This window comes from Salinihabitans flavidus (assembly GCF_900110425.1).
GTDB lineage: Bacteria > Pseudomonadota > Alphaproteobacteria > Rhodobacterales > Rhodobacteraceae > Salinihabitans > Salinihabitans flavidus.
On the sequence record NZ_FODS01000020.1, the window covers coordinates 1 to 54,465 of the forward strand.

The 54,465-nt window shown below is 63.2% G+C and carries 62 protein-coding genes and 1 pseudogene (1 of these 63 only partly in view); 46 read left to right on the forward strand and 17 right to left on the reverse strand.

Annotation, left to right across the window (positions count from 1 at the left end; genetic code table 11):
* Positions 1-482: transposase (locus tag BMW66_RS14660; protein ID WP_175483262.1), on the forward strand; the 482-nt coding region annotated here is incomplete at its 5' end.
* A gap of 315 nt (positions 483-797) precedes the next feature.
* Here BMW66_RS14660 and BMW66_RS14665 read toward each other — a convergent pair.
* The 3 genes from BMW66_RS14665 to BMW66_RS14675 all read right to left on the reverse strand — a co-directional run bounded on the left by BMW66_RS14665 (position 798) and on the right by BMW66_RS14675 (position 4,117).
* Positions 798-1,811 (reverse strand): IS110 family RNA-guided transposase, encoded by a 1,014-nt coding sequence (locus BMW66_RS14665; protein ID WP_093119611.1) that lies wholly within the window; start codon positions 1,809-1,811, stop codon positions 798-800.
* A gap of 180 nt (positions 1,812-1,991) precedes the next feature.
* Positions 1,992-3,113 (reverse strand): pyridoxal phosphate-dependent aminotransferase, encoded by a 1,122-nt coding sequence (locus BMW66_RS14670; RefSeq protein ID WP_093119612.1) that lies wholly within the window; start codon positions 3,111-3,113, stop codon positions 1,992-1,994.
* Positions 3,114-3,382: 269 nt separating this feature from the next.
* Complete coding sequence (locus tag BMW66_RS14675) at positions 3,383-4,117, reverse strand: SDR family NAD(P)-dependent oxidoreductase (protein ID WP_093119613.1); 735 nt, start codon at positions 4,115-4,117, stop codon at positions 3,383-3,385.
* A gap of 443 nt (positions 4,118-4,560) precedes the next feature.
* Between BMW66_RS14675 and BMW66_RS14680 the strand changes: the two genes are divergently transcribed.
* The 5 genes from BMW66_RS14680 (at position 4,561) to BMW66_RS14700 (ending at position 8,628) form a co-directional block, all read left to right on the forward strand.
* Entirely contained in the window at positions 4,561-5,319 is a 759-nt protein-coding gene (locus tag BMW66_RS14680; RefSeq protein WP_093119614.1) for an N-acyl homoserine lactonase family protein, read from the forward strand.
* A 200-nt stretch (positions 5,320-5,519) separates the two neighbouring features.
* Positions 5,520-6,272: a GntR family transcriptional regulator gene (locus tag BMW66_RS14685; RefSeq protein WP_093119615.1), complete on the forward strand. Its 753-nt coding sequence runs from the start codon at positions 5,520-5,522 to the stop codon at positions 6,270-6,272.
* A complete protein-coding gene (locus tag BMW66_RS14690; RefSeq protein ID WP_093119617.1) occupies positions 6,269-7,051 on the forward strand; it encodes an ABC transporter substrate-binding protein in 783 nt (260 codons plus the stop codon). The genes BMW66_RS14685 and BMW66_RS14690 overlap by 4 nt, the downstream gene beginning before the upstream one ends.
* A 129-nt stretch (positions 7,052-7,180) precedes the next feature.
* Entirely contained in the window at positions 7,181-7,798 is a 618-nt protein-coding gene (locus BMW66_RS14695) for an amino acid ABC transporter permease (RefSeq protein WP_245729499.1), read from the forward strand.
* Between the two features lie 62 nt (positions 7,799-7,860).
* Positions 7,861-8,628, forward strand: a complete 768-nt coding sequence (locus BMW66_RS14700; protein WP_093119620.1) for an amino acid ABC transporter ATP-binding protein — start codon at positions 7,861-7,863, stop codon at positions 8,626-8,628.
* A 118-nt stretch (positions 8,629-8,746) separates the two neighbouring features.
* Here BMW66_RS14700 and BMW66_RS14705 read toward each other — a convergent pair.
* Positions 8,747-9,016 (reverse strand): annotated as a pseudogene (locus BMW66_RS14705) (transposase); the annotation flags it as partial.
* 29 nt (positions 9,017-9,045) lie between these two features.
* Between BMW66_RS14705 and BMW66_RS14710 the strand changes: the two are divergent.
* From BMW66_RS14710 to BMW66_RS20805, 6 genes are all read left to right on the forward strand, one after another.
* On the forward strand, positions 9,046-9,330 hold the full coding sequence (locus tag BMW66_RS14710) for an EamA family transporter (protein ID WP_281242637.1): 285 nt from the start codon (positions 9,046-9,048) through the stop codon (positions 9,328-9,330).
* Between the two features lie 26 nt (positions 9,331-9,356).
* A complete protein-coding gene (locus BMW66_RS14715; RefSeq protein WP_093119621.1) occupies positions 9,357-10,070 on the forward strand; it encodes a DUF4386 domain-containing protein in 714 nt (237 codons plus the stop codon).
* A gap of 82 nt (positions 10,071-10,152) precedes the next feature.
* Positions 10,153-10,593 carry a hemerythrin domain-containing protein gene (locus BMW66_RS14720; RefSeq protein WP_139196187.1) on the forward strand — a complete coding sequence of 147 codons (441 nt, stop codon included), beginning with the start codon at positions 10,153-10,155 and terminating at the stop codon, positions 10,591-10,593.
* A 977-nt stretch (positions 10,594-11,570) separates the two neighbouring features.
* Positions 11,571-11,774: a 30S ribosomal protein S21 gene (gene rpsU / locus BMW66_RS14725; RefSeq protein WP_093119624.1), complete on the forward strand. Its 204-nt coding sequence runs from the start codon at positions 11,571-11,573 to the stop codon at positions 11,772-11,774.
* 710 nt (positions 11,775-12,484) lie between these two features.
* Positions 12,485-13,747 (forward strand): site-specific DNA-methyltransferase, encoded by a 1,263-nt coding sequence (locus tag BMW66_RS14730; RefSeq protein WP_093119625.1) that lies wholly within the window; start codon positions 12,485-12,487, stop codon positions 13,745-13,747.
* A gap of 88 nt (positions 13,748-13,835) precedes the next feature.
* Complete coding sequence (locus BMW66_RS20805; RefSeq protein WP_342741873.1) at positions 13,836-14,492, forward strand: DUF7220 family protein; 657 nt, start codon at positions 13,836-13,838, stop codon at positions 14,490-14,492.
* A 6-nt stretch (positions 14,493-14,498) separates the two neighbouring features.
* Here the strand turns inward: BMW66_RS20805 and BMW66_RS14745 are convergent, their stop codons facing one another.
* Both BMW66_RS14745 and BMW66_RS14750 read right to left on the reverse strand, forming a co-directional pair.
* Positions 14,499-15,032 carry a DUF3489 domain-containing protein gene (locus BMW66_RS14745; protein WP_093119627.1) on the reverse strand — a complete coding sequence of 178 codons (534 nt, stop codon included), beginning with the start codon at positions 15,030-15,032 and terminating at the stop codon, positions 14,499-14,501.
* A gap of 112 nt (positions 15,033-15,144) precedes the next feature.
* A complete protein-coding gene (locus BMW66_RS14750; RefSeq protein ID WP_093119628.1) occupies positions 15,145-15,327 on the reverse strand; it encodes a hypothetical protein in 183 nt (60 codons plus the stop codon).
* 143 nt (positions 15,328-15,470) lie between these two features.
* On the opposite strand from BMW66_RS14750, the gene BMW66_RS14755 reads away from it, so the two are divergent.
* The 9 genes from BMW66_RS14755 (at position 15,471) to BMW66_RS14795 (ending at position 23,688) form a co-directional block, all read left to right on the forward strand.
* Positions 15,471-16,010, forward strand: a complete 540-nt coding sequence (locus tag BMW66_RS14755) for a hypothetical protein (protein ID WP_093119630.1) — start codon at positions 15,471-15,473, stop codon at positions 16,008-16,010.
* The gene (locus BMW66_RS14760; protein ID WP_093119631.1) at positions 15,958-17,997 is read left to right on the forward strand and encodes a phage terminase large subunit family protein; all 2,040 of its coding nucleotides are present in this window, start codon (positions 15,958-15,960) and stop codon (positions 17,995-17,997) included. Before BMW66_RS14755 ends, BMW66_RS14760 begins: the two co-directional genes overlap by 53 nt.
* A gap of 2 nt (positions 17,998-17,999) precedes the next feature.
* Positions 18,000-18,209 (forward strand): phage head-tail joining protein, encoded by a 210-nt coding sequence (locus BMW66_RS14765; RefSeq protein ID WP_093119633.1) that lies wholly within the window; start codon positions 18,000-18,002, stop codon positions 18,207-18,209.
* Complete coding sequence (locus tag BMW66_RS14770; protein ID WP_175483263.1) at positions 18,209-19,723, forward strand: phage portal protein; 1,515 nt, start codon at positions 18,209-18,211, stop codon at positions 19,721-19,723. The genes BMW66_RS14765 and BMW66_RS14770 overlap by 1 nt, the downstream gene beginning before the upstream one ends.
* The gene (locus BMW66_RS14775) at positions 19,723-21,171 is read left to right on the forward strand and encodes a S49 family peptidase (protein ID WP_093119634.1); all 1,449 of its coding nucleotides are present in this window, start codon (positions 19,723-19,725) and stop codon (positions 21,169-21,171) included. The genes BMW66_RS14770 and BMW66_RS14775 overlap by 1 nt, the downstream gene beginning before the upstream one ends.
* A gap of 109 nt (positions 21,172-21,280) precedes the next feature.
* A complete protein-coding gene (locus tag BMW66_RS14780; protein ID WP_093119636.1) occupies positions 21,281-21,661 on the forward strand; it encodes a head decoration protein in 381 nt (126 codons plus the stop codon).
* A gap of 52 nt (positions 21,662-21,713) precedes the next feature.
* On the forward strand, positions 21,714-22,736 hold the full coding sequence (locus BMW66_RS14785; RefSeq protein WP_093119637.1) for a major capsid protein: 1,023 nt from the start codon (positions 21,714-21,716) through the stop codon (positions 22,734-22,736).
* An 11-nt stretch (positions 22,737-22,747) separates the two neighbouring features.
* Complete coding sequence (locus BMW66_RS14790) at positions 22,748-23,059, forward strand: head-tail joining protein (RefSeq protein ID WP_093119639.1); 312 nt, start codon at positions 22,748-22,750, stop codon at positions 23,057-23,059.
* Complete coding sequence (locus BMW66_RS14795; protein WP_093119640.1) at positions 23,056-23,688, forward strand: DUF6441 family protein; 633 nt, start codon at positions 23,056-23,058, stop codon at positions 23,686-23,688. The genes BMW66_RS14790 and BMW66_RS14795 overlap by 4 nt, the downstream gene beginning before the upstream one ends.
* Positions 23,689-23,730: 42 nt before the next feature.
* Here the strand turns inward: BMW66_RS14795 and BMW66_RS14800 are convergent, their stop codons facing one another.
* On the reverse strand, positions 23,731-24,303 hold the full coding sequence (locus BMW66_RS14800) for an antibiotic biosynthesis monooxygenase family protein (RefSeq protein WP_093119642.1): 573 nt from the start codon (positions 24,301-24,303) through the stop codon (positions 23,731-23,733).
* Positions 24,304-24,710: 407 nt separating this feature from the next.
* Here BMW66_RS14800 and soxC point away from each other — a divergent pair, with 407 nt between their 5' ends.
* From soxC to BMW66_RS14815, 3 genes are all read left to right on the forward strand, one after another.
* Positions 24,711-25,949, forward strand: a complete 1,239-nt coding sequence (gene soxC / locus BMW66_RS14805; RefSeq protein ID WP_245729497.1) for a sulfite dehydrogenase — start codon at positions 24,711-24,713, stop codon at positions 25,947-25,949.
* Complete coding sequence (locus BMW66_RS14810) at positions 25,936-26,613, forward strand: c-type cytochrome (RefSeq protein WP_217639319.1); 678 nt, start codon at positions 25,936-25,938, stop codon at positions 26,611-26,613. Before soxC ends, BMW66_RS14810 begins: the two co-directional genes overlap by 14 nt.
* 176 nt (positions 26,614-26,789) lie before the next feature.
* Positions 26,790-27,209, forward strand: a complete 420-nt coding sequence (locus BMW66_RS14815; RefSeq protein WP_093119643.1) for an acyl-CoA transferase — start codon at positions 26,790-26,792, stop codon at positions 27,207-27,209.
* On the opposite strand, the gene BMW66_RS14820 is transcribed toward BMW66_RS14815, so the two are convergent.
* Positions 27,182-27,574, reverse strand: a complete 393-nt coding sequence (locus BMW66_RS14820; RefSeq protein WP_175483264.1) for a bactofilin family protein — start codon at positions 27,572-27,574, stop codon at positions 27,182-27,184. The two genes, BMW66_RS14815 and BMW66_RS14820, sit on opposite strands and share 28 nt — an antisense overlap.
* A 72-nt stretch (positions 27,575-27,646) precedes the next feature.
* On the opposite strand from BMW66_RS14820, the gene BMW66_RS14825 reads away from it, so the two are divergent.
* From BMW66_RS14825 to BMW66_RS14835, 3 genes are all read left to right on the forward strand, one after another.
* Positions 27,647-28,588, forward strand: a complete 942-nt coding sequence (locus BMW66_RS14825) for a phage tail tube protein (RefSeq protein WP_093119645.1) — start codon at positions 27,647-27,649, stop codon at positions 28,586-28,588.
* Positions 28,588-28,971 carry a hypothetical protein gene (locus BMW66_RS14830; protein WP_093119647.1) on the forward strand — a complete coding sequence of 128 codons (384 nt, stop codon included), beginning with the start codon at positions 28,588-28,590 and terminating at the stop codon, positions 28,969-28,971. Before BMW66_RS14825 ends, BMW66_RS14830 begins: the two co-directional genes overlap by 1 nt.
* Before the next feature lie 83 nt (positions 28,972-29,054).
* Positions 29,055-29,312: a DUF7697 family protein gene (locus BMW66_RS14835; RefSeq protein ID WP_245729498.1), complete on the forward strand. Its 258-nt coding sequence runs from the start codon at positions 29,055-29,057 to the stop codon at positions 29,310-29,312.
* Here BMW66_RS14835 and BMW66_RS14840 read toward each other — a convergent pair.
* Complete coding sequence (locus tag BMW66_RS14840) at positions 29,283-29,573, reverse strand: HigA family addiction module antitoxin (RefSeq protein WP_093119648.1); 291 nt, start codon at positions 29,571-29,573, stop codon at positions 29,283-29,285. The two genes, BMW66_RS14835 and BMW66_RS14840, sit on opposite strands and share 30 nt — an antisense overlap.
* A gap of 12 nt (positions 29,574-29,585) precedes the next feature.
* Complete coding sequence (locus BMW66_RS14845; RefSeq protein ID WP_093119062.1) at positions 29,586-29,867, reverse strand: type II toxin-antitoxin system RelE/ParE family toxin; 282 nt, start codon at positions 29,865-29,867, stop codon at positions 29,586-29,588.
* 47 nt (positions 29,868-29,914) lie between these two features.
* Between BMW66_RS14845 and BMW66_RS14850 the strand changes: the two genes are divergently transcribed.
* The 7 genes from BMW66_RS14850 (at position 29,915) to BMW66_RS14880 (ending at position 37,339) form a co-directional block, all read left to right on the forward strand.
* Entirely contained in the window at positions 29,915-32,326 is a 2,412-nt protein-coding gene (locus BMW66_RS14850) for a phage tail tape measure C-terminal domain-containing protein (RefSeq protein WP_093119649.1), read from the forward strand.
* Positions 32,323-32,913, forward strand: a complete 591-nt coding sequence (locus BMW66_RS14855) for a hypothetical protein (RefSeq protein ID WP_093119651.1) — start codon at positions 32,323-32,325, stop codon at positions 32,911-32,913. The genes BMW66_RS14850 and BMW66_RS14855 overlap by 4 nt, the downstream gene beginning before the upstream one ends.
* Complete coding sequence (locus BMW66_RS14860; protein ID WP_093119652.1) at positions 32,913-33,473, forward strand: hypothetical protein; 561 nt, start codon at positions 32,913-32,915, stop codon at positions 33,471-33,473. The genes BMW66_RS14855 and BMW66_RS14860 overlap by 1 nt, the downstream gene beginning before the upstream one ends.
* 308 nt (positions 33,474-33,781) lie before the next feature.
* Positions 33,782-34,180, forward strand: coding sequence for a DUF6950 family protein (locus tag BMW66_RS14865; RefSeq protein WP_093119653.1), 399 nt, complete (start codon positions 33,782-33,784; stop codon positions 34,178-34,180).
* A 3-nt stretch (positions 34,181-34,183) separates the two neighbouring features.
* Positions 34,184-36,748, forward strand: coding sequence for a phage tail protein (locus BMW66_RS14870; RefSeq protein ID WP_093119655.1), 2,565 nt, complete (start codon positions 34,184-34,186; stop codon positions 36,746-36,748).
* A complete protein-coding gene (locus BMW66_RS14875; RefSeq protein ID WP_093119656.1) occupies positions 36,748-36,978 on the forward strand; it encodes a hypothetical protein in 231 nt (76 codons plus the stop codon). Before BMW66_RS14870 ends, BMW66_RS14875 begins: the two co-directional genes overlap by 1 nt.
* 49 nt (positions 36,979-37,027) lie before the next feature.
* Positions 37,028-37,339 (forward strand): phage holin family protein, encoded by a 312-nt coding sequence (locus BMW66_RS14880; protein ID WP_093119658.1) that lies wholly within the window; start codon positions 37,028-37,030, stop codon positions 37,337-37,339.
* A gap of 16 nt (positions 37,340-37,355) precedes the next feature.
* On the opposite strand, the gene BMW66_RS14885 is transcribed toward BMW66_RS14880, so the two are convergent.
* Entirely contained in the window at positions 37,356-38,024 is a 669-nt protein-coding gene (locus BMW66_RS14885; RefSeq protein ID WP_093119659.1) for a UPF0149 family protein, read from the reverse strand.
* Between the two features lie 84 nt (positions 38,025-38,108).
* On the opposite strand from BMW66_RS14885, the gene BMW66_RS14890 reads away from it, so the two are divergent.
* The 7 genes from BMW66_RS14890 to BMW66_RS14925 all read left to right on the forward strand — a co-directional run bounded on the left by BMW66_RS14890 (position 38,109) and on the right by BMW66_RS14925 (position 42,614).
* A complete protein-coding gene (locus BMW66_RS14890) occupies positions 38,109-38,459 on the forward strand; it encodes a hypothetical protein (RefSeq protein ID WP_093119661.1) in 351 nt (116 codons plus the stop codon).
* Between the two features lie 304 nt (positions 38,460-38,763).
* Positions 38,764-39,804 (forward strand): phage tail fiber repeat family protein, encoded by a 1,041-nt coding sequence (locus BMW66_RS14900; RefSeq protein WP_139196188.1) that lies wholly within the window; start codon positions 38,764-38,766, stop codon positions 39,802-39,804.
* Positions 39,805-39,847: 43 nt separating this feature from the next.
* A complete protein-coding gene (locus tag BMW66_RS14905; RefSeq protein WP_093119664.1) occupies positions 39,848-40,606 on the forward strand; it encodes a hypothetical protein in 759 nt (252 codons plus the stop codon).
* Positions 40,599-41,024, forward strand: coding sequence for a hypothetical protein (locus BMW66_RS14910; protein ID WP_093119665.1), 426 nt, complete (start codon positions 40,599-40,601; stop codon positions 41,022-41,024). Before BMW66_RS14905 ends, BMW66_RS14910 begins: the two co-directional genes overlap by 8 nt.
* Positions 41,025-41,028: 4 nt before the next feature.
* A complete protein-coding gene (locus BMW66_RS14915; RefSeq protein ID WP_093119667.1) occupies positions 41,029-41,559 on the forward strand; it encodes a hypothetical protein in 531 nt (176 codons plus the stop codon).
* A 117-nt stretch (positions 41,560-41,676) separates the two neighbouring features.
* Entirely contained in the window at positions 41,677-42,357 is a 681-nt protein-coding gene (locus tag BMW66_RS14920; protein ID WP_093119668.1) for a YcbK family protein, read from the forward strand.
* Entirely contained in the window at positions 42,357-42,614 is a 258-nt protein-coding gene (locus BMW66_RS14925; RefSeq protein ID WP_093119669.1) for a hypothetical protein, read from the forward strand. Before BMW66_RS14920 ends, BMW66_RS14925 begins: the two co-directional genes overlap by 1 nt.
* A 474-nt stretch (positions 42,615-43,088) precedes the next feature.
* Here BMW66_RS14925 and BMW66_RS14930 read toward each other — a convergent pair whose 3' ends face one another.
* From BMW66_RS14930 to BMW66_RS14945, 4 genes are all read right to left on the reverse strand, one after another.
* The gene (locus BMW66_RS14930; RefSeq protein WP_093119695.1) at positions 43,089-43,313 is read right to left on the reverse strand and encodes a phage integrase N-terminal SAM-like domain-containing protein; all 225 of its coding nucleotides are present in this window, start codon (positions 43,311-43,313) and stop codon (positions 43,089-43,091) included.
* Positions 43,314-43,769: 456 nt separating this feature from the next.
* The gene (locus tag BMW66_RS14935) at positions 43,770-45,074 is read right to left on the reverse strand and encodes a TRAP transporter large permease (protein ID WP_093119671.1); all 1,305 of its coding nucleotides are present in this window, start codon (positions 45,072-45,074) and stop codon (positions 43,770-43,772) included.
* A gap of 10 nt (positions 45,075-45,084) precedes the next feature.
* Positions 45,085-45,762 carry a TRAP transporter small permease gene (locus BMW66_RS14940; RefSeq protein WP_093119672.1) on the reverse strand — a complete coding sequence of 226 codons (678 nt, stop codon included), beginning with the start codon at positions 45,760-45,762 and terminating at the stop codon, positions 45,085-45,087.
* The gene (locus BMW66_RS14945) at positions 45,716-46,741 is read right to left on the reverse strand and encodes a TRAP transporter substrate-binding protein (protein WP_093119673.1); all 1,026 of its coding nucleotides are present in this window, start codon (positions 46,739-46,741) and stop codon (positions 45,716-45,718) included. The genes BMW66_RS14940 and BMW66_RS14945 overlap by 47 nt, the downstream gene beginning before the upstream one ends.
* A gap of 177 nt (positions 46,742-46,918) precedes the next feature.
* Here BMW66_RS14945 and hutC point away from each other — a divergent pair, with 177 nt between their 5' ends.
* Positions 46,919-47,695, forward strand: a complete 777-nt coding sequence (gene hutC / locus BMW66_RS14950; protein WP_093119675.1) for a histidine utilization transcriptional repressor HutC — start codon at positions 46,919-46,921, stop codon at positions 47,693-47,695.
* Positions 47,689-48,495, forward strand: coding sequence for a phosphate/phosphite/phosphonate ABC transporter substrate-binding protein (locus tag BMW66_RS14955; RefSeq protein ID WP_093119676.1), 807 nt, complete (start codon positions 47,689-47,691; stop codon positions 48,493-48,495). The genes hutC and BMW66_RS14955 overlap by 7 nt, the downstream gene beginning before the upstream one ends.
* 6 nt (positions 48,496-48,501) lie before the next feature.
* Here BMW66_RS14955 and BMW66_RS14960 read toward each other — a convergent pair whose 3' ends face one another.
* Both BMW66_RS14960 and BMW66_RS14965 read right to left on the reverse strand, forming a co-directional pair.
* The gene (locus BMW66_RS14960; RefSeq protein ID WP_093119678.1) at positions 48,502-50,169 is read right to left on the reverse strand and encodes a hypothetical protein; all 1,668 of its coding nucleotides are present in this window, start codon (positions 50,167-50,169) and stop codon (positions 48,502-48,504) included.
* Positions 50,170-50,184: 15 nt separating this feature from the next.
* On the reverse strand, positions 50,185-51,189 hold the full coding sequence (locus tag BMW66_RS14965; protein WP_093119679.1) for an ornithine cyclodeaminase family protein: 1,005 nt from the start codon (positions 51,187-51,189) through the stop codon (positions 50,185-50,187).
* A 135-nt stretch (positions 51,190-51,324) separates the two neighbouring features.
* Between BMW66_RS14965 and BMW66_RS14970 the strand changes: the two genes are divergently transcribed.
* The 3 genes in view from BMW66_RS14970 to BMW66_RS14980 are tightly spaced (at most 12 nt apart) and all read left to right on the forward strand, a layout consistent with a single transcriptional unit that may run on beyond the window.
* Positions 51,325-52,548, forward strand: coding sequence for a CaiB/BaiF CoA transferase family protein (locus BMW66_RS14970; protein WP_093119680.1), 1,224 nt, complete (start codon positions 51,325-51,327; stop codon positions 52,546-52,548).
* Positions 52,545-53,717: an acyl-CoA dehydrogenase family protein gene (locus tag BMW66_RS14975; protein ID WP_093119682.1), complete on the forward strand. Its 1,173-nt coding sequence runs from the start codon at positions 52,545-52,547 to the stop codon at positions 53,715-53,717. The genes BMW66_RS14970 and BMW66_RS14975 overlap by 4 nt, the downstream gene beginning before the upstream one ends.
* Before the next feature lie 12 nt (positions 53,718-53,729).
* On the forward strand, positions 53,730-54,465 hold the 5' portion of the coding sequence (locus BMW66_RS14980; RefSeq protein ID WP_093119683.1) for an acyl-CoA dehydrogenase family protein. The gene runs 323 nt beyond the window's last position; 736 of the gene's 1,059 nt are visible here — the first part of the coding sequence; its start codon is at positions 53,730-53,732; its stop codon lies off the right edge, out of view.

The window sequence follows — 54,465 nt, forward strand, 5'->3', positions numbered from 1 at the left end:
GCAAGGATGGCACATTCGAGCGGGCCGACTTCACCTATGATCCAGAAAAGGACATCTATACCTGTCCGGGCGGCAAGGAACTGACGCAGAACCGCCGGGCCTTTGCAAAGCCAAGAGAGAAGAAACCCGATGAAGATGGTCTGCTCCGTTACAGGGCCAGCAAGGCCGATTGCGATGCTTGTGCCCTGAAAGCGCGCTGCTGCCCGAAAGGACCGTCGCGCAAAGTGACACGATCGATCTATGAACCATCCCGCGATGTGGCCCGGACGATCGCACGAACAACGCAATACGCAATCTCCTGCAAGCTCCGGAAGAAGGTCGAGATGCTGTTTGCGCACATGAAGCGGATCCTTGGCCTGAACCGTCTCCGATTGCGCGGTCCATGCGGCGCACATGACGAATTCCACCTCGCTGCCACCGCACAGAACCTCAGAAAGCTCGCAAAGCTCATCCCGCCACCACAAGTCGCCCGACAAGCGTAATCGAGAGAACGCACGCCCAGTGAAGTGACCACCTCACCCCGCCGGAAACCTCGAGTTTTTCAACAGAATAAACCCGTAGCGGTCATGGCGCTTCTACAGGGAGGGCGGAAAGGCGAATTCGCTGCGCGTGCACGTCCCACGGGCCGGTATGCTGTTCGGAAGGCAAGGCCCACATCGGTTCAGAGAGCTATGACGCTCGAGCCCCGGGACTGGGTGTCCTCGCCTTGAACTTTGAAGTCCGTGTCGCTTACTCCGTCGGTCGATCACCTTGCCCAGGCCTTGCGGCCATGCCGTTTCCCTGTCCGTAGATCAGGGTCACGCCATTCTGTAACTCTCCTGTTTCGTCGTCATCGCCCAGATCATTCGGGCCATTTTGTTAGCCAGCGCCACCGCCGCCACCATTCGGGGCTTGCGCGCGACCAGATTGGCCAGCCAGCGATTGGCGCTGCCACCCTTGCGTACAACCCATCGGATCACGCTCATAGCGCCGACGATCAGGAGCTTGCGGATGTCGCATTGCCCCATCTTGCTGACCGCCCCCAGCCGGGCTTTGCCGCCGGTGGATCGCTGTCGTGGCACCAAGCCCAGCCAAGCGGCAAAGTTGCGACCGCTATCGAAGGTCGAGAGATCCGGTGCGAAGGCGGCGATGGCGCCGGCAGTGACCGGGCCGACGCCAGGCACTGTGCAGAGCCGTCGCAGCTCATCGTCCGTCTTCGAGGCGCGCTCGAGCTCTTCGGCCAGTTGCTCGATGAGTTCGGTGAGGCGGCCGATCTGGTCAAGATAAAGCACGGCCATCTCGCGCAACGGGGCGGGCAAATCCGTATCGGAGTGCGCGAGCGCCTGTTCCAGAAGCTTCAGGCTCGCAGGGCCTTTAGGGGCCACAAGGCCGAACTCGGCAAGGTGCCCCCTAAGCGCGTTGGTCAACTGGGTCCGCTGCCGCACAAAACACTGGTGCGTCCGGAAGGCTACCGCTCGTCCCTGTTTCTCAGCACTCTTCACCGCCACGAAGCGCATGCTGGGGTGGCTTGCTGCTTCGGCTATCGCCTCGGCATCAGCCCGATCATTCTTCTGGCGTTTTACGAACGGCTTCACATAGGCAGCGGGGATCAACCGCACCTTATGGCCATGCGATTCAGCGACACGGCCCCAATGATGCGACGTAGCACAGGCTTCCATCGCCACGACGCAACGCGCTTGCTCCGCCAAGAGCTGATAAAGACGTGGTCGCGTCACCGATCTGTTGAAAACAACGGCGCCGTCTGCCGTGACGCCGCAAACCTGAAAACTGCCCTTGGCAAGATCAATCGCCAATATGCTAATCTCTGACATGGATGCCTCCCTCGCGTTGGTTCCTACGAAACCGTTATGGCATATTCGATGCCGTCGGGTGGGGGCATCCACCGCATCAGTTCATGACGCAAGGTCCCGATGCATCTTCTGGGCACCAATAATCTCCCATTTTGATATAGAGTTCAGCACCGCATTTGGACTGGAGGTTGCTATCTGCGTTCACAACGAAGACAGCAGGTCTGCGATCCGCGAAAGGCCTTTTTCCAGGTTGACCTCATCGCCCCCGCCAACACCCAGACGAATATGATTCGACTGTTCATAGGCACTCCCCGGCAACAGAAACGTGCGATACGGTGGCGCCAGAAGCAACTTGGCAAAGGCATCGCCATCAAGCCCTGCATCCAGTCGTGCCAGACCGATCAGACCGGCGCGTGGACGCACCCATGAGAGTTTCGGTTGTGACATGATGAACGCATCGATCTTCTCCAGATTAGCGCGCCCGTCTGCGCGCGCTATTTGCATCGCAGCTGCGAGTCTCTCCGGCCGCATCGCGATCTCTGCGATCGCTTCACCCATTATATTCATGATTTCGCTGGAGTTTTCCCGAAGAATCACGGCGTCCATGACGAAATCCTTGTCCCGACAGATCAGCCAGCCAGTGCGCAAGCCTTGCAGCCCAAGCGCCTTGGACACACTCCCCGTCGTAATGCCCCGTTCATAGAGGCCGGCGACGGAGGGTGCGCGCTCCCCTTCCCACTCCAGTCCCGCATAGACTTCATCCACGATTAACCACGCGCCGACACGGCGCGCGATCTCAACGAGTTCACGAAGTTCATCCGACGTCAAAAGCTGCCCGGTCGGATTATTCGGGTTGGAGACGAATATGATCTTGGTCAGGTCGGATACCGACGAAGCGAGTTGCTCCATCGGGAATCTCCACTCGTCAGCCTCCTGCCGTTCAACAACGCGAATTCGGCTCCCTACAGCCTTCGCGAGAACAGCCGCCTGCGGCCAACCCGGGGTTTCCACGACTATTTCATCATCGGGCTGAAGCAACTGCATGATGGCGAGGTAATTCGCTTCCGCCGCGCCTGCCGTGACAAGCACATCATCGGGATCGCAAGACCCCTCCAGCCCGGTTTCCCGCAAAATGTGGGCGCGAAGCTCCGGCAACCCGCGAAACGACCTCTGGTTCCAGTCGAGCGAAAGATCGGGGTCGAGTTCGTTCAGAAACTCCCCGAGCTTTGGAGATCGCGAAAGCGAAAAACCGACGATGGCCTCAGGTTCGGCTTCGGTAGTTTCGAGCAGATATCGAAAGAGCGTGTGGATCTTGACCTTCATCGTGCACCTGATTGGATAGAACTGAATGGAATAAAGTCAGGAGAATTCGGTCCGCCGGGGCGCGTCGATAGCATGGGTCCGAACCTGTTGAACGATGCGACGCTCAACGTCTGACGAAGTGCGACTGAGACGACAAGGGAGGCGAGGATCATCTATTGTCACGTCAAACCGCATGCACGGTGCCCTTGCGGCACGAGGTGCCGCACAGACGAGTTCCCCTGACTCTCGCGACCCGTTGCCGAACGCCGCGGGGGTACCGACGCCTCCGACTAGCGAACATCACGCCCCTGGTTGAGAATGATGACATTCCCGCTGGAAATATCACCGGCAGGGGAGATCAGAAAGCTGACCCATTCGGCCACCTCCGAAGGCTGCATGGCCCGTCCGTGCGGCATCTGGGCGATGGCCTTCTTCAGAACTTCGTCACTAAGGACATTGAACAACGGGGTTTGCGTCATGGCAGGCGCGATAGAGTTGACCGAAATCCGGTCTTGCGCATAGCGCCTTGCCAGATCCTTCGTCAGGTTGTCGAGAGCGGCCTTGCTGGCGCGGTAATGCGGCGGATCGAAAACATCGAAATTATATGCGCCGTTCGACGAAATATTGACGATCTTCCGCACCCCGTCCCGCGGCAACATCAACTTGACGGCTTGTTGGCAGCAATGAAACGCAGACGAAAAATTGAGCGACATTTGACGCTCGAATTCTCCGTCCGGTATGTTTGGGAATTCCGACATGAAGCAGGTGCCAGCGTTATTGACCAGCACGTCAAGTCCGCCGTGGGCGTTCCTGACCGTCTCGAATGCGGCGGTGATCTCGTCGACATCCGTCAGGTCGGCGGGAAGACCGACAAACCGGTCACCCAGTCGCTCCGCCATGCCCTCCAGAGCAACCGTGTCGATATCTATGCCGTAACAAATCAAGTCGTTGCGAAGCAGCGCCTCTACAATTGCCTGCCCCATGCCGCCGGCCGCGCCAGTTACAATAGCTACGCGTTCACTCATCGAATTCTTCTCCTTGGTTCTTCGAACTTCAAAAGGGCTGCATCGCTCGGATCAGCAATCTGAAGCCATGTCGACATGCGTCATACGATACCTGTCCATCTGACCGTCTCGGGAACTGTCTACACCAGGATCTGGCTGATTCCGGTTGCGCTGACTTCCGCGGCTCGGGTTCAAAGCTGTCAGGTATCCTATGTGACGTGAATTTTTGCAGTGGATTTTGTAAATTATATATGATACTAAAAATTCCATGAGATCAACACCAAATACCGGGGCGCCGCCAAATTGTGCGACAGTCGGGGCCCGAAAACGGCAGCGCATTCGGAGATTGTGAATGCGAAAACCACGGCAGTTTCTGCCGCATCACTGCGAAGCGGGAGACGTGTCCGGGCCCGGACTTCCACTCCCTGCATTGAACTGCTCAAGAACGAATGAGGGAGGCCCCAATGAACACGAAGCCCTGCATCAAGGGTCGGCCAAAAGAACTTCACGTGCTGGACTACGGCCTCTTCAAGGTCCATGCGAATGGCCGTGTAATCGGTATTTGTGGCTTCCTGATCCGGACAGATGCTGGCGAGTCGATTCTTGTGGATACAGGCTTTCCCCGCAAATACGCCTATGACATTCCACGGTCGTCGGAAGAAGATCGTCTTTATGATTTCGGTGAAGTTCTTGAACTGACCCCCGGGAACCTCCCAGAAGCGCAGCTTGCACGGGCTGGTGTGAAACCCGACGAGATTGATCTGTTGATCATGACTCACACCCATATCGATCATGTCGGCGGAATTGCGGATTTTCCGCATTGTCCGATCCTCATGGCCCGCGCTGAGCGAACCCTGGACAAGCCATTGTATTGGGGCGACGTCCGCCCCATCGACTGGCCCGATCGCGAGTACCTGCTGATTGACGAGGATACCGACCTGTCACCTGGATTCCGGGTGCTTTTCGCACCGGGTCATGCACCGGGACAACTCTCGCTGTTCCTTGAGCTACCGGAAACGGGGAGCATTCTGCTGACCGGAGATGCGATTTCCCGTCCGGCCGAAGTCGCCGAAGGATTCGAAGGGGCACGCGATGTGGCGCAAGCCCGCAAAAGCGGTGAGCGCCTCATGTCGATTGCCGAAGAGTATAATGCGTTCATCATCTACGGCCACTCACCCGAACAATGGCCGGACCTGCGAAAGACACCCAAATTCTATGGCTAATCGGCATCAAGCGTTGGTTGAGGCAAGTGTCACCCCCGCAGGAGACAACTCCAGCGGCAATTCGGGACATCAATCGCCGTTGGTGAGGTCTTCACGGCCGCCGAAGGGTTCGGCCTCCGGGCGACCCTCCTCAAGAAAATTCCATGCGAGGCTCAGCTTCACCGTTGATAGGTCAAATTATATATGATAATGAAAATCGCATGAAATCATTGGCGAAAAGCGACAGCGCCGTCGAATTGCTCAGACGGTCGATCCTGAACGGGACATACGCTCCCGGGTCTCCCCTGCGGGTGGCTGCGCTCTCGGCGGCATTCGGGATAAGCGCGACCCCGATCCGAGAGGCGTTGTCCCGACTTGAGGAAAAGAGCCTCGTCGTCGCCAGCCCCAACTGCGGATGGCGCGTAGCTCCGGTCTCACTTGAGGAGCTGGAAGACCTCGAAGACGCGCGATTGGCCATCGAGGAGAAGCTGCTTGAAGACTCGATCAATCGTGGCGGCGTCGAATGGGAGGGCCATGTCATCGCCGCGCACCATCGGTTGATGCGCACCACGCAGCCAATTGGTGCGCAGAGCGTCGAAGTTCGCGAAGACTGGATCAATTTTCATGATGCCTTTCACACGGCTTTGCTGTCGGCAGGCAAATCGTCATGGCTGAAGGCATTTCATGCCACCTCGCTTGAGCAGTTGCAGAGACATCATCAGGCCCTGCTGTTCCACCCCAACACGATCAATCCGGAAAACAGCAACGAGCATTCACAGCAAACGCTGGAGTTACTCGGAAAGGCTCTGGCGCTCGAACATCACACCAAACTCATGCAGGCCGCCATCGACCGGGATCAGGAGGCGGCAAAGCAGATCCTGCGCGAGCATATCCAGATAACTCTCACGATATGCCGTTCCGTACTTGAACAAAATACCAACAACCAAAATCCGACAGAGGAGGAAAAGGTATGAAACGAACGATCATGTCAATTGTTGCCGCAGCAACTTTCGCGAGTGGGGGGGCAGCGGCAGAGACGCTTGTTGTAGGCGCCTATCCCGCCAACCCGCCATGGGAGTATAAGAACGAACAGAGTCAATTCGAAGGCTTCGAAGTGGATCTTGTCACTGAAATCGGTGATCGGCTCGGCGTCGATCTCGACTTTCAGGATCTCGGTTTTCAGGCGATTTTCTCCGCCATCAGTTCAGGCCGCATCGACATGGCGATCTCCACGATTACCATCACCGATGAGCGCCTGAAGAACCAGTCTTTCACCCAAGGGTATTATGACAGCGATCTCGCGCTGATCTCACTCAAAGACGACGGCGTGACGGACCTCGAGGGAATGCGCGATCAAACTGTCGGGGTCCTGTCGTCGTCTGTGGCCGAAAAATGGGTGAATGAGAATCACGACGATGTCGGCTTTGAGTCGGTGAAAGGGTATACCGACCAGCAGAACTTGCTGCTCGATGTTCGCAGCGGTCGTGTTGCGGGCGCAATCGGGGACCTTGCCGGCTATCAGTTCGCCTTCAAGCAAATGCCTGATCTCGACATCGTTCAGACCATTCCAACAGGCGACCGTTTCGGAATAATGTTGCCGAAGGGCTCTCCGCACCTGGAGCGGGTCAACGACGCCATCTCGCAGATCAAAGAGGATGGCACGCTGGCTGAAATCCACACCAAATGGTTGGGTGTCGCGCCAGCATCGACAACGTCGTCGGTTCAGGTCATGGCAATTCCCGAAGCCAAGTAATGATGCCACCGCAGGGAGGCCGCCTGCCTCCCTGCCGCATTGTTCCTCTTAAAATCAGACCAGGACAACATGAACTTTTTCGAGACATTCCTGAACTGGGAGGTCATCCTCCGCATATATCCGATGCTGATGAAAGGCATCGGAAACACCGTCGCGTTGGCACTGACAATCATAATCGCCGGGGGGATCGCAGGAGTTCTGATTTGCCTTTTCCGGCTATATGGGCCGAAGTGGCTGAGATGGCTCGCGATCGTCTATATCGACGTCTTTCGCGCGATTCCGATCTTGGTGCTGCTTGTTCTGATCTACTACGCCTTGCCATTCCTCGGCATTCGGCTCAACGGTTTTGCCTCCGCAACCCTCGCACTCGGCCTTGTATTTTCGTCGTTTACGGCAGAGGTGTTTCGCGCAGGGATCCAGGCGATCCCGAAAGGCCAGACCGAGGCGTCCGAGGCGCTTGGCCTCTCCTTCGGGGTCACAATCTGGAAGGTCATTCTTCCGCAAGCGTTTCGGATCGCGATTCCGCCGCACACGTCCAATGCAGTCGCCATCGCCAAAGATACGTCGTTGGCCTCTGTCGTCGCCATGCCCGATCTTCTCAAGCAGGCCACTGACGCGCAGGCCCTCACGGCCAACCCCTCGCCTTTGATCGCCGCCGCAATCATGTACCTGATCGTGCTCCTTCCAGCGGTTCGCCTTGTCTCCTACCTAGAAGAGCGTTTCCGCAACGATGGAAAAGCAGCCTAGAAGCAAGGGGATGCCTACATTGCTTCTGTGTGACCAGACGATTCAAAGAAAAGAGCATACGCATGTCTCAATCCGCCCTTGACCATACCCCGAACGCGACCGCCATTCAGATCGAGAAGATGAGCAAATGGTTCGGGACGTTTCAGGTTCTTTGCGACATCGACCTCACGGTCAGCCACGGTGAAAGGATTGTGATTTGTGGCCCCTCCGGATCGGGCAAGTCCACTCTCATCCGCTGCATGAATGCCCTGGAAGAGCATCAGGACGGCAAGATCGTGGTGGACGGAACGGTGCTTTCGAGCGACCTGAAGAATATCAACAAGGTCCGGTCCGAGGTCGGAATGGTCTTCCAGCACTTCAACCTGTTCCCGCATCTGACCATTCTGGAAAATTGCACGCTCGCGCCGATGTGGGTACGCAAGACACCCAAGCAGGAGGCCAGGGAAATCGCGATGCATTTCCTTGAAAAGGTGAAGATTCCCGAACAGGCCGACAAGTATCCCGGTCAACTTTCGGGCGGGCAGCAGCAGCGGGTCGCCATCGCCCGGTCACTCTGCATGAAGCCGAGGATCATGTTGTTCGACGAGCCCACCTCGGCGCTCGACCCGGAGATGATCTCGGAGGTGCTCGACACGATGATCCAACTTGCCGAAGATGGCATGACGATGCTCTGCGTGACGCATGAGATGGGCTTTGCCCGCAAGGTCGCGGACCGCGTGATCTTCATGGACCAGGGCCATATCATTGAGCAGAACAAGCCCGAAGAGTTCTTCAACAACCCCAAGAGCGAACGGACAAAGCTGTTTCTCAGCCAGATATTGGGGCATTAGAGGGATGCACGGCCACGACTTTACCGGAAACTGATTTCGGATCGTCCCTCAACCTGGCCGCGTCATCTATGACTGGCGCCACTATCTCGCCGTGGTCCAGCGCAAGGGCTTAAAAGTTTCCCCGGGCAGCCTCGGTCAGGATCATCTTATCCAGCGTCAGATCCGATACCGCACGCCTGAGCCGTTGGTTCTCGGTCTCCAGCTGCTTCAAACGTTTGAGCTGGTCCCGGGACATCCCACCATATTCTTTGCGCCATCGAAAATAGGTCTGCTGCGTCACGCCAATCTGGCGCACGGCATCGGCAATCGAGCTGCCTTGCCCTTGCAACACTTCAAACTGCCGCAGCTTCAGCACGATCTCTTCGGGTTTGTCTCTCTTTCCTGCCATCTCTGGTCCTCCTGAAACGGGATAATACTATCCCTGTTGGTGGACCACTTCAGTGGGGGCACTCCACCACCTATGCGCTCTGGTTCCGGGGCGTCGCCCGGATCGAGCCCGGCGCGGTCTCGATGCTGGGCATGATGAGCCCAGTGACGGCGGTGCTGCTGGGCTGGGTGGTGTTGGGTCAATCCCTTTCGCCGCTGCAGGGGCTCGGTGCCTCCATCGTCCTTGGTTCGGTCTTGGCGAGTCAGCGGGCCAACCGTCCATCAACTGACGCCACCCCTATGCTTCCAAACCCATCGTCCGCTAAAGTCGCATGATCGCCATTCCAGAAGGGATTATCCGAATGCCCGTTCTCAAGATCACCCCCGATCTCGCATGGAAAGCGCGGCTTGCCGGGCTGCTCTACCTCGTCATCATCATTTCGGGTCTCGGCGCCGAGCTTGGCCTACGAGGCCCGCTGATCGACTTCAGCGATGCCGATGCCACCGCCGCCGCGATCCTCGCAGCGCCCGGCCAGTTCCGCCTGGCAATTGCCGCTGACCTCGTGATGGCGCTCAGCGATGCGGGCCTTGCAATCCTGCTCTATTTGGTCTTCCGCACCATGGCACCGGGCCTCGCGCTGTCGGCGATGGTGTTCCGCCTGATCCAGACCGTGCTGATCGCGGCAAGCCTCATGGCCTTGCTGACCGCCTGGCTTGTGCTGACCCATGCCGACGGGCTGGCCGACGCCCCGGCGCTCGCGCTGGTGTTTCTGGATCTGCACGCGCATGGCTACGATCTCGGGCTTGTGTTCTTTGGCATGAACAGCCTGATCATGGGGCTGCTTGTCTGGCGCTCGGGTGTATTCGCCAAGGTTTTCGGGGCCGGCCTTGCGATCGCAGGGCTGGTCTACCTGATCGGAAGCGGTCTGCGCCTCTTCGCGCCTGAATGGTCGCCGGTGTTCGCTCCGGCCTATGCGCTGACGATCCTTGCCGAGACGGCGTTCTGCCTGCGGTTGCTTCTGCAACGGCGCGCCGATCGCGCGGATTTCGCGAAGCCCGATTTCAACGTATCATGAGCAACCAGGAGTAGCTTCATGATCCAATGAGGATGCACGGTCCGCGCCATTGGCAATATCGCCAATCCACCGTCACTATCTGATGGAAATGGCCCAGGTCGCTGCTGTGCTGGCGCGGATCGAAGCGAGGGACACTCCACCCGAGGACCTAAAGCAGATCGTGCTTTCACTTGATATGGCCGAGAATTTCCGTGCGTTCGGATCCCTTTGCGGGCGCGAGTGCCAGATCCTCAAGCTTCACCACGATATTGAAGGCACCGATATGTTCCCCCGGATCGAGGCGGCGGGCGGAGGCATGTTCCGGGAGGTGGTGGCCAAACTGCTGTCAGAGCACGAGGTGGTCCATGAGTTGATCATCCGTCTCGGTCGAGCGGCAGACACGCTGGCAGAAGATCCAAGTGACGCGAATTTCGTTCAGGCCGCCACGACATTCCGAAAGCTGGAACAGGTCGTCCGCTCCCATTTTGGCTATGAGGAGACGGAGTTGACGGAGGCGATCGGCTATTACCTCGGATCGATCTGACGGCACCCTTGGCTGGGCAGCTATGCATCATCGACATTAAATGCGCTTCCGGCGCTCAAAACCCTCCCGCTCTTTTCAGCTATGCCCCCGAAGTTGCACAGAAGGTCAGCAAAGGGCCGTTTACCCTCGCCACCAAGTGCAAGAACCGTTTGTCACCATAACCGAGGCAAGATCACGACCGTCAGGGAGGCGACAGGAGCCGATCCATCGGTCGTAGCTCTTCCGGCCCGTGAGGCTGCATGAAAGTGTTTTGCCTGATACAAGCGCCCGCATATGTCGATCTGCCTGCCGTCCGGCGGGCGTCCCGATTTCAGCGCAGTCGAGTTTGGCGAATCGAATAGGGCGACCGGAGACTTCGATCGTGTCGCCATCCCGCACGTGGGTCACACGCCCGACAAAGCTGCCAGAAGTTGTCATCGGGTCGGATGTCGTACCGCCCCAAGCATTGCCGCCCCGGAGGGCTGTGGGTCTTAGAGCTGTTTCAGTTGGAACAGCTTGACCGAAGCCACCTGGGACGACTTGGAAAGCGACCGCCAGAACAAAACTGACAGAGATCAAGAATAAACCGATTGTGGGCGCTGCAACACGACGTTGGCGCTTCCGCTTCATCTTGCGCCACTGTCGCTGAGTTGGCGTTGGTCGTGGAGCACGTCTCATCATGCTGCAATCATGCACAGGATCATGGCAACTCTTGGGACATGGTTCGACCTTCATCCGAAAGCTCTGGATGCATTTTGCGACACTGCGTTTAGATATCGACTCCAAGGGAACGCCCCGAATGAGTCTAACCCGCATTAAGATCGGGTTGGGCCGGACGCAACTTCCTTACTACTACCCAAATCGGCAAAAACGGTGTACGTGTCGATACCCTCGAACCAACTTGCAATTGGTCGATTGTACAAGATAGGAAACTGTTACCAGTCGGCCAACTCCTGAACGCCGGTCCGACTCCAAATCAGAGAGGTGGTGTCTACCACATGCAGGTCAGTGTTCGCGACAACAATGTCGATCAGGCCCTCCGGGTACTTAAAAAGAAACTGCAAAAGGAAGGGGTTTTCCGCGAAATGAAGCTCAAGCAGCATTTCGAGAAACCGTCCGAGAAAAACGCGCGGCAGAAAGCTGAGGCGATCCGCCGTGCTCGCAAGCTGGCACGCAAGAAGTTAGAGCGCGAAGCTGGATGAAATTCCATCCTTAAGTCTGAGAGAACAGAACTTCCGATGCCCAATCGCATCGGAGGTTTCAGTCCTAAGAAAATATTGTTTTCAGGTGTGCAGCCCGAGGCATTGAAGTCAGCTGAACGTCAATGAAGCCAGGATATGCTGCACGAAGTACCAATGACTGTAATGTGAAAGCTGCTTCGCGGCGTTCGGAAGTCAAGCGAGCGGCAGCTAAGGGCCGGCTTCGACGCGCCTCCCCCCTCCCATGGTTCCTCCGTGGCCCGATCCGTATACGGGGGGGCTGAGCGCGCGGTTTCGCCAGCGACTGGATTCCTCACCGGGGAATCCACCTGGAATCCACCCTTGAGGGCGCGCAGATTTAAACCTCGTGATTACAGTGAGTTACGCCAGACTTTCAGCCTCTCGGGGTGGATTCTTGACAAAAATAGTAAAATCCACCTGCGGCATGTTGGAAGCCAGTTTTGGAATCCACCCAAAGCCAGCGGCGGATCACCGAACACCAGGCCTTCGCGAAGACATTGAATCCGCGCGATAATTCCTGTTGACAGTTCTGCCCCTCTTGACTCATACCTTGATCATCGAAGAACTGCGCCCGGAGGAACCCCCTCACGGGCGTTTTCCTTTTCCCGACATCGCGGATCCTGATGCAGCCGCCGACCGGTCCGGTCGCGCGTTTGCGTCTGCTTTACCTTTCACCACAGTAGAGAACACCCATGGACCTTGTCTTCGCGCCAGGCGAGATCGAGGCGTGGCCGATCGAGCGGCTGCGTCCCTATGCCCGCAATGCCAAGGTGCATGCGCAGGATCAGGTGGCGAAGATCGCTGCCAGCATGGCGCAGTTCGGCTGGACCGTGCCCTGTATGGTGGCCGACGATGGCGAGCTGATCGCGGGCCACGGCCGGGTGCTGGCTGCCACGATGCTGGGGCTGACCGAGGTGCCGGTAATCCGGCTGAGCCATCTCGATGAGGCAGAGCGCCGGGCGTACCGCATCGCCGACAACAAGCTGACCGAGTTGGGCGACTGGGACGAGGCCATGCTGCGCGACGAGATCGCGGGGCTGCTGGCCGAGGATTTTGATCTTTCCCTTCTGGGCATCTCCGACGATGATCTGGACGCCCTCCTGCAGGATCCCGAGGCGCTGGGCGGCGATGGTCCGGTGGAGGGCGAGGATGACGTGGCCGAGGCACCGGCCACGCCGGTGTCAGTGCCGGGCGACCTCTGGCGACTTGGGGATCACCGGTTGATCTGTGGCGACAGCACGTCTGCCGATGTGGTCGGGGCGCTGCTGGGCGATGCAAAGCCGCTGCTGATGGTCACCGACCCGCCCTATGGCGTGGCCTATGACCCTGCCTGGCGCAACCAAGCTGGCGCCGCGAAGACGAAACGGACGGGCAAGGTGCTCAACGATGACCGCGCCGATTGGCGCGAGGCCTGGGCGCTCTTTCCGGGCGACGTCGCCTATGTCTGGCACGGTGCGTTGCATGCGGCCGAGGTGGCGGAGTCGTTGACCGCCTCGGGTTTTGCCATCCGTTCGCAGATCATCTGGGCCAAGGACCGGCTGGTGCTCAGCCGCGGGGATTACCACTGGCAGCATGAGCCCTGCTGGTATGCCGTGCGCGCCAAGGGCAAGGGCCACTGGGCCGGAGATCGCAAGCAGACGACGCTGTGGCAGATCGCGAACAAGAATCAGGATGCCGATACCGTGCATGGCACCCAAAAGCCGGTCGAGTGCATGCGCCGCCCAATCCTGAACAACTCCAGCCCCGGTCAGGCGGTCTATGAGCCGTTCATGGGTTCCGACACCACGCTGATCGCGGCCGAGACGACGGGACGCGTCTGCTACGGGGTCGAGCTCGACCCGTCCTATGTCGATGTTGCCATCGAGCGCTGGCAGTCCTTCACCGGGGCGGAGGCGGTGCTGGCGGAAACCGGCGAGAGCTTCGCCGCACTGAAGGCAAAGAGGCTTGCGGCATGATAGCGCCCTTGGCGACGGAGCGGACAGCCAGCCAGATCGCCGAACCGGACGCGGTCACGAATCCAACTCGCCGAGCGAGGACACGCGCATGACGCAGTCGCGCCGCATGTCGCTGGTCGAGGCCATCACTAATGTCGCCCTTGGCTACGCGCTGGCGGTCGCCACGCAGATCGTTGTGTTCCCATGGTTCGGTCTGCAGGCGAGCCTCGGCGAGAACCTGGCGCTGAGTGGGGTATTCACCGGCACATCGCTTTTGCGCGGTTACGCGCTGCGCAGGCTGTTCGAGCACTGGCGGCATGACCGACGCCATCAGCATGCCGAAATACAGATGTGGGCGCACCAAAAGCCTGATAGGGATGCCGCCATGTTTCGTCTTTTCGACATGCTGGGCCCCTCCGCCGCAATACGAGCCCTTGATGATGCGCTCCGGGCCTCCGGCGTGCATCCGCTTCTGGTTCCGGAGCCCGTCAAGCTGACCGTGATCAAGCTCAACAAGAAGCATGCCGGTGCCAGAAATCAGGATGTTGCTTTCGCGGAAGCAGCGCAGTTGTTGGCCTATTGCATGCTCGGACATGAACAGTTTGCGGCCAGCAACAGCGTCGAGGATGCCGATCGCACTGACCATCGGGTGGAAACAGCACTGGATGAAGGTGACACGCTGGACGCAAAGCTGATCCTGTTGGCGCTGCATGCGGGGCGGATCGCCCCGGACATTGCTGATCGTATCGATCTCGACGAGACGTAATCCCGATCAAGCGTCCAGACTGTAGACAGTACCTCTGTTCGCCTCTTTCCGGGAGGTGATCGCGAGGCCCAGCTTCTTCTTGAGCGCCCCGGAGATCATGCCGCGCGCGCTGTGTGCCTGCCAGCCGGTCGCTTCGACGATCTCGCCAATGGACGCCCCCTCGGCCCGCTGAAGCAGCGCGATGATCTGCGCCTGCTTGGTGCCCGGACGGATGGCAACGGGCTTCGGTGCAGGGTTCGGCTTCGCCTTGCGCGACGCGCTGGTGGCCTTGGCGACCACTGGCTCGATTCCAATCGCCTCAAGCCCGGCTTCGGTCGCAATCAGCGTGGTGCCATGACCATCGCCGGTCTCGCGCCAAAGGGGCTCGCCCTTGCGCATATCGGCATCGACCTCCTCGAGCCAGCCGCGCTCGATCATCCTGGTCACGACCACCTTCGCAGCCGCGCCATGCAAACCCTTGGGCAGCGGCGTGGCAAGATTGCCGGGGCGCGCTGCTGCGCGGCTGAGGATGATGGTCTGGGTGTCGGTGAGTTTGGGCATCGGAGCCTCCGGTATGGTCGGGCAACGCGGAATGCGCCGCCTTCTACCGGAAAAAGCCCGCCATGGTGGCGGGGCGTTGTGATCGGGTTCAGGCGGGTCATGGCGAGACTTCTCAATCCTGCTGGTCGATCATGGCGAGGATGGCGCAGGCCATGCCGCCGAGGAATTCGCTGCGCCGGAAGACGATCTCGTCGATCTCGCTTGCGGTGGTGATTGCGGGGTCAACTGCCAGGCTCTCAGCCATGTGGGGCAGCAAACGGGTTGCCTCAGCGTTGTAGCGGTCTGCGATGGTCATGGGGCTGTCTCCGATCCCTTTCCTGGCGATGCGCAACGCACCCGCCTTGTGGGGATCAGAGTCGCTCGACCGAAGAGTGTAATCAATTGAAATAGACGCTATTTCTCGTTTATTTCCAATGCCTTGAGGGAGATACAGGCGCCATGGAAGGGCTGTCCGAGCGCGCCTACGCTGCCCATGCCGGGCTCTCGCGCGGCGCGGTGCAAAAGGCGCGCAAGACCGGGCGGCTGGTGCTCTATTCCGATGGCTCGATTGATGCCGCGGCCTCCGATGCGCGCCGGGGCGGGATGACCGATCCGGACCAACAGCGGCGATCGGTCGGCGGTGATGCGACCAGCGTATCCGGGCCGGGCGACAGCGCGTCGTATCTCAAGGCGCGCACCGCGCTGACCGTCTACCAGGCGCAGGAGCGGCAACTGGCGATCCAGCGCAAGAAGGGCGCGCTGGTCGACCGCGCCCGCGCCGAGACGCTGGTGTTTCGCCTCGCCCGGCAGGAGCGCGATGTCTGGATCACCTGGCCCACCCGCGTGGCGGCGCTGATGGCCGCGCAATTGTCCGCAGATATGGAGACCGCATCCGGGACGCCCGTGACGATCGAGACCGCGATCCTGCAAAGGGTGCTGGAAACCCATGTCCGAGAGCAGCTCGACGCCCTGGCCGACCTCCGGGTCTCGCTTGAATGAGGAAGATCATGATCACGACCTGACCACGGACCTCGACCTTGGCTTCGACGGGGCCGAGGATATGCTGCGCGCCTGGCGGCGCGGTGTGCGCCCCGATCCGGACCTCACGGTGTCGGCCTGGGCGGATGCACATCGCTGGCTGTCCTCGCGCGCCTCGGCCGAACCCGGGCGGTATCGCACCGCCCGCACGCCCTACCTGCGCGAGATCATGGATGCGCTGAGCCCCGGCCATCCGGCGCAGCGCATCACCTTCATGAAGGCCGCACAGGTCGGCGCCACAGAGGCTGGCAATAACTGGATCGGGTTTGTGATTCATCATGCGCCGGGGCCGATGCTGGCGGTGCTGCCCACGGTCGAGATGGCGAAGCGCACATCGCGTGGCCGGATCGACCCGCTGATAGCGGACAGTCCGGCGCTCAGGGAGCGCGTGCAACCTGCTCGCTCGCGCGATGCGGGCAATTCGATGCTGTCCAAGGAGTTCCCGGGCGGCATCCTGGTGCTGACGGGTGCGAACTCGGCGACCGGTCTGCGCTCGATGCCGGCGCGCTACATCTTTCTCGACGAGGTCGACGCGTATCCGGCCTCGGCCGACGAGGAAGGCGATCCGGTCACGCTGGCCGAGGCGCGCACCACCACCTTCGCGCATCGGCGCAAGGTGTTCATGGTCTCGACGCCGACGATCCGGGGGCTGAGCCGCATCGAGCGCGAGTTCGAGGCGTCGGACCAGCGGCGCTACTTCGTGCCCTGCCCGCATTGTGGACACATGCAGTGGCTGCAGTTCGAACGCCTGCGCTGGGACAAGGGGCAGCCGGAAACGGCCATGTACCATTGCGCGGGCTGCGAGGCGCCCATTGCAGAGCACCACAAGACGGCTATGCTGGAGAACGGGGAATGGCGCGCGACGGCCGTGCCCGCAGATCCCAGGGCCATCGGGTTTCACCTCTCGGCGCTTTACTCGCCGATCGGCTGGAAGAGCTGGGCGCAGATCGCGCGGGACTGGCTGGCGGCGCAAGGCTCCGACGAGATGCTACGCGCGGCGCGCAACACGCTGCTGGGCGAGACATGGGTCGAGAGCGGCGAAGCCCCGGATTGGCAGAGGCTGGCGGATCGGCGCGAGGCCTACACGACGCAGATCCCCGCGGGCGGTCTGTTCCTGACCGCTGGCGCGGATGTACAGAAAGACCGCATCGAGGTCGATGTCTGGGCCTGGGGCCGCGGCGGGACAAGCTGGCTGGTCGATCACATCGTGATTCCCGGCGGGCCCGATGATCCGAGCTGCTGGGACAAGCTGACCGCGCTGTTGGGTCAGACGTGGGTGCACGAACATGGCGCGGTCATGACGCTGGCCAAGCTGGCCATCGATACCGGCTACGAGTCGGCGGCCGTCTATTCCTGGGCGCGCCAGCAGGGTACGGCCCAGGTCGCTCCGGTGAAGGGCATGGAAGGCTTCAATCGCGCGACGCCAGTCTCGGGGCCGACTTTCGTGGACGCCACGGTGAACGGTCGCAAGCTCAAACGCGGCGCCCGGCTCTGGACCGTAGCCACCGCCACCTTCAAGGCCGAGACCTATCGCCATCTGCGGCTAGAGCGGCTGAGCGATGAAGACCGCGCCAATGGCATGTCCAGCCCGCCCGGCACGGTTCACCTGCCGGACTGGGTCGACAGCGAATGGCTCAAGCAGCTGGTGGCCGAGCAGCTGGTTACGATCCGCAACAAGCGCGGCTACGCGCGCCAGGAATGGCAGAAGATGCGCGAGCGCAACGAGGCGCTCGATACCCGCGTCTATGCCCGCGCCGCGGCCTGGATCCTCGGCGCCGACCGGTTCGACGAGCGGATGTGGCGGCAGCTGGAGACACAGGCCGGAGTGGAGACGGCTGCTGTCGCCTCCGAGACCGAGCCTGACAAACCGTCCGAGCCCCGGGCCGGGCGCATCACCACGCCGCGCAAACGCGGCTGGCGTGTGAGCACGCCCAGATACATGGAATGACGATGACCCTCATTGAGCTAAAGGCCCGCCACAGCGCCCTGCTGGCGGCGCGCTACAGCGGCACGCGCAGTGTCAGCTACGATGGCAAGAGCGTCACCTATGGATCAGACGCCGAAATGGCGGCAGCCATTGCCGATATCGAACGGCGGATTGCCGCCATGGAGCGCGGCCCTGGGCGTATCTTCCGGCCCCATGCCGTGAAGGATCTGTGATGGCCGCAATGAACTGGCGCCAGCGCATCGGAGCCTTTATTGGCGGGTTCGATGCGGGCCAGCATCACCGCCGCCTGCGCGGGTTCCGCGCCACCCGCGCCCATGTCAACGCGCTGATCGCCGCGTCGGGGCCCGACATCACCGCTCGCGCCCGCTGGCTGGTGCGCAACAATGGCTATGCGGTGAACGCCGTGGAAAGCTGGGCCGCCAACACCGCAGGCGACGGGATCAAGCCGATCTCCAAGATCGCCGATCCTGTGCGCAAGGAAGAGCTGCAACGGCTGTGGCTTGCCTGGACCGACGAGGCGGATGCCGAGGGGCTGACCGATTTTTACGGTCTGCAGCGCCGCGCCGCACGCGAGGTCTTCATTGCCGGTGAGGTGTTCTTTCGGATCCGGCCGCGACGCGGGGAAGACGGGCTCAGGGTACCGCTGCAGCTTCAGATGCTGCCTGCAGAAATGCTGCCGCTGGAGCAGAGTGGTGTTGCTGCGAACGGCAACACGATCCGCCAGGGGATCGAGTTCGACCGGATCGGGCGGCGCGTCGCCTATCACGTCCTGCGCCGGCACCCCGGCGACAGCACCGATCCGGGGCTGGCTGGCGAGGTGGTGCGCGTGCCCGCGTCCGAGATCATCCATGTGATCGACCCGGTCGAGGGCGGCCAGCTGCGTGGTGTCTCGAAACTGGCTCCGGCGATCGTGAAGCTGTTCCTGCTCGACCAGTACGACGATGCCGAGCTCGACCGCAAAAAGGTCGCGGCGATGTACGCGATGTTCGTCACCTCCCCCGCGCCGGAAAACCCGCTCGCGCCACCCGAGGACGAGGCGGGCGATGCCGGGTACGAGGTCAGCCCGGGCCAGATCGTGCACCTCGATCCAGGCGAAGACGTGACCGTGGGACAGCCCGCCGACAGCGGCGGGACATACGAGCCATTCCAGTACCGCACGCTGCTGCAGATCTCCGCCGCGCTGGGCATCCCTTACCCCTACCTCGCCAACGACATGGTGAAAGGCAACTTCTCGAATTCTCGGCTGGCGCTGATCGAGTTCCGCCGCCGCGTCTCGGCCTGGCAGCATTCGGTTATGGTCTACCAGCTGTGCCGACCGGTCTATGCCCGCTGGATGGATGCCGCAGTGCTGTCGGGCGCGCTGAGCCTGCCGGACTATGAGGCCAACCGGCCCCTGCTGCTGACCGCCGACTGGCTGCCCACGAAATGGGACTGGGTGGATCCGCTCAAGGACGCCAATGCCGAGATCGCCCAGATCGAGGCCGGCCTCAAGTCCCGCACCCAGGCCATCGCCGAGCGCGGCTATGACGCCGAACAGGTCGACCGCGAGATCGCCGCGGAACACGCCCGCGAACGCGCGCTGGGCCTCGATTTTCGCCGGCCGGGCTCGCCGGCGCAGGGCGCGACGGCGGTGCCGGGCGAAAACGCTGACAACGACGCGACCAACAGCGACGATGCAGACGACACCGCGGAGAACCGACCGCGCGAAGACGAGGACCAGCCCTGATGCTTCACGCCCGCATTGCCGCGCGCGCCTTCAACACACCGCTGCTGGTCGACCCAATCAAGGCGATGGCCTTTCTGTCAGGGCTCGGGCCACGGGTTCTCGGGAAGCAAGTCGAGCTGGCAGACCATGACTGCATGGTCGGCTTGTCCGGCACCGCTGCTCTGCCCGCGCGTGCCAGCCTCCTCGCCGGTGGCCTGTCCGACAGCTATCGCCAGAACGGTGAGGCACCCTTTCCCGTGGTGGACGGAATCGCCGTGATCGAGATCTCCGGTGTGCTCATTCATCGCGGCGCCTGGATCGGGCAGTCTTCGGGTCAGACCAGCTACGAGGGGATTGCCGCGCAGATCGAGGCTGCGGCTGGCGACGCGTCGGTGCGCGGCGTGGCGCTGGAGATCGACAGCTTCGGCGGCGAGGTGGCCGGGGTGTTCGACCTGGCCGACCGCATCCGGGCTCTGCGCCGCGACAAGCCGGTCTGGGCTTTCGTGGCCGAGCACGCCTTCTCGGCTGGCTATGCGCTGGCAAGCCAAGCGAGCCGCATCCTGCTACCGCGCACCGGGGCGCTGGGCAGCATCGGCGTTGTCGTGATGCATGCCGACCTCAGCGGCAAGCTCGACCAGGACGGCATGCAGGTCACGCTGATCCATTCCGGCCAGCACAAGGTGGACGGAAACCCATACGCGCCCCTGGCAGAGACCGTGCGGGGCGACATCCAGCGCGAGATCGACGTCCTGCGGTTCCTGTTCGCGGAAACCGTCGCGACCGGGCGCGCCGGGCGGCTCAGCCAGGAGGCCGCGCTCGCCACCGAAGCCGCCACTTATCGCGGCGCGGACGCCGTCGCCGCGGGGTTGGCCGATGAGGTCACCGACCTCGGGCGCGGATTTACCGACTTCCGGCAGATGGTCGCGCAAAGGCCGACCTCCACACTTTCCCGCACTCAACGCGCATCGCTTCCCCACCCCCGAAAGGAGACCGCCATGGCCCATAAGACCGACGATGACAACACCGCGCAGGACCAGGATGATACCGGAGGCAATGCGGCGCCTGAGGCCTCAGCATCCCCAAAAGCGTCGGCATCCCCCGCAGAGCCGACACCAGCAGTACCGCTCGCAGCGCCAGCTGATCCCGAAGCATCTGCCGCCCCCACGCCGGCCGCGGCGCAACCTGGCAATCTGGCCGAGCTCTCGACGCGGCTGCGCCAGGAAGCGGCGGAAATCACCGAGATCGCGGCGCAGGCCGGGCGGCTCGGCATCGCGATCGACGCCGCCAAGGCCCTGCGCGAGGGCACCTCGCCCGAAGCCCTGCGCAGCCTCGTCCTCGAACGCGCCAGTGCTGCCGCAGATGCGCGTGACGTCGTCGCCGCACCGCCGTCACCGGTGCTGCCGCAAGCGACGGAAAGCCCGATAGTGGCGGCGGCGAAGCGCGCGGCTGACGCAGGCAATCGCGTCTGACACTGCGGTTCGGGACCCCAATCACCCCGACGATCCTCAGCCTGACTGATCCTCCATCGACGCGCACCGGCGGGGGATATCTTTTGTCCCCGTTCCATGGAGCCCCGAGATGCCTGTCCTGACCCAACCGCCCAGCATGGGCGATGTCCTCAAATACGAGGTCAACCCGAACTACACCCGCGAGACCGTCACGCTGCTGACCGGCACCAACTACCCGGTCGGCTCCGTGCTCGGCAAAATCACCACCAGCGGCAAGTACAAGCTGGCCACATCGGGCGGCACCGACGGCGCGCAAACCGCGGCGGCCGTGCTGCTCTACGCGGTCGATGCCGCGCTGGCCGATGCGGTGGGTATTGTTGTCGTGCGCGGCCCCGCAATCGTGTCGCGCGCCGCCCTCGCCTATGATGGCAGCGTCGATGACGCGGCCAAGATCACCACCAAGCTCGGCCAGCTGACCGCGCTGGGCATCATCGCGCGCGATACCGCCTGATCAGGCCGCCCACGCCTTCGCCTCCCTGCCCCTCTTTCCCCGGAGTTCTCCCATGACCCTCACCCGCAATCCCTTTGACGCGGGCGGCTATTCGCTCGCCGAGATGACGCAGGCTATCAACATTCTGCCTAATCTCTACACACGCCTCGGCCAGATCGGTCTCTTCCGCTTCGAGGGGGTCACGCAACGCTCCATCGTCATCGAGCAGCGCGAGGGCGTGCTAAGCCTTCTGCCCTCGGTCCCGCTGGGCGCGCCTGCGACCGTCGGCAATCGCGAGCAGCGTTCGATGCGCTCCTTCGCACTGCCGTGGATCCCGCATGATGATGTCATCCTGCCCGCTGATATCCAGGGCATGCCGGCCCTGGGCGTCTCGGACGCGGCCGATCCGCTGGTCGAGGTGATGAACCGCAAGCTGACACTGATGCGGCGCAAGCATGCCCAGACCCGCGAATACATGGAGATGAACGCGCTGCGCGGCATCGTGAAGGATGGCGCCGGCACCACGCTCTACAACTACTTCACCGAGTTCGGGCTTGCGCAGATCTCCGTCGACTTCCTGTTCGGCACGGCGGGCACCAACATCCAGGCCAAGGTGCGCACCACCCTGCGCGGGATCGAGGACAACCTGCTGGGCGAGACAATGGGCACCGCGCATGCGTTGGTCAGCTCCGAGTTCTTCGACAAGCTGATCGGCCATCCCAAGACGGAAGACGCCTACAAGTTCTTCTCGGCCACCGGCGGCCAGCCCCTGCGCCAGGACATGCGCCGGGCCTTCCCCTTTGCGGGGATCCTGTTCGAGGAGTACAACGGCTCGGTCACGCTTTCGGGCGGCACCTCGGAGCGCCTGATCCCCGCCGGCGAGGGCATCGCCTTTCCGCTGGGCACGTTCGATACCTTCACCACCTATGGCGGGCCGGCCAATCTGCTGGAGACCGCCAACACCGTCGGACTGCCGCTTTATGCCCGCCAGATGATCGATGCCAAGGGCCGCTGGATCGACCTGATGACGGAAAGCTCGATCCTGCCGGTCAACAAGCGGCCGCGCCTGGCGATCCGTTTGCACAGTTCGAACTGAGGAGGCCGCTGATGCATGCCTTCGCCGCAGCGGTGGATTTGCTCTTTACGGATCCGAACATTGCCATCGAGGCCTGGCACCGGGGCAGCGACGGGCAGTTCACACGCTTGCAGATCGTCCCGCGCCGCAGCGACAGGGTCACCGGCTTCGGGGACGCGCGGCTGTGGTCAGAGACGTTTCGGTTTGACGTCCGCGTGAGTGAGTTGCCCGCGCCCCGGCCGCAGGAGCAGATCCTGGTTGGCGATGAAACCTTCCTGATCCAGGGCGAGCCGGTCCGGGATCGGGAGCGGCTGATCTGGACCGTAGAGGCTGCGCCGGCATGAAGTTTGGCCTCGACTTCACCCCCGACCTTGCCGCTATGATGGCTGCCGAGATCAAGGCCGCCGAGAAGGCTGTCAGTACCGCCACGCGCATCGCGGGCCGTGATCTCAAGAGCGCCTGGCGCGCCCAGATCACTGGCGCGGGACTCGGTCAGCGACTCGCCAACTCGATCCGCAGCCAGACCTACCCGAGAGCAGGCGAGAGCCTTAGCGCCGCGGCGCTCGTCTGGTCGAACGCCCCGGAGATCGTCAGCGCCCATGACACCGGCCCGCTGATCCGTTCGAAAGCCGGGTTCTGGCTCGCGATCCCGACGCCAGCCGCCGGGCGCGGCTTCCGGGGCGGCCGGATCACGCCAGAAGAATGGGAGCGCCGCCGCGGTCTGCGGCTGCGCTTTGTCTATCGCCGGACCGGTCCGAGCCTGCTGGTGGCAGAAGGGCGGCTGAACAGTCGGGGGCTCGGAGTTGCCTCGCGCTCGAAAACCGGACGCGGCCTGACCACCGTGCCGATCTTCCTGCTGGTCCCGCAGGTAAAGCTGCGCAAGCGGCTGGATCTCGCGCCGGATGCAGAGCGGGCGCATGACGCGCTGCCGGGGCTGATTGTGGCGAACTGGGTGGAGGGGCTATTGAAGTAAGGGCTGCCAGTTATTGACGATAAGGTCGTCTTTCAAGCCCAGTTATCCTGGGGCCTGCGCCCGGTCGAACTGGCCGTAATCGCGGCGGATGCTGTAGACTGCGGCTTCTTCCACTCCCGGAGCGTCAGTATGCGCGTGCAGCGCCGCATTAGCGGCTCCAAAGCCATCGGCCGTGGTCAGTGAGATGAACCTGCCTTTGTGGTTCACACTTTCGAAGGATTCAAAACCTGACGCCTTCACGGGCTGCGTGCCGTAGAGCGCCAGCACATGCGACCGGTCGGGCGCCGCGTCCACCTCGGCAGACAACTTCGTTTCGCCAGCCTGCCAATGCCGCACCCTCGCGCCGACACGGATACGATAGTCGGCGAAGTGTATCCGCCGCCCCGCGCTTTGTGAGCGCCGGTGTTCACTATCGGCGCGCCATGCGACGATCGCGTCCTCACTGTCCCAAAGCTGGTGCGACAGCAGCAGATCGGGCTCGTTCAGCGAGGAATAGCGATCCAGAAACAGCAAACCCTCATGGCGTGCGAGTACCGGGCGCAACCGGTCCACATGTTCAAAATAGTGTTCAAGGTGTCCCGGGTGCGGGCGCACTTCGAAAAACAGGGCATGCATGTGATGTTTGCCTCTTTGCACGGATTCCTAATGTCAACGGACCAGCTCGATCGGCGAAGTCAACGTGGACACCACTGTCGCGAAAACCGCCGCGCTGCGCAAGTTCGACAGACGATTGAAAGGCCACATCCAGGCATCGCACGGACCGAGGGGAGCAATCGGCTGCTACACCAGATTTGCCAAATCAAGACTTAAAGTGCATCATCAGGATACCGTGAGACGTTTCGCCGCGTATGTGTTTTTAGTAAAAAGGGAGGCAAACGATGTCCAAGGACGAACGGTTTCCACCATTGAGATATGGTCCGGCAGAACGACATATGGCCGAAAGCCTCGTAGAGCTTGAACGCCAAATGCTTTCCGGAGAACAAGCCGAAGATTGCGATTGCAAGGAGGGAATGTTCAACAGCGTGACCCGACGCAATCTTCTGGCCGGAGGACTCGCCGTCGGAGGCAGTGCGTTGGCCGGCGGCCGCGCTGTTGCAGAGGCGCCTCCCGGTGCACACGAATACTATGTGCAGCCCGACCCGACCAAGGAACAGGGACGCACGATCCTGAACGATGGCGGCTACGGCAGCCGCTCGCAGTTCGAAAGCGAAGTGCGCTGGCGTTATCCCACCGCAAGCCTCGATTCCAGTTGGTCGATGACACCGCTTGCGTCGGGGCACGGCATCATCACGCCTTCCGGGCTGCATTTCGAGCGTCATCATGCCGGCATCCCCAACATCGATCCTCTCCAGCATGAACTCATCCTGCACGGGATGGTCGATGAGCCCCTGCGCTTCACGATGGATGATCTCAAACGGCTTCCAGCCGTGAGCCGCATTCACTTCATCGAATGCTCGGGCAACACGCTGACGGAGTGGGCGGACCCGACCCTCAAGACGGTGCAGGGCACCCACGGGCTGACTTCGACATCCGAATGGACGGGGGTGCGCCTATCTACGCTGCTGGAAATGGCAGGTGTTCAGGACAACGCGGCCTGGATCCTGGCCGAAGGCGCCGATGCAGCGGTGATGACCCGCTCCGTTCCGATCGACAAGGCAATGGATGATGCGATCTTGGCCTATGCCCAGAACGGAGAGGCCATTCGTCCCGAACAGGGCTACCCCCTTCGGCTGCTTCTGCCCGGCTTCGAGGGTAACACCCACATTAAATGGCTTCGCCGACTGGAGGTGAGCGACAAACCCTTCATGACGCGCGAGGAAACGTCGAAATACACCGATCTCATGCCGGACGGCTCGGCCCGGCAGTTCAGCATGGAAATGGAGGCCAAATCGGTCATCACGTTCCCCTCAGGCGCCATGAAGCTGCCTAGGCCTGGCTTCTACGAGATAACGGGCCTGGCCTGGTCCGGCCAGGGGAAGATCACCAAGGTCGAAGTGTCCGCCGACGGCGGCAATACTTGGCACGAGGCCGCGCTCGATGGCCCGATCTTGCCCAAATGCCACACCCGGTTCCGGCTTCCATGGGCCTGGACCGGCGACGAGGTGGTCCTGCAAAGTCGTGCGGTCGATGAAACCGGTTATGTACAGCCCACGCTCGCCGATCTGGTCGCCGTCAGGGGCTTGAACTCGGTGTATCACCTGAACGCCATTCAGAATTGGCACATCGCGCCAAACGGGGAGGTGACAAATGTCCATTCGTGACCTGACACTCGCTTGCGCCGTCGCCATCGCAGCCGGCCCGCTCGCGGCTCAGAACAATGAGCCAGAGCGCACATCGGCGGCTCTTCCGGAGACGCTGGAGGGGACGGGCGAACGCGCCCCGATGACGCCGCCGCGATCAAGCGCCAACGAGGTGGGGGTTATTGACCCCACCGCAAACCAATTCGGTATCGGCCAGATCGCCACCGAAGAGGAGATCGCCGCAATAGATATCGATGCCATGCCCGATGGCCGCGGCCTTCCAGCAGGCAGCGGAACCTACGCGGAAGGAAAGCAGGTCTATTCGGAAACCTGCGCCGCATGTCACGGCTCGGATCTCCGGGGTATCTCGGCCCTGGGGGCACCGCGGCTGATCGGCGGCCGGGGTACCTTGGCCGATGACAACCCGATCAAGACGGTAGAGAGCTACTGGCCCTACGCCAGCACGCTCTTCGACTACGTGCACCGGTCCATGCCGATGGATTCACCAGGATCTCTCACGGCCGAAGAGGTCTATGCGGTCAGCGCGTATATCCTTGGCCGTTCCGGCATCATCGACGACGACCCAGACGCGGCCCTCGACGGGGACTCGCTGCCAGACATCGAGATGCCCAACGTCGATGGTTTCGTGCCTGATCCGCGACCGGATGTGAATACAACCGAATAGCGGCAATGTACGCGAAAGCCGGGGAACTCGTCGCTTCCGGCTTTCGCAGCCCGCCACTTGCGGAGACAATATAGCAAGCTTGGCACAGTGGCTCTTATCTTTGGCATTTGTCCCAACGGGTCTCGTGAATGGGGCGAAACTGACTTCATTGGGATCAGTAGAGCATTCTATAAATCATGCCCACCCCACGCGAAACCATCCTCACCGCGCTGCACGCGCGGCTCTCGGCGCTGCCCGCCACCGCCTTGCGCGGGGAGGTCCTTCCAGAGCGCGTGCCGGCCGATGGCCTGCTGATCCTGCGCGACGGCAGCCCGGGCGAGCCCGAGGTGACGCTTTCGCCGTTGGCCTACCACTACCAGCACCGGACCGAGATCGAGGCGGTCGTGCAGGGCACAGAGCGAGACAGCCGCTTCGACGCACTGACAGCGCAGATCGGCGCCGTGATCGCCGCCGATCGCACGCTTGGTGGGCTCTGCGACTGGGTCGAGCCTGAAGCGCCCGAACCGGTCGACCTACCTGTCGAGGGTGCGGCCAGCCTGAAGGCCGCGGTCATTGCGGTGGTGCTGCACTATTCCACGGCCGATCCGCTTTCCTGATCAGTCGGGGTTGGGGCCCTGGGTGTTGCGCGGGGGATGCACGCCCCCTCGACCTGTGCGCCGCTCTCGATGCTCAGGCTGTCATAGGTGATGTCACCGGCCACGCGGGCACTGGTGTGCAACTGAACCGCACCGCCTTTGATCTGGCCCTTGAATCGTCCTTTGATCGTAATGTTTGCGGCGTGCAGTTCGCCTTCGACATCGCCGGCCTCCTCGATCACGATCGCGGAAGCCTCCACGCTACCGTTCACGTAGCCAGGCAATTCGACCGTACCTGGAAAATAGAGTTCGCCGGTGATGCGCGAGCCGGCACCGAGGTGCGACCGGCCGCCAGATCCGGACGTGGCGCGGGATTCTTCCGTCATCCAATACAGTCCCTTTTTCGTTTCCTGCCGTCTGTCGCTAATCGACGGCCCGATCATACAGGAGAAACCACCATGGCACGAGCGCAAGGCGCACGGGCGCAGATGGCGCTCGCCTTTGAGACCACCTATGGAACACCGCCTGCGAGCGGGTTCACGCGGATTCCGTTTGCGAGCACGTCGCTTGGAGCGGAGCAGCCGCTGCAAACATCGGAGCTATTGGGCTACGGCCGGGATCCGCTGGCGCCGATCAAGGACGCGGTGACGGCCGACGGAGATGTGGTAATCCCGATTGATGCCCGGGCGTTCGGCTTCTGGCTGAAGGCGGCATTCGGCGCGCCCACCACGACCGGCACGGCGGCGCCCTATGCCCATGAGTTCCATTCCGGCAGCTGGGCTCTGCCGAGCTTCTCGATCGAGACCGGCATGCCCGAGGTACCGCGCTATGCGATGTATTCGGGCTGCAAACTCGACAGTCTCGGCTGGCAAATGGCGCGGTCCGGGCTCTTGACGGCCACGGCGCGCATCGTGGCACAGGGCGAGGAGGTGGCCACGTCCACGCAGGCTGGCTCTCCGGCGGAATTGTCCCTGGTGCGGTTCGGACACTTTAACGGGTCCGTGATGCGTAATGGCACCGCGATCGGGGATATCGTGTCGGCCGATATCAATTACGCCAATAATCTCGACCGGGTGGAGACAATCCGGGCGGACGGCAAGATCGCGGGGGTCGATCCGTCTTTGGCGGCGCTGACCGGCAGTGTCGGCGTGCGCTTCTCGGATCAAACGCTGGTGAGTCAGGCGATCAACGGTGAGGCCTGCGAGCTGGAATTCTCCTATGCACTGGCCTCGGGCGAGAGCCTGACGGTCACGGCGCATTCCGTCTATCTGCCGGTGCCGCGTGTGGAGGTCTCTGGCCCGCAGGGCGTGCAGGCGACGTTTGACTGGCAGGCCGCGAAGGATGCCACGGCGGGGCGCATGGCCACGGTCACTCTGGTCAACGATATGGAGAGCTTGTGATGTTGCGTCTGAACCTGGAAACCCGAGAGGCATCGTGGCTGGATCTCGGCCACGGTGTCCGTCTTCTGGTCGCACCTTTGTCGACGGCGGTGATGCTGGCCGCGCGCGGCGACCCGGCGGTGATTGCCGCGGCGGGCACGGCGGCGGATCCCGAGGGGGCCGCGGATCCCGGACGCGATGAAACGGTGGCTGTCATCGTGGCAAAGGCGGTGGCGCGCATCGTGGTGACCGACTGGGAAGGCGTGGGCGATGCCGATGGCACGCCGCTGCCCGTGAGCCCCGACGGCATCGACGCGCTTCTCGACCTCTGGCCGATCTTCGAGGCGTTCCAGACACGCTATGTCGCGGGCGGCCTCATTTTGGAGCAGGAAAAAAACGCCTGACCGCTCTCGCCGACTGGGAGTTCGGCGGGGGCGGTGACTATTGCGCCGCGTGTTCAGGGGTCTGCGCGGCCTGTCCATCTGTCGTGAACGCACCGCAGACGTTCGAGGGCTGGCAGGTTTGGGATCTGGTGCAGCGTCTCGGAGGGCAGATGCGCGTCACAGGCGGTATGGGCGGCGGGGTGATCATCGGCTGGGACATGGGTGCGGCCCTGCAACTGGGCACCGCCCTTGGGCTTTCGCCTCGCATCATTGCGGAGCTGCTGCCGCCCATAGAGGCGGTGATGGTCCGCAAGGTGAACGAGCAGAGTGGCTCAGGCGGCCTCGAGGGGTTTGATCCCTGAGACGTCAATCGTTTCGCGGGCGCGGGCAAGGTCCCAGGCGCGCTGGAGGTTCATCCAGTATTCCGGCGTTGTCGAGAAGAACCGTGCCAGCCGCATGGCGGTATCGACCGTGATCGCGGTCTCACCTTTGGCCAGGCGCTCGATGCGGGTGCGGGGCACGTTGAGGTGCGCTGCCAGTGTAATCGCGCTCATCCCGAGCGGTTCAAGATAAAGCTCGGCCAGGACTTCGCCTGGATGGGATGGGTTGGTCATGAGGCTCATGTGGTGCCCCTCCTAGTGATAGTCCACGATCTCGACCTCGGCAGGCCCCTGATCGGTCCAGATGAAACAGATGCGCCATTGCCCGTTGATGCGCACCGAATATTGTCCCGCGCGGTCACCGCTCAGGGCTTCGAGATGGTTGCCCGGCGGAAACCGCAAATCCTCAAGTACGACCGCGGCGTCCAATGCCGAGAGCATGGCCCGGGTTCGCTTGATCAGATCAGCCGGGAAGCCCTTGCCGAAGCGGTCCTGAACCGCGCCTGCGGCAAGCTTTCCACGTGTGCTGACGATCATGTCTCCATGTATCACGGCATGATACATTCTTCAAGGGTGCTATTGTGATGGCCACAAAACAAGTCTCCGTCCGCCTGTCGGCCACGGGCGGGCGCCAGGTGCGCGCTGAGCTCGAGGGCGTTGGGGCGTCTGGCGCGAAGGGCATGCAGCGATTGTCGCGCGAGATGGACGTGGCCAACAGGCGCATGGCGGCGTTTGCGCGGCGCGCGCGGGTTGCGGCGGCGGCCGCCGCTGCTGCTGTTGCCGCCGCCGGTGTGGCGCTGGTGCGCAACGGGCTGCAGACGGTGGATGCGCAGGCCAAGCTGGCGCAATCGCTCGATACCACGGTGGCGAGCGTGCAGGTGCTGGAGCGCGCGGCAGAGCTGTCCGGCTCCGGGATGGCCGATCTCGAGGCGGGCGCGGCGCGCCTGACGCGGCGCTTGTCGTTGTTCGCGGCCGATGGCAGCGGGCCGGCGGCCGGGGCGATCGAGCGGCTGACCCTGAACGCGGGTGAGTTGCTGCGCCTGCCGCTGGACAAGCGGATCGAGGTGGTGACCCGCGCGATCCGCGAGAACGCGGCGGCCTCTGAGCAGGCGGCGCTGTTCTCGCAGCTCTTTGGCGATCGCGGCTTTGTGGCCTTCCAGCGCCTGGACAGCGTCACGCTGCGCCAGGCGACGGCGGATCTCGCGGCCTTCGGCGTGATTGTCTCGGAGCAGGATGCGGACCAGATCGAGCGAACCAATGACGCGCTGTCGCGGCTCGGGCTCATCGGGCGCGGCGTGGCAAACCAGATTGCGGTGGCAGCGGCGCCGGCCCTGGAGACCCTGGCCGATGCTTTGGCGGCGGCGGCCCGTGTGACCGGGCCGCTTGGTCGGGCGATCACGGGTCTGATCGGCAATCTTGACCGGATCGTGATCTATGCCGGCACGTTTGCAGGCCTCATGGCGGGCAAATGGGTTGCCGGCATGGCGGCGGCGGCGCTCTCGGTGCGCGGGCTTGCGACCACGCTGGTGCTCCTGAAGGGCGCGCTCATTCGCACCGGCATTGGTGCGCTGATCGTGGGGGCCGGCGAGCTGGTCTGGTGGTTTACCAGGCTGGTGAGCGGCGCCGGGAGTTTTGGCGCCGCCATGGGGCTGTTGAAGGAATTGGCTTCCGAGGTCTGGTCGAAGGTCTCGCTGTCTGCGCAATCGGCCTGGGCCAATGTGGAGAGCAACTGGGCCGATGCGCAGGCGGCGATCCTCGACGGGCTGCAATCTGCGACGGACGGGATCACGTCCTGGGCCAACAGCACGATCAACACATTTGAGGGCACCTTCCTGGCGGTGCAGGCGATCTGGGACGCCTTGCCGGAGGTGTTCAGCCGGATCGGGGCCCTGGCGATCAACGGGCTCGTGGGGGCGATGGAGACCGGCCTCGAGGGGCTGACCGAGGGGGTCAATTCCCTACTTACCCTGGGCGGCCGTCGCCCGGACTGGGCCATCAAGGCGCCGGATCTCTCGGAATGGAAGGCCGCGGTGCCGGAGGCGATCCAACTGGGCGAGGCGGCGCACGCGGCCTATGAGCGCGCGTTTGCGGATGACCCGTTTAAGGCGCCGGTGCTGTTTGATGGCATGGCCGATGATGCGCGGATCCGTGCTGCGGGGTATGCCGAGGCGACGCGCATGCTGAGCACCGCCGCGGCGGGTCCGATCACCTCCTGGCAGGCCTTGCAGGCGGCGGTGACCGGCGCGGGCGAGGATGGCGCGGAAGTGCTGAACGCGGCGGCGGCCTCGGCTGACAAGGTCACCGAGGCGCTGACCAGGGCCGGCGGCGCGGCGGCCTCCACGAAACAGCAGCTCTCGGGCTTTCAGGCTGTGAGCCAAAGCCTGAAGGACTACGCCAGGACAGCGATGGATTGGGGCAAGGGGCTCGGCGAGACGCTGACCGGGGCGTTCAGCGGCGCCGAGAGCGCGTTCCGCAGCTTCGTGGAGACCGGCAAGCTGGACTTCAGGGGCCTGGTGCGCTCGATCCTCGCGGACCTGGCGGTGCTCGCCTTCAAGAAAGCGGTGCTGGGGCCGATCGCGAACGCGCTCTCGGGCGTGTTCGGCGGCGGATCGGTGGCAGCGGCCGTGTCGCATAACGGCGGCATGGTGGGTTTGTCGGGCATGGCGCGACGCGTGCCGGCGTTGGCCTTTACTGGCGCGGCGCGCATGCATTCGGGGGGCACCGTGGGGCCGGGCGGCGCCTGGGCCGGGCTGCGCCCCGATGAGGTGCCCACGATCCTGCAGCGCGGTGAGCGCGTGCTGAGCCGGCGCGAGGCGGCCGGGTATGGGCCGGGCGCACCCGGTGCGGGCGGTGTCACTGTCCATATCGACGCGCGCGGGGCGCAAGCTGGCGTGGCCGAGCAGATTGATGCCAGGCTGCGCGCGGCGCTGCCCGAGTTCAGGCGCGTGGCGATTGAAAGCGTGCGCAATCGCCGACTGCGGGGGCATGCGGTATGAGCGAGCTTCCCGTGACGCTGATCCAGTCGATCGAGCGGCGGCTGGTCACGTCAGTCTCGGCGCAAACCTCGCCCTTCACCGGCAGCCAGCAGATCCAGGACTGGGGCGGAGAGTGGTGGGAGGTCTCGTTTGACGTGGCGCTGACCAAGGGCCGGGAGGGCCGGCGGCTGTCGGCGGTCTTTACCGCGCTTGGCGGCATGCGCGGCTGGTTTGTCCTGCGCGACCCTTCCATGGCGCGTCCGGATTTGACGCAGAGCATTACGGTGTCGGGGGCCGGTCAACAGGGCAATACGCTCCTCACCTCGGGCTGGGGCGCGGATGCACCGGCGCTCGAGGCGGGCGACTTCTTCTCGATTGGCACCGGACGGGACATGCGGCTGCACCAGATCCTCGAGGACGCGGTGGCCGATGTCAGCGGCGCGGCGGTGCTGCGCGTCACGCCGCGCCTGCGCGCGGCATCCGTGGATTTGAGCCCGGTGGAGGTTGCCGCGCCCGGGATCGCGCTGCGCCTGACTGCGCCGGTGCCCACGCGCATCAGCCGGGCCGACAGCTTCCGCTTCTCGGTGACCGCACGGCAGGCGCTCTGATGGCCCGGGATATGTCGGCGATGATCGCAGCGGCTCTGGATGAGAGCGCGTTGCGCCCCATCCTCTTCTTCGAGGGGGAGTTCGCCTCGGGCTGGGTGCGGATCTGGTCCGGACTGGGCGATATCACCTGGACCGGGCAGACCTGGACCGGGGTTGGCAGTCTTTTGGGGCTGGGCGCGATCGAGGAGACGCAGCAGGTCGTGGCGGGTGGCACCACGGTGTCGCTGTCGGGCGTGCCGCTGGAGATGGTGGCGCTGGCCATTGATGAGGCGCGCCAGGGCAAGCCCGGCCGGGTGTGGCTGGGGCTCTTGACGGACGCGCGCGAGATCATCGCGGATCCGGTGCAGGCCTTTACCGGCCGGCTCGACGTGCCGGAGATCGCCGATACGGGTGAGAGCTGCACGGTGACGATCAGCTACGAGAACCGGCTGATTGATCTCGGGGCCCCGCGCAACTGGCGCTACACGCATGAGAGCCAGCAGGCGCTGGCGCCGGGCGATCAGGGCTTCGCCTTCGTCACCACGATCCAGGACAAGGAAATCACCTGGGGGCGAGGATGAGATGCGGCGATGCAGAACGCTCAACACTTGACATGAGACCGCCACAGAGGTCCGGCCGCGCTCCCACGCTCACGTCTCTGGCGCCTCTCATAAAAATTAAGAACGCCAAATCAATGGCTTGGATTTTTTGCCCGATTTTTAGGCGACACCCCTAAGCCACGGTTACACCGGCGCTTTTTTGGCGCCGCCCGCAAACTGCGCACACCATTATCCACAGATTCTGTGAAGACTTCGGCTCTTGCCAAACCCCGTCTCCTGACGGGTGGTGATTCCAAGGGCCAGTCCCCGAGAACGCGATGTGAACATCCATGCCTGACTGTCAGACCCGCCTCTTTCTTGCGCTCGACGCGGCGCGCGGGCGTCCTTTTGCCTGGGGCGTTCATGATTGCGCGACCTGGGCGTTCGATCTGCGCCGGGATCTGACGGGCGGCGCGGATATCGCGGCGCGCTGGCGCGGGCGCTACAGCACGGCGCGTGGCGCGCACCGCGTGATGCGCCGTCTGGGCTGGGAGAGCCTCGAGGCGATGGGGCGTGATCTTTTGGGCGATCCGCTGGCGACACCGCTTCTGGCGCAGCGCGGGGATCTGATGCTGGGCGGCGCGGATCCGGCCTTCGGGATCTGCGCGGGCGCCCGGGCGGCCTTCGTGGCACCAAAGGGGCTCACCTTCCTGCCGCTGTCGGCCTGCGTCCTCGCCTGGAGGGTATGACACATGCCGCCTGTTGTGCTTGGCGCTGTCGCTCTTGGCGGGGCGGCGGTGGCCGCTGGCGGTCTGGCCTCGGCTTTTGCGGCGGGCGGCCTGATCGGCTTTGCTGCAAGCTTTGGCGCGTCGATGCTGCTGTCGGCGGCCTCGCAAGCCCTGATGGGCACGCCGTCGGTCTCGATGCGGCCCAGAACCGTGAGCGTGCGCGAGCCGGTGATGCCGCGCGACATGGTCTATGGCCGGGTGCGCAAGGGCGGCGCCATCGTGTTCCTGCACGAGGCCGGACCGTCGAACAACTATCTGCACCTGGTGATCGTGCTGGCCACCCACCGCATCAAGTCGATCGGGGCGGTCTACTTCGACGGAGAGATGGCGGTGGACGCCGCGGGCACGGCGCTGGGTCGCTGGGCGGGCAAGGTTGAGATCGAGACGCGGCTCGGCCACCCGGATCAGACGGCGTTCGCGGATCTCTCCGAGGCGGTCTCGGAGCATTGGACCTCTGCGCATCGCCTGGACGGCTGCGCGGCGATCCACCTGCGTCTCAAATATGACGCGGATGCCTTCCCCGGCGGCATTCCGAGCATCTCGGTGGATATGCTGGGCAAGGATGACATCCTGGATCCCCGCACGGGCGTGCGGGGCTATAGCGAGAACGCCGCGCTTTGCGTGGCCGATTACATGGTCGATCCGGTGTTCGGGCTGGGGGCCGGGATTGGCCTGGAAGACGGGATCGAAACCGAAAGCCTGGTCGAGGCGGCCAATATTTGCGCGGAAGCGGTGCCGCTGGCCGCGGGCGGCAGCGAGCCGCGCTATGCCTGCAACGGGGTTGTCACGCTCGATCAGACGCCGCAGACCATCATCGAGGCGATGCTGACGGCGATGGCGGGTCGCTGCATCTGGCAAGGCGGTGCCTGGCGCCTCCACGCCGGGGCTTACCGTGCGGCGGATGTGACGCTTGGCGCCGATGATCTGCGCGAGGGCGGGATTGTGCTCACCACGCGGCAAAGCCGGGCCACCAGCTTCAACGGGGTGCGCGGGCAGTTCATCAGCCCGGAAAATGACTGGCAGCCCGATGACTTCCCGGCGTATGCCTCGCCCGCCTATATCGCCGAGGATGGCGGCACGCCCGTATGGCGGGATATCTCGCTGCCGTTTACCATCTCGCCTTCGGCGGCGCAGCGCATTGCCAGGATCGAGCTGGAGCGCGCGCGGCGCCAGCAGGTGGTCAAATGGTCGGGCAAGCTCAGCGCCTGGAAGGCGGCGACCGGCGATACGGTCACGGTGGATTACACACGCTGGGGCTTTGCCGGCAAACCCTTCGAGGTACAGTCTTCGCGACTTGATCTGAGCGCGGTGGGCGAGGGCGTGATGCTGGTGCCGGAGCTGATCCTGCGCGAGACCTCGCCGCTGGTCTATGACTGGGACGTCAGCGAGGAACAGATCTACGCGGCCGCGCCGCGCACGACATTGCCGTCGGCGTTCCGCACGGTGGCGCCGGGCACACCGGAGATCTCGGAAGAGCTCTATATCACCCGCGATGGCGGCGGCGCCAAGGTGCTGATCACCGCCACCTGGGCGCCGGCCCCTTCGAGCTTTGCCGCGAGCTACCAGATCGAGGCGCGCCGCGACGGTGGGGACTGGATCGACTATGGCCGCCAGGTCAGCACGACCCTGCAGATCCGCGACGCCAGCCCCGGCCAGTGGGAGCTGCGCGTGAAGGCGGTGTCCGCGCTCGGCGTGTCCTCGGAGTGGCGGTCAAGATCGGCCGAAATCCTCGGGCTGACCGCGCCGCCGGTCGCGCTTGAGGACGTGACGCTGCAAACAGCCGGGGGGCTCGCGATCCTCAAATGGGCGCGGGCGGCGGATCCCGATGTGCGAGTGGCGGGCAATATCGTCATTCGCCACAGCCCGGAGGCCAGCCCCACATGGGCCAACAGCTATTCCATGGACCGGGTGGCGGGCTCCGAGGCAATTGCCGTGGTGCCGCTCAAGCCCGGCGCCTATCTGCTGCGCGCCGAGGACAGCGGCGGCCGGCTGGGACCGGTGAGCACGATCTCCACCAAGGGCACGCAGGCGCTGGCCTTCGCGCCTGTGGCGAGCCTGCAGGCCGATGGCACCTTTCCGGGTGCCAAAACGGATCTGGTGGTCGAGGGCGCGACGTTGCGGCTTGCTACGGCCGTCGATGGCAGTGGCGTGCCCTATGTGCCGCAGACCGAGGGGCTCTACGCGTTCGGCGCGGGGCTCGATTTTGGCGCGGTGCGGCGCATCCGGCTGCGCAGCGAGATCAGGCTGGCGGTGCTGGCGCTGCTTGACGAGATCGATGCGCGTCTGGAGCCGATTGACGCCTGGGCGGATTTTGACGGCACGGATGGCGCCGAGACGGATGTGGTGGTGGAGATCCGCGAGACCGATGACGATCCATCCTCCGCGCCGGTATGGTCGGCCTGGGGGCGGGTCGACAATCACGAGATTGAAGCGCGGGCCGTGCAGGCCCGTGCCTGGTTGCGCACGGCGGACGCCGCCTGCACGCCGGTGGTCTCGCGGCTCCGGCTCCATGCCGATGAGGTGGCCTGATGGCTCAGACAAACAGTTACGCGATTGCCAATGATGCGGGCCTCGCGGTGCGCCAGCGCCTCAACGAGGTGCTGGCGGCGCTGCAATCGTCCAATGCCGGGGCAACGGCGCCGCCTGCGACCCGGCCGGGCATGATCTGGCTGGATACCAGCCAGACCCCGCCGGTGGTCAGGATGCGCAATGCCACCGATACCGGCTGGGAGGCGCTGCTCGATGGCGGCAGCTACTGAGACTCGCGGCGTGTCCGGGGCCGGGCCCGCAACAAAATGAGGTCGCGCCATGAACGACGGCAGCTTTATCGAAACCATCAACTCGCTTTTTGGCGGGGCCATCACCACGCTGATCGGGGCCTTCACCGGACGGCTGATGTATCACTCGGGCGAGGTCAGGCTGGGCCGTCGTCGCTTCTTTGGCCGCGAGCTTTTGTGGGAAGTACCCGTCGCCATCGGCATGGCGATCATCGGCGAAGCCCTCGCCAGCCACCTCGGCCTCGCCCAGCCGGTCAGCACCGGGCTGGTGGCCACGCTGGCCTATCTCGGGCCGCGCGGCGCCGAGGCGATGATCTGCGCATGGCTCAGGCGAAGGAAGTGACGCAGAGGGGCAGCGGTCAGTTGGCGCCGCAGCATTTTTTGTATTTGCGCCCCGAGCCGCAGGGACATGACTCATTCCGGCCCGGCCGTTTTGCGGTGCCGGCGGGGCCCTGATGCGCCGCTTCCGCAGCAAACAGCTCAGGGCGCGCGCATACCAGTATCGCCGCGACGCAATTGGGAATCATATCCGGCGCCTCGGCATCGATCTCATCGTCAGTGAACGTAGTGGTGCCCTCATATATGTCCTGCAACGCCATCAGGAAGATCATCGAAGACTGCGCCTCTTCATCGGCGCGTTCCAAAAGAGCCTGCCATGCCTCGGGGCACAGCCGCATGGCGGCGACAAAGCCGTCAATCCAGGGCTCCCACAACGTCTCGTCGCTGTTCGGGTCGACTTCATAGATCGGCTCGATCCATGGCGAGTCCGCCATCGCCGTTGCCACGAAATTGTAATGTGCCATCACCGCCGCGATCGTCTCTTCGGCTGTCCGGGGATCTGGAAAGTTTGCCTCGCCCGTCTCTCCCCAGACATGTGCAAGCCAGTCGGAGGGCGGAATCATCTCGGGACAGACCAGAATGCCCGTCACATAGCCATCCAGCTCGCTCACGGTCATCGGGAAATTCTCCTGAGGTAGCGCCCACAGAAGCGCGGCAAGGCGGTCCAGTTCCTGATCCGAATTTCCCATGTCACATCTCCATGATCTCCGCCCGAATTAACCGGACCGGGGTCAATCCGCAATCGCACAAGCCTGACTTACGGGGACCTGCTCATGAGCTTGCCCACCACTCTTGCCGAAGGCCCGACCATCCTGATCGGTTATGAATACCGGTTGCAGATCGAGGCCGACACCCCGCTCTTTCCGCAGGGCGCCGCGCTTGCGGCACAGCTTCGCATGCAACTGGCCGATGAGACCGTGATCGCGGACCTCTCGAGCGCAGGCGGCGATCTGGTACGAATCAGCGACAGGGTGCTGGAGATGCGGATTGCCCCTCAGATCACCGCGCAGATGTCTGTCGGATCGGTCGTACTCGATATGGTTCGGACTGATCTTCAACTGCCGCGGCATCTCGGCTTCTTTCTTGAAATCCCGGTCTCTCTGCCGGTGACGCGAGGCCTGTAGCCATGCCTGAAGGTGTCGCGATCCGCCAGGCGATGGGTCCGATCAGCGTAGGGGTTACCTCCGATGTGCCGGTCGCTGTTCGGATTGCCGGCGCACCGATTCGCATGCGGGTGCTGGGGATACCCGGCCCGCAGGGGGCGCCGGGCCCGAAAGGTGACCAGGGCGATCAGGGCGCGCCCGGGAACATTGTTCTTCCAACCGATGTGCCAATAAACGGAGGCTTTTTCTGATGGCCAATACGATCCAGCCGAAACGCCGTGCCTCCGGCAATGCAGGCGCGCCCGCTGCGCTCAAGTAGGGCGAGATGGCCCATAATGAGGTCGACAGCACGCTCTATATCGGCACCGGCGATGACGGGACCGGAAATGCCACGACCATCGTTCCGTTTGCCGGCTCGGGCGCGTTCATGTCCCTCACCGGAACGCAGACCGTGGGCGGGGCAAAGATCTTTTCGACGGTGCCGAGGTCATCACAGGACGCCTCTGCCAGCGCCGATCTGGTGCGCAAGGCGCAGTTCGATGCTGCTCTTGCAGGCAAGGCGGCCACCGGCCACGGGCACGCGATCGGCGATGTCAGCGGCTTGCAGACCGCCCTCGACGGCAAGGCAGCTGCCGCCCATGGCTACACGATCGCGGATATCACCGGATTGCAGACGGCGCTGAACGGCAAGGCCCCGCTGGCCTCTCCGGCTTTGACCGGAACGCCAAGCGCGCCTACGGCCGCGGCCGGGACCAACACGACCCAGATCGCCACCACCGCCTTCGTGAAGGCAGAGCTGGCCGGCTTCGGGGCGGGGGACATGCTCGCCGCGACCTATGACACCGACGGTGATGGCAAGGTGGATGCGGCTGAGGCTGCCGACAATGTGCCGTGGGCCGGGGTGACGGGAAAGCCTGCAAGCTTCCCGCCATCGAGCCATTCCCACAGTATCGGTCAGGTCACCGGGCTGCAGGCGGCTCTGAACGCCAGGGCACCTCTGGCGTCGCCCTCCCTGACCGGAACGCCCACTGCGCCCACGGCCGCGGCAGGCAGCAGCACCACCCAGATTGCCACCACAGCCTTTGTCAAGGCAGCGGTCGATACATTGATCAGCGGGGCGCCGGGCGCCCTTGATACTCTCAATGAACTGGCGGGTGCCCTGGGCGACGACCCGAACTTCGCGACGACCGTCACCAACGGTCTGGCCGGCAAGCTGGCCAGGGCCTCGAACCTTGCCGATCTGCCGGACAAGGCCGCCGCCCGTGCAAACCTCGGGCTCGGTTCGATGGCCACGCAGTCTGCAGGCAGCGTGGTCATCACCGGCGGCAGCATCACCGGCATCGCTTTGGATGGCGGGACGTTCTGACCGCCCTCCCATCGCTCACATGAGACACTGAAAGGATCGCCATATGGCAATAAGGATCAAACGCTCTGCCGTAGCCGGAAAGGTTCCCACGACCACGCAGCTCGATCTTGGCGAGCTGGCGCTCAACACCCATGACGGCCGGCTCTTTGCCAAGCGCGACAACGGCGCACAGTCGGTCGTCGAGTTTGCGGGCACCGCCCGGACGATCTCCGCCGGCACCGGGCTCACCGGCGGAGGGACCCTGGCCGCGAACCGTACCCTCTCGGCAAAAATCGCTACGCAGGCGGAGGCGGAGGCCGGCACCGCAACCGGCAAGCTCATGACGCCGCAACGCACCGCGCAGGCTATCGCCGCGCTGGCCGCGGCCGGAGGGCTGCCGGGCCTGTCGGCAGGAACGGCAATCCGCAGCCGGATCGATGGCGCAGTGAGCAAATACGATCCTGTCTTCAGCTCCCGCCACCGGTTTGACTTCATCCAGTTCGGAACGATCCGGATCAGCGTGGATATCCGTTGCTCTCATACCGGCAATTCCGGGGACGTACGCATTCTTCGGACCCGGAACGGATCGGCGCTGAGCGTTGCAAGCTGGGCGCCGGCGTCGACCAGCTTCGTGGTCAAGACAGCAGACATCGCGGTTCAGCCGGGAGACCGGCTCGACGTGCAATACCGCGGTGGAGGCTCGACCACCGGCGGGAAAAGCACGACCTACCACTACGTCTACCTGCGCAACGTGCGCTTCAAGACCGGGGGCGAGACCCTGCTGCCCGGAACCTACGCACGACTGGAGGGCAACGTTGCATAACCCGCGCTTTCTCAGCGATGACAACAGCCTCATCGCAATCGATCCGGACGCCGATACCACGTTGGTGCTCGAGCAGGGTGTCAGCCCCGGCTACGACACGGTCCTGTCCGGCGCGTATGGCCCGATCGCCCCCTATGTGCCTTCCGAGGGCGATGGCCCGGTCGTTCCAGTACCCGTTGTCTCGCGCTTCCAGGCGAAGGCGGCGCTTCTTCAAATGGGCCTTCTCGACCAGGTCGAGACGCTCCTGGTGGGCATGGATGCCGTGACGCGCCTGGCCTGGGCGGACGCCGTCGAGTTCCGCCGCACCAGCCCGCTCATCAATGCCCTGGCGCCCAATCTGACATGGCCCGATGGCACCGCGTTGACAGCCATCGACATCGACGCGCTCTTCCAGCTTGCCCAGAGTATCGAGGTCTGACCCCATGCAATATGAACGCATCCAACTGATCACCGCCGCCCCGAAGTTTGATGCCATCGCCGATATTGTGGCGAACGTACGCGCAGTCCGCAGCCTGGCGCCGATCGATGCCATCAACGACTTGCGTGCGTTCGCGCGGCGCGGGGACACGGCGGCTCTGGCGTGGGATGGCGATACGCTGGCCGGCTGTGTTTGCCTCACGGCCTGCCATCACTTCATTCAGGGCGCCGAATGGATGCCCATCAAGGTGGCACTGATCCGCCGTGGGCTCGATCTTGCCAGGATCGGCTGTTCCCACTTTGTCTATCTGCATCCCGACTACTGGGGACAAGGCCATACTCTGGCACTCAACGCGCATGCCCGGCGCAGCAATCGGGCGTTCACCCACACTCTCGCGCATGGGTTTGCCACCAGCAGGCTGGAGGATTGGGCCGCACAGCTGCCCGGCGCCGAGGATGTGGGCCTGCCCGGGCCGCACGGGGGGCGCGTGTTCATACGGGAAATCACGCCGGAGATCACGGCAGACTCCAGCTGAGCGGAGACAAACTGCAAAAACCGGCCTTCGCGACAGCCTGCCGGCGCAGATCACCCCCGACTCGAACCATCAACCCGTAGCGCTTGTTGCGGGTTTTGTTATTTGAAGGAGACCCCGATGTCTGGTCCTGTTCGAACCTTCCGCCACTACCGCAATGTGCCCGAGCGCGTCTGGCGCTGGCCCGACTTCAGCCCGGCCGAGATTGCCTGTCGCGGCACCGGCCAGTTCAAACTGCACCCCGAGGCGATGGACAGGCTGCAGGCGCTGCGAGACCGGTTGGACAAGCCGCTGATCGTGCGCTCGGCCTATCGCAGTCCGGACCACAACCGCGCCGTGGGCGGACCGAAGGCCTCGAAGCACATGGATGGCACGGCCTTCGATATCTCCATGGCAAACCATGACCCGGTCGCCTTCGAGGCGGCGGCGCGCGAGGTCGGGTTCCTCGGCTTTGGATTTTATCCGCGCTCGAACTTCATGCACGTCGATCTGGGGCCGGAGCGGTCCTGGGGCGAACGCTTTCCGGACCGGGCGGTGCCGTTTGCACGCGAGGCGCCGCCCGCGCGTGAGGTGCTGGCGCAAAGCCGTACGCTCAGGGGCACCGGAGCGGCCGGGGTGGCGACTGTCGGCGTGGGCGGGGTCGAGGTTGCGCAGGGCGTCCTCGCCGAGGCGCAGAGTGCGGTTTTGCCGCTGGTGCCGTATCTCGATACCCTGAGATGGGTGTTCATCGCGCTCGCTCTCGCGGGGATCTGCGTCGCGGTTTGGGCGCGGATAGACGACTGGCGCAGGGGGCTGCGGTGATGTGGACCACCCTGCTGATCGGGGCAGTTGCCCGGCCGTGGGTGCGGCGGGCGGTGTTCGTGGGGCTCGGCGCGCTCGCCGTTTTTCTGTTTCTGTTCAACCTCCGCCGGGGCGGCGAGCGCGCTGGGCGCGCCGCCGAACGGCTCGACATGCTGGAGCGCACCAATGCCGTTCAACGACAGATGCTGGAGGCCGCGGCGCGGCGGCCTCGTAGTCGTGATGATCTTGTTGAGTGGTTGCGCGGAGGTCGGTTCTGATGCCCCGCCCGGAAGTTGTCCGCCGGTGGTGGAGTACAGCCGGGCCGAGCAGGCGCGCGTGGCGGACGAGGTGGCGGTGTTGCCGGAGGGGGCCGTGATAGTAGGGTGGCTGGCGGATTACGCCGTCTTGCGCGCGCAGGTGCTGAAGTGTGGGAGTGAGCTAATGGGATGAACTGCTATCCCACTGGCCCGCTGCTATGGTGGCGGAATTGGCGGAAAAGAGAAGCATCCGATGAACATCAAGGTTTTAGGCATTAGATTTGGGCAAGACGGTTTGTAGCCTTGCAGGATTCGACGAAATTCGGGCGACCGTATTTCGGAAGCGCATCCAGCAGCACCGGCTGCTAGTTTTCCTGAACGATCTACCACTTTGCATTGTGGCGATGGAGCCTGCAACGGCGCACATCACATTGAGCGTGTCTGCCTGGAAGTGAGGCATGAACCTAGATTGATGTCGCCGGTATACGTGCGCCCCTACGTACGCCTGCCGAAGGTCGATAGCGTGACTCCGGTGTCCTTCATATGAAGCTGATAGCTGCGCAAATCCTCCGGCGTGGCCGAGTCCGGCGATCTTCTCAGAAAAACGGCGAAATCCCTGACCGCCCGGATGTGGAACTTCTGTGCTCTGTCGCCCATTCCACGGATGCGCATATCTCCTATCATCCGCTGAGGCAGCGGGGTTGCTCTCTTTTCTGTCATGGGAACCTCCTGTCTGATGATTGAGAAGGCCCCAATCGCCAGACAAGTCAGGAAGATCACAAGATGTGCGCCGCTACGGGTGTCGCACGCCATCTGCCAAATGCGCCAATGCCGCCGAGCGGCTTCGCCCACGGGACTCATTCTGTTGAAAACTCAACCTGCCAGCCGCGATGATGCGGTCTCGTCACTGTGCGTACGCCCTCTCGATCACGCTGGCCGAGCGGTTTGAGGCGCGGGGATAAACTTTGCTAGCTCCCAGACGTTCTGGGCGGTGGCTGCGAGATGTAATCCGTCGCATGCGCCACATCGTCCACGTAATCGGAGTTTAGGCTAAAGATCCGCTTCAGATGTGCCAACAGTATTTCAAGATTTTTCCGGATTTGCCGAAAATCGCGCATGCGGTGGTTCGTGCGATGGCCTGATTCACATTGCGAGACGGCTCGAAGATCGACCGGGTCACATCGTCTGTGGAAGCCAGATAGCGATGGCCGGGAACAGGATGATCAGCAGCAACCGCACGATGTCAGCGCCCAGGAAGGGCATGATGCCACGGAATATCGTGCGCAGGGGAATATCGCGCCGAACCCCGTGCATGACAAAGACATTGATACCGATGGGCGGTGTGATCATGCCGATCTCAATCACCACAATCATCACGATGCCCCACCAGATCGGATCATAGCCTAGCCCGACGGTCACCAGCGGAAATACAAAGGGTAGCGTGATCACCATCGCCGCGATCGAATCGAATATCGCGCCGAGGGCGATATACATCACGGCCAACATCAGGATTACGGCCAGCGGCGCCAGGTCCAGCGAGATGATGCCGTTCACCAGTGCCGAGGGCAGATGGGTCAGTGTGATGAAATTCGAGAAGATATGCGCGCCAATCAGGATGGTATAGAGCATTCCGACGCTATAGGCCGTTTCGGCCACCGTGCGGCGTAGGCTGGCGAGGTCGAGCTTACCGCGCGCGAAAGCAAAGAGCATCGTGACGAGAACTCCGGCGGCAGCAGCTTCGGTCACGGTGAAGATACCCCCGTATAGACCGACGGTCATGATCGCGATGACCAGAATGATACCCCAAGTTGAAACGGCGACGCGCGCCGTCTCACCCCAGCCTGCCCGCGATCCGGCCGGGGCGAGCGCAGGGTTGCGACGCACGACCAAGTAGATCGCCAAAATATAGATCCCGATAGTCAGCAGCCCCGGCAGGATGCCGGCTATGAAGAGATCGACCACGAATTGCTCGGTCAGGAAGGCATATATCAGCATGATCGAGGACGGTGGAATCAGGGATCCCAGCGTACCACCCGCCGCGATGCTTCCGGTGCCCAGGCTTTGCGCGTATTTGCGGCTTTCCATCTCGGGCAAGGCTATGCGCGCCATGGTCGCGGTGGTGGCAATGGACGAGCCGCAGGCCGCGCCGAAGCCTCCACAGCCCAACACGGTCGCCACGGCCAGCCCGCCCTTGCGATGGCCGATAAGCGCGTTGGACAGCCGGTAGAGATCCCCCGCGAGTCCCGAGGTGCCGGCAAAGGCCCCCATAAGCAGGAACATCGGAATGATAACCAACTCGGGGCTGGAAATCGCACCGGCGGTTTCGGTGCCGAACATGGCAATGGCAGCACTGGGATTGCCGGTAAGTATGGCGAACCCGATAACCCCGGCAATCGCCATGGCGATTCCGATCGGTACATGCAGCGCGATCAGAACGAGCATGCCCGCGAAACCGAGCATTCCAACAAATATCGGATCCATGAAAGTTTTCCTAATTGCCGTGTTCGGGATCGTCTTCAGGCTCGGGAAGTTCCGACAGCAGCGGGTTTGCCTGCTTCAGGTTCACAACCGTTTCGAGTACCACGAAACACTGGATGGGAATACAGGCCGCCAAAAGCAGCGTCGTCAGGAACCAGGAGGGCCACGCGGGAATCTGAAGAAGCCAAGTCACCTGGGCGTTGTCGAAAATGTTCCATGAATAATCGCCGACCCGCCAGACGATCCCGAGGATGACGATCAGGGTAACACCCTGCCCAAACAATTCAACCGCCTGGCCCGCTCGTGTCCGCAATCCGCGCCCGAGGAAACGGATAGTGATATTCTGACGCGCCGCGAGCGCGACGGGAAAACACGACGCAACGACGGGCGGAGTGATGATCTCGATCAGGTCGCTCAGCCCGTAAATCGGTTTGCTGAACATTCCGCGCATAATGACATCCGCGAACGTGGCGACCGACAAGATCAGCAGGCCCAGAAGTCCGATCGCCGCGGCGATCTCACTACGACTGAGCCATCGGGAGATGAGTGCGCTTGCAGTCATTACGGCCCCTCCATCGAATGAGAAAGGCAAGGCGGGTTCCGGTCGCCGCCTTGCACGCGTTCCGAACGGGTCGGCAATCAGTTTAGTTTGCCGCGCGGACAGCTTCCAGCGCCTTGATGGCCTCTTCATAGAGGTTCACACCATCCTGGTTCGGCTTGTCCCATTCGTCGACAACCGGCTGAAGCAGCGCGCGCGCCTCGGCCACCTGTTCGTCGCTCCATTCATACACCGTCTGTTCTTCGTCGGCGCGGATCTTGGCCTTGCTCTCTTCCTGCTGCGTGTCCAGCCCCTCGCCCAGGACGCGGGTGAACCATTCGCCGGAATAGGTGTCGAAGGCTGCCTTGGCCTTGGGCGGCAGCTTTTCATAAGTATCGCGGCGCATTGGGAAGATCACGGCCACCGACCCCAGTTTCAGGTCCCACATGTGGTGTTTGGCGGCATCGGCAATGCGGAAATTGTAAAGATTTCCGGGTGCCATCATGGCTCCGTCCAGCAGCCCGCGCGAAATGTTCTCGGCAATTTGCGGCGCGGGCACGTTACCCACCGGTGTCGCACCTAGTAAACTGGCCATCTGAGTCTGGATGGGACCCGCGACGCGCAGCCGCTTGCCGGAGAGATCATCGAGATCGGCGATCGGATCAGTCGAGGAAAGCGCATAGGGTCCGGTCATTATGATCCCTACCAGCATCAGGTCGTCGAAGTCCGATAGTAGACCCTGCTCGTACAAGCTGTATGCGGCGAGTCCGGCCTCGACATTCGATTCGGCGAGAAAGGGCAGTTCAAAAACAGACAGTTCGGGGAAGCGCCCGGGGGTGTATGCGGTCACCACCTCGGCGATGTCGGTGATGCCGTTTTCCACCATCGAAAGCTGTTGGACAGGGCTCTTGCCAAGCGAGCCACCCGGGTAGTGCTCGATCTTGAGCGTACCTTCGGAGGCTTTCTCGACCGCCTCGATGAAGGCGGGAACACTGATGCGATTGTTCGCGCTCATCGGCGAGAACGCGGACGCGAATCGAAGGGTTGTGGTCTCCTGTGCAAGGACCGGCGCGCCGACGACGGCTGCAACCAGGCCCATGGCTCCGGCGATTTTTTTGAAATTTTTGAACATTTTTTACTCCCTGTCGTGATGGAGATCGGCAAAACGCAAGCCACCCCTCCGCTTCATCCGGACGATTCACCGTCCGACATTATTGACAAGTCTATGCTGGTATATACAATCAATGCAAATAAAAATTACTGGGACTCGTCAAAAGGTTGGTAAGATGACAACACATGCACAGCAAAGATGCACAAGACCGAGGCGACGCCGGAAATGAAGACACCAACAAGAATTTCTCAGATTCCGCTGAGTCGTCAGATCAAGGATTTCATTCTTGAAGGTATTTCGAGCGGCGACCTGTCCCCCGGTGACCGGATTCCGTCGGAAGCCGAACTGGCCAAGCATTTCTCGGCCTCACGGATGACAGTGAACCGGGCGGTATCCGAGCTGACCGTCGAAGGTCGGCTGAGCCGTGTTCAGGGGTTGGGAACCTTCGTGGCGGAGTTCAAGCCTCTGGCACCGCTCTTCGAGGTTCGAAGCATAGCGCAGGAAGTCGTCGAACAGGGCAAGACGCATTCCAGCGTCCTGCTTGAAGCCGAGTGCGAACCGGCAACTAAGCAGGAGGCCGGTCGGCTGGAGGTTGAAACGGGCACCGAAATCTTCAAACTTCAGGTCCTGCACCTGAGCGACGGGCGTCCAATCCAGATAGAGGTCCGGCTAGTTGTGCCCAAATTCGCGCCCCTTTTCCTAGAGCAGGATTTCACCACAATCACGCCCTCGGATTATCTGCAGAAGAACGTTCTTTTCAGCGAAGTCGAGCACAAGGTCGACGCGGTGTCCGCCGGAGAAGAAATTGGCCAATTGCTTGAGATCGAAAAGAATGCGCCCTGCCTTCGGCTGGTACGGCGCACGTGGATAGGTAACGAGATCATTACGTATGTTCAACTGATACATCCGGGCGAGGCGTTCCGCTTCACCGGTCGATTCACCGGCCCCCAGAATGTGAAGGCCATGCCATGTTGATCGGCTGCACCCGCATGTACAATGTAACGCCGACCGTGGCCGAGTTGTGGCGCGAGCTGCTAGAGCGGGCCTCGCGGCGTGCCGATGTCTCGCTGGAGGTGATAGACCATCCGGCCCCTGCCCGGCTGGACGCGTTGTGGCGGCGGCCCGACATGGGGGCCGTGTTCATGTGCGGCTGGCCCTATCGGCGGTCGGACCCGCGGCCGCAGATCGTGGCGGCGCCGGTCCCGAACTCGCCGTTCTGCGAGGGTCCGAATTACTGCTCGGTCATGGTGGTGCGGGCGGAGTCGCGCCTCAAGACGCTGGAGGACACGTTCGGCGGGCGCATTGCCTGGACCGAAGAGGGGTCGCATTCGGGGTTCAACGCGCCGCGCAGACTGCTGATGCGCCACGCGACGGAGGGCCAGCCGCTTTATGCCGAAAGCGTGGGGCCGGTGGTGACGCCGCGCGCCTCGGTCAACGCCGTCCTGGAGGGGCGCGCGGATATAGGGCCGGTGGACAGCCTGTTCTTTCACCTGCTCGAGCGACATGAGTCGGAAACCGCGGCGAAGCTGCGCGTGGTGGCGCGGACGGATTGCGCGCCGGTTCCGGTTCTGGTGGCCGCGCGCGACGTGCCCGCCGAGACGGTCGCGGCGCTGGGGATTGCGCTGGAGGAGAGCGAGCACGATCCACACTGCGCGGACTTGCTGCGCGATCTGTGCCTTCGCGGGTTCGAGAGGGTGGCGGACCCGGAGCGCTACGCGTTGACGGAACGCTGGGATGCCGAGGCGCGGGCGGCAGGTTACGACCGCCCCGCCTGAGCGCGGTCAGGGACCGCCGCGGCAGCAGCAGGCGGCGGTCACCGGGATGTCGGTGCGGGCCTGCGCGATCTCGAGCTTTTGCGCGACGAGCGCGCGTTCGCCTTCGGCCCTGCGGGCGGTGAGACATTCCAGAAGGCCGTTCAGCGCCCAGACATTGTCGGGGTGCTGGGTGCAGCGGGCAACCTCGTTCGTGAGGCCCAGATCGGCGCGGTAGACTTCCTCGGCCTCGGCCAGCCGGCCCTGTTCGGCCAGCAGCGCGCCCAGCGCGTGGCGCGGCGGATGCATCCAGGCCCATGGCTCGGTATAGGCGAGGTTGTCGTCGCGCTCGGCGGCGAGACGGAGCGACTTGAAGGCCGCGTCGTAGTTGCGCTTGCGGTATTCCAGCTCGCCCTCGAGCATGGCCTCGCCCACGGCGAGCATGTCGACGATAGGGTTGGAGAGGAAGATCGCGTCAGAGGGGATGTCCGATATCGCCCGCGCGAGGCGGCGCTGCGCCTCTTCGGCCTCGGCGATATGGCCCAGCGCGGAATGGGCGACGCCCTGGCCATAGGCATGCATGGCCACGCGGATCGGGGTCAGTTCGGGGTTTTCCGGGGCGGGTTCGGCCACCAGTTCGCGCCATTTCCCGAACCGCACCTGCACATGGGTGCGCATGGCGGAATAGCCGTCGAGGATCGCCGCCATGAAGGGGAAGCTGCCGCCGATCAACTCGGGCGTGGCGGTGGTGCAGATCCGGTCCGCGGCGTGGATCGCCTCGCCGTAATGGCCCAGCATCATGGCCGAAAACATCAGCAAGTGCAGGTCGTGACAGCGCGCGGTGGTGTAGAAATTCGCAGCCCCCCGCACGGCGAGATAGCGGTCGTCCACCGCCACCGCACGCTTGCTGACGGCGACCGACTGCGCATAGTCGCCGCATTGCACATAGATATGCGCGGGCATGTGGTGAAAATGCCCCTCGTCGCGGGCCAGTTCCTGCATCATGTCGGCGGCTGGCAGCGCGCGTTCGGGGAATGGCGACATTTCGAGCGCGTGAAGATACATGTGCAGCACGCCGGGATGAGGCACGCCCCCTTGCCCCTTCATCTGGTCGAGCGCATGTCCGAGCACTTCGCAGCATTCCTCGATATCGGCGCCGGGCATGGGGGCGCCGGTGCGGATGTCCCAGAGCTTGCGCGGGGTGCGCGTCACCGCGGCCTCGACGAAGAGTGCCGTGATGTCGAGATCGCCGGGGAAGCGGGCATGGGCCGCGCGCATCGCGTCGGTGAAGGCGTCATGCCATTGCATCAGGTCGCCCAGCGGCGCGGGCTCGGCCTGCGGATAGCGTAGGATGATCGCGCGGATCAGCGCGTGTTCCGCTGGGCTGGCTCCTTCGGACAGGGCCACGGCCTGCGCCGCCGCCTCGTGACAGAGCGGCAGAGTCTGGTCGATCTCGGCCCGAGTGAAGCGGATCCAGGGACGGTTGTAGAATGGGCCGCTGGCATAGGCGATGCCCCACCAGGCCATGGCGCAGCCGGGGTCGTGGCGTAACGCCTCGCGAAAGCAGAAGACCGCCTCCTCGTGGTTGTAGCCATAGGTCCAGGACAGGCCCCGGTCGAACCATGTCTGCGCCTGGGGTGAGCTGGTGGTGATCTCGCGCCGCCAGCCGTTGAGATTGAATGCGTAATCCTGCGCCATCGGCGGCTCCCTTCGTTACTTGAACCGTAGCTTCTGGCCGATACCCAGTTTCGCGGCCTTTTCCACCATCGCCGCGCCAAGCGCCACGTCGGTACTGGAAAGGCCACGATGCCAGAACAGGATAGTTTCATCATCGCTTTCGCGGCCTGGTTTCTTGCCCGCTACGACCTCGCCCATCTCGGCATAAAGCGTCTCTTGGGTCAGCTTGCCCTCATCGACATGGCGGCGCAACGCACCGTAGGGGCGGCCCGGCCCGCACTGGCCCCAGTCATCGACGAGGATCTTATCCATGATGTCGGTGATGTCGAATTCCAGCGCGCTCATGGTGCCGTAGGGCACCACATACGCGCCGTTCTTGATCCATTCCGTCTTGAACATGGGTTGTGGCTCGGGCAGGCGCGTGGCCTCGACCATGATGTCGGCCCCCTCGAGGCAATCCTGCCAGTTGTCGGTGACGATGACCTTCTTGCCCAGGTCCTGCTCCAACCGCGCGCCGAAGGCCTCGCGGCTTTCGGGGCGGCGAGAATGGACGCGGATCTCCTCGAAATCGAAAAGATGATCCATCAGGCGGATGTTCCAGTAGGAGGTGCCGCGCGTTCCCACATGGCCCAGCACCTTGCTGTCCTTGCGCGCCAAGTATTTCGCGCCGATCGCGGTCACCGCGCCGGTACGCATCTCAGTTATGGCGGTCGCGTCGATGATGGCTTTGGGCACGCCGGTTTCGGGGTCGAAGAGGTTGAGTACCGCCAGTTCCGAGGGCAGCCCCTGCTTGTAGTTGTCGACGAAATCTCCAACGATCTTAAAGCCCGCCACGCCTAAGGGCTTCACATAGCCGCGCAGCACGTTGAAATGTCCTTTGTCCGAGCTTTCGGGAACCAGATGCACGCGCGGCTCGATCACCGTTTCGCCGCGCCCCTGCGCCGACAGGCAGGTTTCCACCGCATCCAGGATTTCCTGGTTTGTGAGGTTGAGTGCCTCCACATCGGGGAAGTTCAGATAGTCGATCCAGATTTCCGACATCGCCTAGGTCCTTTGCTGCTTTTTGGACCGGCCAAGGCCGCATTTCGTCGCGGCAGGACCCGTCCCTGTTGACGTAGTCAGCCTAACGTTTATACATATATATACAAGTTGTTTCTTTCTAATCAGGAGCCGCCCATGGACACACCCAGCGAAACAAATTGCGGACGCGGCCTTCTGGAGGGTATCCGCATCGTGGACTTCTCACGGGTGCTGGCAGGCCCCTACTGCTCTGCACTTCTGGGCGATTTGGGCGCCGAGGTCATCAAGGTCGAGCCGCCGCAGGGTGACGATCAACGGCAAATGGGCGTGATACGCGAGGGCGAGAGCGTAAATTTCGCGCTGCTCAATCGCGGCAAGAAGAGCGTTTGCCTGGACCTGAAGACTCCCGAGGGGCTAGACGCCGCGCGACGGCTGGCCGCGACGGCGGATGCGGTGATCGAGAATTTCCGCCCCGGTGTTGCGGCGCGGCTGGGAATCTCTTATGACGATCTGCGCCAAGTGAAGCCAGACCTGATCTATTGCTCCATCTCCGGCTTCGGACAGGAGGGCCCGCTGTCGAAGCGGCCCAGCTACGACGTGATCGCCCAGGCGATGAGCGGGATGATGAGCATCACCGGCGCCGTCGACGGTCCGCCCATGCTGGTTGGCGACGCGATCGCGGATGTCAGCGCGGGTATGTTCGCCGCCTTCGGCATTGCAATCGCCCTCTTCCACCGCGAACGCAGCGGCGAAGGTCAATATCTGGATGTCGCGATGCTGGATTCGCTGCTGACAATGATGCCAACGGCACTGGCTCGCTATCAAGGGCTGGGCGAGGCCCCCGGGAGGTCCGGAAACCGGCATCCGTTGACCGAACCTTTTGGCGCCTATACCGCGAAGGACGGCCAATTCATTGTCGCGGCGGCCAACAATTCGCTGTTCGCGCGCCTGTGCGGTGCAATCGGACGGCCCGAATGGGTCACAGACCCGCGGTTTGCGAGCGTACAGAGCCGCACGGCCAATCGTGCGGTGCTTGCCGCCGGGCTAGAGGGCTGGGCGGCCGAGCGAACGGTTGAAGAGGTTGTGGAGGCGCTGCTGGCCGCCAAGGTACCAAGTTCACCGATCTGGGATCTGGCCGTGGCCGCGGAAAGCGCCCATTGCGGCGCACGCGGCGTGTTTCGCCCGCTGGCACATGATGTCTTCGGCGGGTTACGCGCGCCCGAACAGCCGGTGCACTTCGCCGGCTGGCCACGCGGAATACCGACGCGGGCGCCAGCACGGGGTGCGGATACCGAGGCAGTGCTGGGTAATCTACCACGCATGGACCCGGACCGGATCGCGCGATTGTCCAGATGCAAAGTGGATGAGGACCCGGCATGAGGTACGCCTTTTCCCGTTCCGACACGACATTTCGCGACGATGTCCGCGGATTTCTGACAACGAACCTGCCCGAGGATATCGCACGCAAGACCGAGGCCGGTCAGCGGCTGGACAAGGCTGATTTCCAGCGCTGGGAAAAGATCCTCGCCACGCGCAATTGGCTGACGGTCGGCTGGCCCGCAGAGCAGGGTGGCCCCGGCTTCACGCCCACGCAGCGTTACCTTTTCGAGCAGGAGTACAGTGCCCTGCCTACCCCGCGGCTCAAGCAGTTCGGGATCGGAATGGTGGGTCCCGTCATCTATACCTTTGGCAGCGAAAAGCAGAAGCGGCGTTTTCTGCCCGGCATCAGGGAAAGCCGGGACTGGTGGTGCCAGGGTTTTTCCGAACCGGGCGCGGGGTCGGACCTGGCATCGCTGCGGACATTGGCCCGGCGCGAAGGCGATCATTATGTGGTCACCGGGCAAAAGGTCTGGACCACCTATGCGCAATGGGCCGACTGGATGTTCTGTCTTGTGCGAACGGACCCGGATGCCAAAAAACAGACGGGCATCACCTTCCTGCTCATCGACATGAAAAGTCCCGGCGTCACCGTCCGGCAAATCCCAATGATGGACGGCGATAAGGAACTGAACGAAGTCTTTCTCGACAATGTGCGCGTGCCAATGGAAAATCGGGTGGGCGACGAGAACCATGGCTGGACCTATGCCAAGTTCCTGCTGTCGCACGAGCGCCTGAACATGTCGAACGCGGCTCGCTCGCGCCGGCAATTGACAGGGCTGGTCGCGCAGGCCAGATCGGCACCGCATCCGCTGGCCGTCGAATGTGACAGGGTTGCCATGCGTCTGGCGACGCTTGATGTCGAACTGACCGCGCTCGAACTGATGGAATTGCGAATCCTGAGCGCTCTCAATGTCGGGCGCGATATCGGCACCGACGCTGCCAAGCTCAAGCTGCGCGGCACCGAGATCACGCAGGCCTTGTCCCGCCTGGCGTTGGAGATAGCCGGGGCCGATGCTCTGACGCTCGACCAGGAGTGGCTGAATGGTTCGGAAGCCGGCGAACAGGGCGCGGCGCTCGCGGAGTATCTCAACCTACGCAAGCTAAGTATCTGGGGCGGATCGAACGAGATTCAGCGCACCATTCTCGCACGCTCGCTACTTGATCTCTGAGGGGGGAGCATCATGGATTTCGAACTGAACGAGGACGAGGCTTTGCTGGCCGAGATGGCAGGGAAATTCGCCTACACTTGCGCGCCTGGAGATCACCGCTGGAGCGAACTGGCCGAGATGGGGTGGTTCGGATGCCACCTGCCGGAATCGGCGGGCGGGTCCGGTCTGGGCATGGTCGGCGCCGTGATCCTGGGCGAGGCGATGGGTCACGCGGGGCTTGTCGACGGCTATATTGGCCACGCGATACTTGCAGGCAGCGCGCTTTCGGGGTCTCCCGCCCATACCGCCCTACTCGAAGCCGCCATCGCCGGCACGAAACGCCTTGGCGCAGCGCTGATCGAGCCGGCCCGGCGCCATGATCTAACGCGGCCCGCGGCAAAGGCGAAACGCAGCGGCGACAGCTATCAACTGGATGGCCACAAGGCCCCTGCACTGGCTTGCAGCAACGCGGCATATTTCCTGGTCAGCGCGCGGACCGAAACCGATGATTGTGCGCTTTTCGCGGTACCCGCTGATGCCGAGGGGGTGACGCTGTCCCCGATCTCCAGCCCTGATGGGCGGGACCTGTCCCGGCTCATGCTGGACACAGTCATTCTGCAGCAAGGCGACATAGTGGCCGCGGCGCCGCAGTGCCCCGCGTACCTTCAATCCGCGTTGCAGATCGCGTTTGCGGCCGAGTCTTGCGGGGCCATGCGACGCCTTGTGGACATGACCGGCGCGTATCTGGAAACCCGCGAGCAGTTCGGCC

Bases quoted from the DNA above. Each gene is read 5' to 3' on its own strand.
- BMW66_RS14665 (WP_093119611.1), bottom strand. From the start codon at position 1,811: ATGTCAGAGATTAGCATATTGGCGATTGATCTTGCCAAGGGCAGTTTT.
- BMW66_RS14670 (WP_093119612.1), bottom strand. From the start codon at position 3,113: ATGAAGGTCAAGATCCACACGCTCTTTCGATATCTGCTCGAAACTACC.
- BMW66_RS14675 (WP_093119613.1), bottom strand. From the start codon at position 4,117: ATGAGTGAACGCGTAGCTATTGTAACTGGCGCGGCCGGCGGCATGGGG.
- BMW66_RS14680 (WP_093119614.1), top strand. From the start codon at position 4,561: ATGAACACGAAGCCCTGCATCAAGGGTCGGCCAAAAGAACTTCACGTG.
- BMW66_RS14685 (WP_093119615.1), top strand. From the start codon at position 5,520: ATGAAATCATTGGCGAAAAGCGACAGCGCCGTCGAATTGCTCAGACGG.
- BMW66_RS14690 (WP_093119617.1), top strand. From the start codon at position 6,269: ATGAAACGAACGATCATGTCAATTGTTGCCGCAGCAACTTTCGCGAGT.
- BMW66_RS14695 (WP_245729499.1), top strand. From the start codon at position 7,181: ATGAAAGGCATCGGAAACACCGTCGCGTTGGCACTGACAATCATAATC.
- BMW66_RS14700 (WP_093119620.1), top strand. From the start codon at position 7,861: ATGTCTCAATCCGCCCTTGACCATACCCCGAACGCGACCGCCATTCAG.
- BMW66_RS14715 (WP_093119621.1), top strand. From the start codon at position 9,357: ATGCCCGTTCTCAAGATCACCCCCGATCTCGCATGGAAAGCGCGGCTT.
- BMW66_RS14720 (WP_139196187.1), top strand. From the start codon at position 10,153: ATGGAAATGGCCCAGGTCGCTGCTGTGCTGGCGCGGATCGAAGCGAGG.
- rpsU (WP_093119624.1), top strand. From the start codon at position 11,571: ATGCAGGTCAGTGTTCGCGACAACAATGTCGATCAGGCCCTCCGGGTA.
- BMW66_RS14730 (WP_093119625.1), top strand. From the start codon at position 12,485: ATGGACCTTGTCTTCGCGCCAGGCGAGATCGAGGCGTGGCCGATCGAG.
- BMW66_RS20805 (WP_342741873.1), top strand. From the start codon at position 13,836: ATGACGCAGTCGCGCCGCATGTCGCTGGTCGAGGCCATCACTAATGTC.
- BMW66_RS14745 (WP_093119627.1), bottom strand. From the start codon at position 15,032: ATGCCCAAACTCACCGACACCCAGACCATCATCCTCAGCCGCGCAGCA.
- BMW66_RS14750 (WP_093119628.1), bottom strand. From the start codon at position 15,327: ATGACCATCGCAGACCGCTACAACGCTGAGGCAACCCGTTTGCTGCCC.
- BMW66_RS14755 (WP_093119630.1), top strand. From the start codon at position 15,471: ATGGAAGGGCTGTCCGAGCGCGCCTACGCTGCCCATGCCGGGCTCTCG.
- BMW66_RS14760 (WP_093119631.1), top strand. From the start codon at position 15,958: ATGTCCGAGAGCAGCTCGACGCCCTGGCCGACCTCCGGGTCTCGCTTG.
- BMW66_RS14765 (WP_093119633.1), top strand. From the start codon at position 18,000: ATGACCCTCATTGAGCTAAAGGCCCGCCACAGCGCCCTGCTGGCGGCG.
- BMW66_RS14770 (WP_175483263.1), top strand. From the start codon at position 18,209: ATGGCCGCAATGAACTGGCGCCAGCGCATCGGAGCCTTTATTGGCGGG.
- BMW66_RS14775 (WP_093119634.1), top strand. From the start codon at position 19,723: ATGCTTCACGCCCGCATTGCCGCGCGCGCCTTCAACACACCGCTGCTG.
- BMW66_RS14780 (WP_093119636.1), top strand. From the start codon at position 21,281: ATGCCTGTCCTGACCCAACCGCCCAGCATGGGCGATGTCCTCAAATAC.
- BMW66_RS14785 (WP_093119637.1), top strand. From the start codon at position 21,714: ATGACCCTCACCCGCAATCCCTTTGACGCGGGCGGCTATTCGCTCGCC.
- BMW66_RS14790 (WP_093119639.1), top strand. From the start codon at position 22,748: ATGCATGCCTTCGCCGCAGCGGTGGATTTGCTCTTTACGGATCCGAAC.
- BMW66_RS14795 (WP_093119640.1), top strand. From the start codon at position 23,056: ATGAAGTTTGGCCTCGACTTCACCCCCGACCTTGCCGCTATGATGGCT.
- BMW66_RS14800 (WP_093119642.1), bottom strand. From the start codon at position 24,303: ATGCATGCCCTGTTTTTCGAAGTGCGCCCGCACCCGGGACACCTTGAA.
- BMW66_RS14810 (WP_217639319.1), top strand. From the start codon at position 25,936: ATGTCCATTCGTGACCTGACACTCGCTTGCGCCGTCGCCATCGCAGCC.
- BMW66_RS14815 (WP_093119643.1), top strand. From the start codon at position 26,790: ATGCCCACCCCACGCGAAACCATCCTCACCGCGCTGCACGCGCGGCTC.
- BMW66_RS14820 (WP_175483264.1), bottom strand. From the start codon at position 27,574: ATGACGGAAGAATCCCGCGCCACGTCCGGATCTGGCGGCCGGTCGCAC.
- BMW66_RS14825 (WP_093119645.1), top strand. From the start codon at position 27,647: ATGGCACGAGCGCAAGGCGCACGGGCGCAGATGGCGCTCGCCTTTGAG.
- BMW66_RS14830 (WP_093119647.1), top strand. From the start codon at position 28,588: ATGTTGCGTCTGAACCTGGAAACCCGAGAGGCATCGTGGCTGGATCTC.
- BMW66_RS14840 (WP_093119648.1), bottom strand. From the start codon at position 29,573: ATGAGCCTCATGACCAACCCATCCCATCCAGGCGAAGTCCTGGCCGAG.
- BMW66_RS14845 (WP_093119062.1), bottom strand. From the start codon at position 29,867: ATGATCGTCAGCACACGTGGAAAGCTTGCCGCAGGCGCGGTTCAGGAC.
- BMW66_RS14850 (WP_093119649.1), top strand. From the start codon at position 29,915: ATGGCCACAAAACAAGTCTCCGTCCGCCTGTCGGCCACGGGCGGGCGC.
- BMW66_RS14855 (WP_093119651.1), top strand. From the start codon at position 32,323: ATGAGCGAGCTTCCCGTGACGCTGATCCAGTCGATCGAGCGGCGGCTG.
- BMW66_RS14860 (WP_093119652.1), top strand. From the start codon at position 32,913: ATGGCCCGGGATATGTCGGCGATGATCGCAGCGGCTCTGGATGAGAGC.
- BMW66_RS14865 (WP_093119653.1), top strand. From the start codon at position 33,782: ATGCCTGACTGTCAGACCCGCCTCTTTCTTGCGCTCGACGCGGCGCGC.
- BMW66_RS14870 (WP_093119655.1), top strand. From the start codon at position 34,184: ATGCCGCCTGTTGTGCTTGGCGCTGTCGCTCTTGGCGGGGCGGCGGTG.
- BMW66_RS14875 (WP_093119656.1), top strand. From the start codon at position 36,748: ATGGCTCAGACAAACAGTTACGCGATTGCCAATGATGCGGGCCTCGCG.
- BMW66_RS14880 (WP_093119658.1), top strand. From the start codon at position 37,028: ATGAACGACGGCAGCTTTATCGAAACCATCAACTCGCTTTTTGGCGGG.
- BMW66_RS14885 (WP_093119659.1), bottom strand. From the start codon at position 38,024: ATGGGAAATTCGGATCAGGAACTGGACCGCCTTGCCGCGCTTCTGTGG.
- BMW66_RS14890 (WP_093119661.1), top strand. From the start codon at position 38,109: ATGAGCTTGCCCACCACTCTTGCCGAAGGCCCGACCATCCTGATCGGT.
- BMW66_RS14900 (WP_139196188.1), top strand. From the start codon at position 38,764: ATGGCCCATAATGAGGTCGACAGCACGCTCTATATCGGCACCGGCGAT.
- BMW66_RS14905 (WP_093119664.1), top strand. From the start codon at position 39,848: ATGGCAATAAGGATCAAACGCTCTGCCGTAGCCGGAAAGGTTCCCACG.
- BMW66_RS14915 (WP_093119667.1), top strand. From the start codon at position 41,029: ATGCAATATGAACGCATCCAACTGATCACCGCCGCCCCGAAGTTTGAT.
- BMW66_RS14920 (WP_093119668.1), top strand. From the start codon at position 41,677: ATGTCTGGTCCTGTTCGAACCTTCCGCCACTACCGCAATGTGCCCGAG.
- BMW66_RS14925 (WP_093119669.1), top strand. From the start codon at position 42,357: ATGTGGACCACCCTGCTGATCGGGGCAGTTGCCCGGCCGTGGGTGCGG.
- BMW66_RS14930 (WP_093119695.1), bottom strand. From the start codon at position 43,313: ATGACAGAAAAGAGAGCAACCCCGCTGCCTCAGCGGATGATAGGAGAT.
- BMW66_RS14935 (WP_093119671.1), bottom strand. From the start codon at position 45,074: ATGGATCCGATATTTGTTGGAATGCTCGGTTTCGCGGGCATGCTCGTT.
- BMW66_RS14940 (WP_093119672.1), bottom strand. From the start codon at position 45,762: ATGAAGAGGCCATCAAGGCGCTGGAAGCTGTCCGCGCGGCAAACTAAA.
- BMW66_RS14945 (WP_093119673.1), bottom strand. From the start codon at position 46,741: ATGTTCAAAAATTTCAAAAAAATCGCCGGAGCCATGGGCCTGGTTGCA.
- hutC (WP_093119675.1), top strand. From the start codon at position 46,919: ATGCACAAGACCGAGGCGACGCCGGAAATGAAGACACCAACAAGAATT.
- BMW66_RS14955 (WP_093119676.1), top strand. From the start codon at position 47,689: ATGTTGATCGGCTGCACCCGCATGTACAATGTAACGCCGACCGTGGCC.
- BMW66_RS14960 (WP_093119678.1), bottom strand. From the start codon at position 50,169: ATGGCGCAGGATTACGCATTCAATCTCAACGGCTGGCGGCGCGAGATC.
- BMW66_RS14965 (WP_093119679.1), bottom strand. From the start codon at position 51,189: ATGTCGGAAATCTGGATCGACTATCTGAACTTCCCCGATGTGGAGGCA.
- BMW66_RS14970 (WP_093119680.1), top strand. From the start codon at position 51,325: ATGGACACACCCAGCGAAACAAATTGCGGACGCGGCCTTCTGGAGGGT.
- BMW66_RS14975 (WP_093119682.1), top strand. From the start codon at position 52,545: ATGAGGTACGCCTTTTCCCGTTCCGACACGACATTTCGCGACGATGTC.